The organism is Simplicispira sp. GW247-4R2A (genome assembly GCF_059424465.1).
The window spans coordinates 1-54,715 of the sequence record NZ_JBWKZM010000024.1 but is presented as its reverse complement, the minus strand read 5'-3'; the positions used below and the strand labels follow the sequence as shown (position 1 = coordinate 54,715).

Below are 54,715 nucleotides of genomic sequence, written 5' to 3'. Positions count from 1 at the left end.
TCAGGTCGTTGGCCTGGATGCCCGTGGTGCCTTCGTAGATGGTCGTGATGCGCGCGTCGCGCATGTGCTGGGAGGCGCCGGTTTCCTCGACGTAGCCCATGCCGCCATGCACCTGCACGCCGTCGGACGTGATGCCCTGCGCGCTGTCGGTACACCAGCCTTTGACCACCGGTATCAGCAGGCCGACCAGGGCCTGCGCCTGCGCGCGCTCCTGCGCATCGGCGTGGCCCGCGGCGCGGTCCATCTGACCGGCGCAGAAGTAGGCCAGCGCGCGCATGGCCTCGGTGCGGGCCTTCATGTCCATCAGCATGCGCCGCACGTCCGGGTGGCCTGCGATGGCGGTGCTGCCGCTGATCAGCGGCTTGCCCTGCACCCGCTCCAGCGCATAGGCGCGTGCGCGCTGGTAGGCGCGCTCGGAAATGCCCACGCCTTCCAGGCCAACGTTCAGCCGCGCGTGGTTCATCATGGTGAACATGCAGGCCAGCCCCTGGTGCGGCTCGCCGACCAGGTAGCCGATAGCGCCGCCGCTGTCGCCAAAACTCATCGACGCCGTGGGGCTGCCGTGGATGCCCATCTTGTGCTCAATCGACGTGCAGGCCAAGTCGTTGCGTTCGCCCAGGGTGCCATCGTCGTTGACCAGGTACTTCGGGCACAGGAACAGCGAGATGCCTTTCACCCCCGGTGGCGCATCGGGTAGGCGCGCCAGCACCAGGTGCACGATGTTCTCGGCCATGTCGTGCTCGCCCCAGGTGATGAAGATCTTGTTGCCGCTGACGTGGTAGTGGTCGCCCTCGTGTACGGCACGGCTGCGCAGCGCGGCCAGGTCAGAGCCGGCCTGGGGCTCGGTGAGGTTCATGGTGCCCGTCCAGCGGCCCTCGACCATGGGTGCCAGGAAGCGGCGCTGGAGTGCGTCGCTGCCATGGTGCGCAATGGCCTCCACCGCGCCCAGCGTGAGCATCTGGCACAGGCTGAACGCGAGGTTGGACGACTTCCACATCTCCAGCACGGCGGTGGAGACCAGCGTGGGCAGGCCCTGGCCGCCCCATTCGGTGGCAGCGGGCATGCCGTTCCAGCCGTTCTCGCAGAAGCTGGCCCAGGCTTCGCGAAAGCCGTCGGCGGGCGTGACCCGACCATCGTGCCAGCGCGCGCCCTGCACGTCGCCGGGGCGGTTGAGCGGATCCAGCACGCCAGCGGCGTAATTAGCCGCCTCCTGCAGGATGGCCTCGACCAGGTCGGGCGTGGTTTCTTCATGGTCGGGCTGGGCGCAGATCGCGTCCAGGCCGCCGACCTCTTTCATGGCGAACAGCATTTCGCGCAGGGGGGCTATGTAGACAGACACAGCGAATTTCCTTGATGGCTACGATCAGGCGTTTTGCGGCGTCTGTTGCGACGGGCGCAACTCGCGTGCAGCCTCTTGCGGGCCCACCGACGCCGGGCCGCCATGCCTGATGAACGCCAGGGCGATCGAGCCGATGATTCCGAAAGCCCCGATCACCAGGAAGTTCTGCTCCAGCGGCAGCTCAAGCGCAACGATCTGGCCGATTAGCAGCGGCGCCGCGATCGCGCCCAGGCGCCCCACGCCGGAGGCCATGCCGATGCCGGTCGAGCGGATGGACATCGGGTAAAACTGCCCGCAGTAGGCATAGGCCACCAATTGCGCGCCGGTGGTGCAGGCGCCGACCGCGCCGATGATCAGATAACGCAGCTCGGTCGAGGTCTGGAACGTCATCAGGTACAGCAGCACGCCGCCCAGCGCATACATCCCCACCAGCACCCACTTGATGTTGAACTTGTCGGCGAGCCACCCGCCTCCCACGGCACCGATGATGGCGCCAACGTTCAGCGCGATCACGAAGCTGAGGGCAGACCCCAGGCTGTAGCCAGCCATAGCCATCAGCTTGGTCAGCCAGCTGCTGAGCGCATAGACCATGAACAGGCCCGAGAAGAAGGCGATCCAGAACAGCACCGTGCTCGGGCCTCGCCCGTCCTGGAACAGCCGGGAGACCGGCGCACCCGCCACGCGGTCGGCGGTGGGCACGACGAACTGGGCGTCCGCCGGGTGCTTGACTCCCGGCTGGAGATTACGGGCCACTTCGGCCAGTTCGCCGTTGCGGCTGCGCGAGATCAGGTAGGTCATTGATTCCGGCACCAGCTTCAAGATGAACGGAATCAGCAGGACCGGCACACCCGCTGCGATGAAAACGACCTGCCAGCCGTACTCGCCGATCAGCTGCTTGCCGAGCACCGCGGCCAGGATGCCGCCCAGTGCGTAGCCCGAAGTCATCAGCGCCGTCATCAGGCTGCGGATCTTCTTGGGCGAGTACTCGACCATCTGTGCCACGATGACCGGCAGCACACCGCCAATCCCCAGGCCCGCGATGAAGCGCACCACGCTGAAGCTGATGGGATCCTTGGTGAATCCGGCGGCCGCGGTGAACACGCTGAACAGCATGACGCCAATGGAGAGGGCCCAGCGCCGACCAATCCGGTCGGACAGCGTGCCCAGAACCATGGCGCCGAACATCATGCCGAACAGGGCCGAACTGGCCATGAAACCGGCAGTCGATGCGTTCACGCCCATCTGCTGCATGATGGACGGCAGGGCGATGCCCACCACGGCGATGTCATAGCCGTCGATGATGAGAATCAACAGGCACCACAGAAGCACCTTGGCATGAAAGCGGTTGAAGCGAGCGTCGTCGGCGAGCTTCTGCATGTCGATTTGGCACACGTGTTTGTCTCCTTTGAGTTAGGCTCTGGATCGTGGGGCGGCGGTCATCGCCGCTCCGCTACATGTCGTCCAGCGCACACAAGGAATCCTAGGTGCCGGTGCTGCGAGCCGCGATGACGAAGCGCCCCGATCGAATGACAAACGGCCCCTTTCTGAGAGCACTGTTCAAGTGCGCCAAGAGGTCAGGCGTCAAGCTGAATATGGTCGCCGCGTGCGGCTGATATTCCAGCACGAAGGGCGCTTCTGCCTGCTGGGAACACCCCGGCAGTGTTGGGTGCCCAGGGGCTCACGCCCCATCGTCGGCGCACGCCTCAACGCCAGACCCTGTACGCCTTCGCCGCCGTCAGCACGCACGATGGCGTGATTGACTCTCTGGTGCTGCCCTGGGCCAACGCTGAGACGATGCAGGTGTTCCTGGCCGAGATGGCGCGACGCCATGCCGTCGAGTTCATCATGATGGTCATGGATCAGGCGGGTTGGCACATCGCGGGTCACTTGGATGTGCCACAGAATATGCGCCTAGAGTTTCTGCCAGCCTTGAGCTGAATCCGGTCGAGCATCTGTGAAAGGTGCCGCGCCAGGACTCGTTCGCCAACACGGTGTTCAAAGATCTGGAGGCCGTACACGACGCGCTGGTGCAAGAACCCATTGCTCTCGAAACACACAAGTAGAGAACCCAGTCAATGACAGGGCTTGATTGGGTTGCTTCTATATCCTTGAGGGCAAATTAGTGCATCAGGCGAGCCGATAGCGCATTGCACCGTCTTCGTCCTCTGCAGACACGATTTCCCCACGCTGGTCGAGATAGTTCAGGTGGGCGAGCGTCTCTCCGGTCGCGAGGTTGAGGTGCATTTGCTCCGCAACAATGGACGAACGGTACAGGGCGCGAACCAGGTCGATGACCCTCAGAGGCTGCGCAAGTTGTTGCCTGACGCGGTCGGTGCCTCTGACGGTGCTCGCACGCAGTTGCTCCAACCGTAGGTGCAGGCCATGGAAAGGTTCGTTGTGGGCAGGCAGGACCAGGGCGCTCCCAGGTACGCGTTGCAGCAACCGGTCGATGGAATCGAGCCAGCCCTGCAGAGGATTAGCATGCGGCTCGGTGGCGTACACGGAGGTATTGGAACTGATCCTGGGAAGAACCTGATCCCCCGATATCAGCAAATCCAGTTCGCGGGAGTAGAAGCACGCGTGCTCGGGGGAATGTCCTGTGCCGACGATGACCTCCCATTCCTGATCCCCGATCCGCAACAACTGACCATCCGTGAGCCGCACAAAGCTGTCAGGCAAAGGATGGATCATATTGCCGAAGTCACCGAACCGGGTGCGGTACTCATCCACCTCAGTGTCGCTCCATCCGGCCCTCCGATAGAAGTGAACGCCATCGACTGGCGCTTCCCTCCCCGTATCGGCAAGCATCACCCGGCAGCTCAAATACTCGTCTCGTGTCATCCACAGCGCGCATTCAAAGCGACGTGTCAACCATCCCGCCATGCCCACATGATCCGGGTGCATGTGCGTCACCATCACACGGGAGACGGGACGGCCGGCTAGCGGCCCCCGCGGAGCGAGCAAGGCGAGCCACGCGTTCATTACGTCCACGCTACGAATTCCCGTGTCCACGACCGCCCAACCAGGACCGTCGCTCAATGCCCAGAGGTTGATGTGATCCAGGGAAAACGGCAGCGGCATGCGCAGCCACAGCACACCAGGCTTGATTTCCGTGGCTTGGCCAGGGAGTGGGAGATCCGAGAACGGATACGAGAGTGCCGGGGCTGCGTCGGTCATGATGCTTGGTTTACATTCTGGCAATGCCGCTTCAAATGGCGCACGGCCATCACTCTTATGCTGTGCGAGATCATTTTTAGCTTAGGGTCAGCCCCGACAGGTGGCAATGACGAATGACCTCGATAGGCTGATGGAAAACGTCTGCTTCCTGGCACAGCCTGTCGCTGCGCTGCCGTCGGTGCAACTGCCCCAACGGCGGCAAACAGTCTCTTGAGCGCACGAGAGCCTCGCTCGAGGTAGGCCAGGGCCCCGGCAGCTATGAAGGCACCGATCTTCTCGGTGGCCGGCTACAGCCTCGTGGCCGAGCCGGAATCCGTCGAATGCCTCTATGTAGGGTGCTACCTGCTGCGCGAGCGGGCACGGTAGGCTCCCGGCGCGCTGCCGGTCCAGACCTTGAAGGCGCGCTGGAAGGCGGTGCTGTCGGTGAAGCCCAGGTCGGCGGCGATGGCGACGAGCGAGGCTTCGCTGCTGGTCAGGCGCACGATCGCCATGTCGCGCCGCAGTTGGTCCTTCAGTGCCTGGAAGGAAGTGCCCTCGGTGGCCAGGTGCCGCTGCAACGCACTCACCGACATATGCAGGCGCTGCGCGGTGACGGGCAGGTCGGGCCATTCGGGGCTGGCCCGCTGCAGCACCATGCGGACCCGCGCGCTGGCGCTGCGCTCGTTCAGGTAAGGCCCCACCACGTTGCCCGGCGTGGCGCGCAGAAAGGACTGCAGCGCGTCCCGATCGCGCCGCACCGGCTGTTTAAAGGCATCGGCGTCGAACCAGGCGGCCGTGCGCGGCTGCCCGAAGCACAGCGTGCCGGAAAAGATGCGCCCGTAGCTCATCGCATGGAGCGGCGGCGCAAAATTGAAGTCGAATCGCTGCGGCACCAGCCGGCCGCCGTGCAGCCACAGCAACAAGCGCCAGAACACGCGCAGCAGATGTGCATGAAGGAATTCGGCATGTGCGCCCGGGCCGCCGCGCATCTCCAGCGCGAAGCCCCCCAGCGCGCCCTCGGTCACGGGCACCAGCGTCACGTCGTCCTGCAGCAGGGCGAAGGATTCGCTCAGGCGACGCAGGGCGCATGACAACGAATGGGCAGTGAACGCGCTGCGCACCATTAGCGCGAAGCTGCCCGGGCGCATGGGTCGCTCATGTAGGTAGCCCAGGCACTCGTCGTTCAGGCTGTCCTTGACAGCGATAAATAGCGCGTTGAACTGCTCCACGGTTACGCGCGAATCCTCGAGCTCCAGCAGCGATTCGCTGATGCCGGCGCGCCCCAGCACGCCCTTCAGCCATTCTTGCGTGGCCAGCCCCTTGCCGCGCGCACCGTCCAGCAGGCCATGCACGGCAAAGATGGGAACGGTGAAGACGGGTTGCAGCATGGCGTGTGATCGAAGGGGCCAATGCCGGTCGCATGGGCCGAAAGAAGTTATTTGTCAGTTGATTGAGGCGATCCGCCATAGCCCTCGCAAGGGCCAATTATTACGATTGTCGCATCCCCAAAAACACTTCGGCAGTGGCGCTGTGCGGAACGCCCGGTGCGGGGTCAGAAGCCAACATACAAGGAGACATGCCCATGCTGCCACAGCTGTATCGCCACGCCTGGATGGACGGCGAGATCGACGCCTTTCGCGAGCAGGTCCGCCGCTACGTTGCCGCCGAATTCACGCCCCGGCTCGACGAATGGCGCCGCCAGGGCTACATCCCGCGCGAGGTCTGGCGTCCGTTCGGCGAGATGAGCTTTCTGCTGCCCGAGATGCCCGAGACCTATGGTGGTGCCGGCGCCAGCCTCGCCTACCAGCTGGTGGTGCAGGACGAACTGGCCAAGGCCGAGATGCCGGTCAATATCGCGGTGCACACCATCGCTTCGCATTACATCCTGGACTTCGGCACGGAAGCGCAAAAGCAGCGCTGGCTGCCCAAGGTGACAAACGGCGAGATGCTGGCCGCCATCGCGATGACCGAGCCGGGATGCGGCTCGGATCTGAAGGCCATCTCCACCCGTGCCCGGCGCGACGGCGACTACTACGTGATCGACGGCGCCAAGACCTTCATCACCAACGGCTTCACTGGCAACCTGTTGATCGTCGCGGCGCGCACCAGCGGTGCGGGCAGCAAGGGGGTGTCGCTGTTCGTGCTGGAAACCGAGAATCTGCCCGGCTTTCGCGTTGGCCGACTACTGGAGAAGATCGGCATGCAGGCCTCGGACACGGCGGAGTTGTTCTTCGACGGCGTGCGCGTGCCGGCCGACCAACTGCTGGGCGAGGTCGAAGGCCAGGGCTTCGGGCAGTTGATGGGCGCGTTGCCCTACGAGCGCATGCTCATTGCCGTGCCGGCGGCCGCCACTATCGAGCAGGCGCTGGCCGTCACGGTGGAGTACACGAAGCAGCGCAAGGCCTTCGGCGCGCCCCTCTTCGACATGCAGCTCACGCGCCAGAAACTGGCCGAGGTGGCCACTACCGCGCATGTGGTGCGCAGCTTCGTCAACGACTGCACCCAGCGCCTGCTGGACGGCACGCTGGATTACGAGGCCGCCTACATGGCCAAGTGGTGGTGCACCGAGCAGCAGTGCCGAGTGGTGGACGAGTGCCTCCAATTGTTCGGCGGCTACGGCTACATGGCCGAGTACCCGATCGCGCGGATGTATGCCGCTTCGCGAGTGCAGAAGATCTATGGCGGCGCCAACGAGGTCCTGAAAGATCTGGTTTCGAGGAAGCTGTGAACATGCCGCACACGTTGCACACGCTGCAGATGCCGCTGCACGGCGTCCGCGTGGTGGAGTTCGAGGGCATCGGTCCAGGCCCTCTGGCCGCCAGGATGCTGGCCGACATGGGCGCCGAGGTAATCGCGCTGACACGGGCCGAGCAGGCTGCTGGGGCGCAGCGTCTGGGTGGAGCGGTAGAGAACCCGCTGCATCGCGGCAAGACGGTCGAGGCCATCGACCTGAAGTCGCCCGGTGGCAAAGCGCGCGCACTGGAGCTGATTGCCCAGGCCGACGCTCTGATCGAAGGCTTTCGCCCCGGTGTGATGGAACGGCTGGGCTTCGGCCCCGCTGAATGCGCGGCGCGCAATCCACGGCTGGTTTACGGCCGGATGACGGGCTGGGGCCAGGACGGCCCGCTCGCCCAGGCCGCAGGCCACGACCTGAACTACGTCGCGCTGACAGGCCTGCTGTCGCTGTCGGCGCACAGGGGGCAGGCGCCCATCGTGCCGCCCTCGGTACTCGGGGATGGGGCCGGGGCGCTGGGCATGGCCTTCGGCGTCGCCTGCGCGCTGGTCGATGCGCGCGCCACCGGCCGCGGCCGGGTCGTGGACGCCGCGATCATTGACATCGTGGCCATGCTGGGCACGCTGGTGCATTGGATTCGCGCCAATGGGCAAATTGACGGCGCGCAGCCGAGCCCGTTTCACGATTCGCCGTTCTATGACGTATACGCTTGCGCTGACGGCGGCTTCATCAGCCTCGCAGCAGTGGAGCCAGCGTTCCACGCGCTTCTGCTGTCGAAGCTGGGCCTTGCTGACGTGAACCCCGCCGAGCAGTACGACGCGGCGACGTGGCCAGCGCTGAAAGAGCGGATCGCAGCCTTTATCCGCAGCCAACCCAGGGCGCACTGGTGCGCGCTGCTCGAAGGCAGCGACGCCTGCTTTGCGCCCGTGCTCAGCCTCGCCGAGGCGGTGCGGCATCCGCATAACGCAGCACGGGGCATTTACCAGATCACCCCATCCGGCGCCATCGAAGCGGCCCCGGCCCCACGGTTCCAGGCACTCGACACAACTACCTAGGAGACAAGCACATGACCGACACCATCCAGCCCACCAAGCCTGTCCGCGGCTGCCCGTCCACCACGGGCAACGAGCGCCAACTGAACACCACAACGCTGATCCGGCACGCTGCGCGCACCCATGGGGACCAGGAGATCGTCTACCGCACACCCGATGGCGGCTGGGATCGCTACACCTATGCCGATTGCTACGCGCGCGTCTGCCGCAGCGCCAATGCACTGCGCGCTCTCGGCGTCGAGCCGGGCGACCGGGTCGGCATCCTGGACTGGAACAGCCGACGTCACTTCGAGCTGTACTGGTCTATTCCCGGCCTGGGTGCTGTCATGTTGCAGATGAATCTGCGCCTGGGCCCAGAGGACCTGGGCTACGTGGTCGACCACAGCAAGGTGTCCTACGTTTGCGTAGACGAGTCATTGCTACCCCTTGCCGAATCCATCGCGGCGAATTCGCCCCAGATCAAGGGCTGGATCGTCATGACCGACAAGCCGCTGGACCAGATCAAGACCACGCTGAAACCGCTGCTGCACTACGAAGACCTGCTGGCCGCCGCCGACACGAAGATCGACTGGCCCGAGATCGACGAAACCTCGGCCTACAGCGCCTGCTACACCACCGGCACCACGGGCAAGCCCAAGGGCGTGTACTACTCGCACCGCGGCATCTACCTGCACTCCACGGCCATGGCCACCAATCTGGGCATGACGCTGGACGACTGCGTCATGCTCATCACGCCCATGTTCCACGGGCAATGCTGGGGCCTGCCGCAGGCCGCCACGCTGCTGGCCGACAAGATCGTGCTGCCGGGCCGCTACGTTGCCGAAGACACCAAGCCGCTGGTCGATGCCATGATCGCCGAGGGCGTGACCATCGCCAATGGCGCACCGGCCATCTTCCAGCCCATGCTGCAGTACATCGAGACGATGCCGGTCAAGCCGGACTTCAGCCGCATGCGCATGCTGTCTGGCGCCACGGAGCCGCCGCTGTCGATGATGATCGGTTTCTACGACCTCACGGGTGCCGAGGTGGTGCATGCCTACGGCGCCACCGAAGCCACGACGCTGGTGACGATGAACCGCCTCAAGTCCACGCTCAAGAAGCGCCTGACCCAGGACGAGCGGTGGAACCTCAAGCGCAAGCAGGGCCTGGTTCTGACCGGGGTAGACATCCGCATCCTCGATGCCAACGACAAGGACTTGCCACACGACGGACAGTCGGCAGGCGAGATCTGCCTGCGCGGCCCCTGGATAACGGCCAGCTACCACGACATGCCCGATTCCGGAGACCGCTTCCTGGGGGGCGGATGGTGGCGCTCGGGCGATGTCGGCACGGTGGACGAGAACGGCTACCTCAAAGTCACCGACCGCATCAAGGACGTGATCAAGAGCGGTGGTGAATGGATTTCTTCCATCGACATGGAAAACCTGCTCATGGGCCACCCGGCCGTGCGCGACGCCGCGGTGGTCGGCATTCCCCATGCGAAGTGGCAGGAACGGCCGCTGGCCCTGGTGGTGCTGAGGCCCGGCCAGCAGGCGACTCAGGAGCAATTGCAGGAACACCTGACCAGCGCCTTCGCCAAGTGGCAGTTGCCAGACCAGGTTCTGTTTGTCGAAGCCATCCCCAAGACCAGCGTCGGCAAGCTCGACAAGAAGCGCATCCGCGCCGAGCATGCGGGCCGCTACGCCGAGTGAGCCAACCTTTTTGCACCAGGAGAAGAACATGAATGACCATGAACCCGTCATCGTCGGTGCGTTGCGCACCCCCGTGGGCAAGCGCGGCGGGCGCCTGCAGAAATGGCACCCCGTCGATCTGCTGGGCGAGACGCTGCGCCAGCTGGTCGAGCGCTCCGGCATCAACCCCGCCGATCTGGACGATGTGATCGTCGGCTGCGTGCTGCAATGGGACCAACAGCACGGCAACCTGGGCCGTCATGCCGTATTGGCGGCGGGGCTGCCCGAATCCGTCCCGGCGGTGACGGTTGACCGGCAATGCGGCTCCGGCCAGCAGGCGGTGAGCTTTGCCGTGCATGGCATCCAGGCGGGCGCTTACCAACTGGTCATCGGCGCCGGGGTGGAATCGATGTCGCAGGCCCCCATGCCGCCGTCATTCAAACCCGGCGCGCCGCTGGGCTCGCAATACAGCCCGCGCGAACTGGCGCGCTACCAGGACAACCCGCTGCTGGCGCAAGGCGCTTCGTCGGAGTTGATGAACAAGCGCTTCGGCCTCACGCGCGAGGCCCTGGACGCTTTCGCCGTGCGCAGCCATCGGCGCGCCACCGAGGCTTTGCAGGCTGGCCGAGTCCAAGACCAACTGGTGCGACTGAACGAAGACCCAGCCGACCCAGACAGCCCGCTCGTCACTGCCGACGAAGGCGTGCGTGCCGACCCGAACCCCGAGAAGATGGCCACGCTCAAGCCCGTGTTTGCCGCCGACGGTGCCACCACGGCCGCCAACTCGTCGCAGATCAGCGATGGCGCCGCCGCGCTGCTGATCGCCAGCCGCGCCTATGCCAAGCAGCATGGCCTGAAGCCGCGCGCGCGCTTCGTCAGCACCGCCGTGGCGGCAGCCGACCCGGTGATCCAGTTCACCGCTGTTCTCGATGCCACCCGCAAGGCGCTGACGGAATCGGGTCTGACCCTCGACGATATCGATCTGTTCGAAGTCAACGAGGCCTTCGGCGGCGTGCCGCTGATGTTTCAGCAGGAGTTCGGCATCCTGGACGACCGCCTCAACGTCAACGGCGGCTCGATAGCCATCGGCCATCCGCTGGGCTCTACCGGCGCGCGCATGCTCACTGACCTGCTGTGCGAGCTGGAGCGCCGGGGCGGCCGCTATGGCCTGCAGACGATTTGCGAGGCCTCGGGCACGGCCAACACCACCATCATCGAGCGGCTTGGATGAGCGGGGCCACCATGAGCGAAGCCAGCGAAGTGCTCGTCAGCCGCGATGGCGCCATCGCCACCTTGACCATCAACCGCCCGCGCGCGAAGAACAGCTTGAACCGCGCGGTATTCGATGGCCTGCGTGCGCAGCTTGTGCAACTGCGCGACGACGATACCGTGCGCGCGGTCATCATCACCGGCGCCGAGGGCGTGTTCTGCGCCGGGGCCGACATCACGGCCTTCGATGCGCTGCGCGCCGAGCCACTGCTGGGCGATCGTGCGGCAGCAGGCGGCCACTTTTGGTCGGAACTGGAGCGCTTCCCCAAGCCCGTCATCGCAGCGGTGGAAAAGCTCGCGCTGGGCGGCGGCACAGAATTAGCGCTGGCCTGCGACATCGCGATCGCTGGCGAGTCCGCCAATTTCGGTGTGCCGGAAGTCAAGCTGGGCGCCATTCCGGGTGCCGGGGGCACGCAGCGCCTGATCCACGCTATCGGTAAGTCCAAGGCCATGGCCCTGTTGCTGACCGGCGATTTCATCGACGCCCGCAAGGCTTGCGATGCAGGCATGGTCGCCGAAGTGACGGCTGATGGCCAGGCCCTGCCGACGGCGTTGGCGATGGCCAACCGGATTGCAGCCAATTCGCCGCTGGCCGTGGCGCTGGCGAAAGATGCGGCACTGGCCAGCTTTGAGACTCCGCTCGCGCAAGGCCTGGAGCATGAGAAGCGCAATTTCCTCGTCGCTTTGCGTTCGGCCGACAACCTGGAAGGGCAAGCGGCATTCCTAGGCAAGCGCACACCCAACTTTACCGGCCAATAACGCCTGTTTCTCACCCATCGAGGAAAAACCATGCAACTGAACTCCGACATCTCTGCCGTCATCACCGGGGGCGCTTCCGGCCTGGGAGCCGCCACGGCCCGGCGTTTGGCCAGCCATGGCGTCAAAGTCGCCATCTTCGACATGAACGAAACCTTCGGCCAGGCGTTGGCTAGCGAACTCGGCGGCGTTTACTGCAATGTGGACGTGATGTCCGAGGAGCAGGTGGACGCCGCCTTCGCCAAGGCCCGCGCGGCCATTGGGCAGGAACGCATTCTGGTCAACTGCGCCGGCACTGCCGATGCCGTCAAGACTGTCAGCCGCGACAAGAAAACCGGCGAAATCCGCCCATGCGCGGCAGATCGTTTCAATCGCATCATTCAGATCAACCTGGTGGGCACCTTCCGCTGCATCGCCAAGTCAGCTGCGGGCATGTTGACGCTCGCGCCGCTGGCCGATGGCGACCGCGGCGCCATCGTCAACACTGCTTCGGCCGCCGCGCAGGACGGCCAGGTCGGCCAGGCCAGCTATGCGGCCAGCAAGGCAGCCATCGTGGGCATGACCCTGCCAATCGCGCGCGACATGATGGACGAAGGGATCCGGATCAACACCATCATGCCGGGGATCTTCGGTACACCGTTGCTGCTGGGTCTGCCGGACAACGTCAAACAGGCGCTGGCGGCCAGCGTGCCCTTCCCCAAGCGTTTAGGCGACCCCGATGAATTCGCGCAGGCCGTCGAGTTTCTCGTTACTTGCGGCTACATGAATGCCGAGTCCATTCGTGTGGATGGTGCCATTCGCATGGCGCCGCGCTGACGCTGAAATTTTGATCAATCAGGGAACGTCAGCATGCCTGGAAATCCGGTAATTCTCGAAAAGAATGGTGCCGTCGCGACCATAACACTCAACTCGCCAAAAAAAATGAATGCGTTGAGCACGTCGGTCGTAAACGTGCTCGCTGGTGTCATTGCAGATGTCGAACGCGATGGCTCGATTCGAGCTTTGCTGCTGCGCGGCGAGGGCCGGATGTTCAGTTGCGGAGGCGACATCGAAGAAATGGTGGCCGCAGGCGATGCGTTGTCTACCTTGGTCGATGACGAACTGAGAGTGGCCGAAAGCATGATTCCTCAATTCGCCAGCCTGCCGTTCCCGGTAGTCTGCGCCGTACAAGGCGCGGTAGCCGGAGGCCGGAGGCGGTCTCGGGCTTGCCTTGGCCTCTGACTACCTGATTGCCGCAAGTGGGACGAAGTTTGTGGCGGCCCATACCGGCCTCGGATACGCGGGGGATTTCGGCATCAGCTGGCTACTTCCACGCGCAGTGGGTGGACGACGCGCACGAGACATGATCTTGACCAATCGCGTAGTCAGTTCGGACGAGGCCTTGGCCTGGGGATTGGTCGAGAAAGTGGTTCCTGGCGAGAGCCTGCTGGGCGAAGCGCGGCGTATGGCGGTGCAATTTTCGGTCGGACCAACGCAAGGTTATGCGGGCGCCAAGCGCCTGCAACTCGCTGCCTTCGAGAGTGATCTGGCGACCTCATTGAGGCTGGAGGCGGCCGAAATGAATCGAGCCTCGAAAACCACAGATTCGCTGGAAGCGGTTCACGCGTTCGTCGCAAAGCGAGTCCCGCAGTTTGCCGGACGCTGAACGGCTGTAGACGCATCCGGTCGGTAGGTGCTCAATCGCTGCTGGCGTCAGGTAACGGATAAACCCTGCTGCCGTCGGATTTGCCAGGATAGGGTGCCACCATGTACCTGCCCAGAAATCAGCATGCCGAGTCGTTGTTCGATGACCGGCGTCCATGGCACCAAGCTGAACCCCATACCATCATCGAGCATGGCAAAGCGGCCACTGGCGAGCATGAGGCTGCGCCGGTAGATGCCGGTCACGCGCTGGCCATCGGCCGCCAGACGGTGTTCCAGCCCGGTTTCGGTGGCAATATCCTTGGCAGCCCGAATCACATCCCGATCGCGTAGTGTCGCCAATAGATTGCGCGCGAGGATTACGCGCTGCCCGCGCCGCTCTGCCAGCCCCTGTTCGGCCAGGAATTCGGCGCGCTGCTGCATCGCCTGGTTGACCTCGCTGCCAAAGCCCAGGTTGCCCAGGCCCGAGCCGCCGCCGATCAACTGCTGGTCGAGCCAGGTGGCTCCGATCACGCGGGCCTGCCGCTCGATGGGCAGGTGCGATTTCAGCTCCACCGCCACGCCGCCCAGGCGCTGCGCATCGTAGCGACGGCCCTGCTCGGGCAAGTCGTCCGGCACCTTCCATAGCCCCTCGGCCACCCGTTCCACGATACCGGCACGGCGCAAGGCTTCCAGCCGGCGGACGTGGGACGCGACCACTTCCTGCGGATCGCGGCCGGGCACGGCCTGACCCTGCGCGATGGCAAGGTGGTGGTCGGTGCGGTACAGGCCATCGCTCGCCAACGCGGCGATGTTCTTGTCGGCCGCGCGCACGTCAGCCGATCTCCTTGCCTCCACCACGGCGCCGGTCGGATAGTTCGCCAGCTCGTCGCGGGCGTTGAGCGCAACGTAGTGGGCCTTGCCGTCCACGCCGTCGATGACCAGATAGCCCCGGTCGTGCAGTTCGTCGGCCAGCCCCTTCGCGGCCACGCGGCCGAGGATGGTTCGGCCATCGTCCCCAGGCTCGAACACCGCCAGTTCGCGTGGCTCGCCGCGCATGGCCCGCTGCATGGTGCGGATGATGTCGCCGCGCTCGCCCAGGGCGCGCAGGGTCTTTTCCGCATCGTTGTGGACGGTCCACGTGCCGGGCTGGGCCTCGTCGGCCAGGCCCAGGCGCTGCAAACGCTGCAACCTGCCGATCAGCAGCAGACGCTGGCGTTGCAGTCGGGGTTCGTTGAGCCGTTCGACATGCACCATGCCATCGTCGCCGGCCTCGCGCTTCAAGGTGCGATCCAGGCTCGTCCACCGCTCCTGATCCACCTCGCGCCGCAAGGTCTGCTGGATCTCCAGCTCGGTGCGCGGCCCCAGCCATTCGGTCGCCAGTTCGGCGGCGCGATGGCGGAACCCATCGGCGATGTAGTCGCCCGCGATGATGAGGTCTTTGCCGGTGTCGTCGCGCCCGCGCACGACGATGTGCGTGTGCGGGTTGTCGGTGTTCCAGTGATTGACGGCCACCCAATCGAGGCCCGTGCCAAGGTCGGCCTCCATGCGACCCATGAGGTGCCGGGTATAGGTGCGCAGGTCTTCCAGCTCCGCGCCATCTTCGGGCGAAAGGATAAAGCGGAAGTGATGCCGGTCGTCGGCGCAGCGTTCCTTGAACGCATCGAGGTCGGCGGCATCGGTCTGCGGCCCGTAGGCTTGGCCCGACTCGCCATCGCGGCCCACACCATCGCGCTCGATATAGCGCAGGTGCTTGGCAAGCGACTGCGGGCTGGCTCGGTGCTGATTGAGCAGCAGCGTCTTGATGGTCACACGCCGCGACATGGACGTGAGCTTCGCCCCCGCGAAGCGCGCCGCCGTGTGGCCGCGTCCCAAGCGTGAGCCGGGCCGCTGGCCGGAGCCGGCACTCTTGCTACTGCCACCAGGACGGCGCACCGAGGACTTACCGCCGCTGGCCTTGCCCGCCTGCTTGAGTACCTTGGAGACGAAGCTCTGGCCCCGGTTCTTCGGGGCGCTGGGACGGATGCGGAAATCGTCGTCGCGGCGGTCGGTCATGGCTGTGCTCCTTGCAAGTTCTGGCGTGTCCGGGCGTGCGAAGCACGCGGACATGCCCGCATCGGCGCGGGCTTCGCGCCCCACGCGGCACGGTGGCGAAGCCGCTGCGTGTCGCGCCACCCCCATGTGCAGACTGGCTTTGCGGGCCGACAGGTGCCGCACCCTTTTGTCTTGCCTTCCGCATTTGCCTCTCGCATCCGCTCCCGGCAACTGCGGCCCGGTGGCAAGGCTGCACCAGCAGCCAGCGCACCGGCGAACACGGCGATGGCCGCAGGCCAGCCGTGTTCGAGGCAAGACGCCTGCACGTGGGACGGCTGCGCCGGAGGCAGCGCGAAGTGCCGCGCGGATGCGCTCGCACTGCACGCACGACGACACCGCGACAGCAGCCCGAACGACACGCCCAATAGCACGACGATGCGCAGCGAATCGGCGGCCGTCATGGGCGCGACTCCAACCAGACCGGACGCGCAACGCCGATCACGGCGGCTGCGCTGACCGGCCCGAAATACCGGCTGTCGAACGACGCCGGATTGGTGACACTGAGCAGGAACAGCTCGCCAGGCCGAAGGCGGTGGCACTGCTGCCAGGATGGCAGCGGCCGGCCCCAGCGATCGGCAGACAGCACGGCGGCCGAAGGCACGCCGTCGATAAGGACTCTGCCGTCGGCGATACACACCTCCTGCGGCGCCACCGCGCCCACGCGCTTGAGCAACGGGATGCGCGTCGGCAGGTAGCCGCGCTGCGCAGCGAGCGCGGCAGCCTCGGCAGGCAGCGGCACCAGCACGATGCTGCCCACGGACAAAGGATGTGGCGGCGAGCTGGTGCGATGGTCGAGCGGATCGACGCGATACCAACCGACCGCCACGCTGTCGGACGGGTTGTAGGTCAGGCGCGGCAGTGGATGCACGAAGGACGCCCAGGCCAGCGCAGCGAGGCCGCAGACGGACAGGCCCGCCAGCACGATGCGAGCGCGCAGGCGCGAGCGAGGATGCGTGACAGCAGTGGAAACAGAAATCGTGGTCATGACAGCGCTCTCCCGGCCAGCCAGGCGGCGTGCCGCTCGGCGCTGTATTCGGGCAACTGCAGGCGCGCCGCGAGCCGGTTGCCCAGCGTGCGCCAGTACGCGGGCGAAGCGCCAGCAGGCACGATGCCCAGCGCCTCGATGGCGTCGATGCGTGCCAGCACCGCACGCACCGACTGCTCACCCTCGGCGTGCAGCAACAGGCGCGCGCCTGGCTGCACGCCGGGGATGCGCTGCGCGCCATCCATCGACATGCACGCCTGCATCACCATGAGCTGCCAGCGGATCGTGCCGTAGTCGTTGGCCTGCCAACGGATGCGGCAGAGAACCGCATTCGGAGTGAACACCGCGCAGCGGCGCCAGCGATCCAACCGGATGATGTGAGCAGGATCACCGAAGCGCAGGTAGAGGTCGAAGCGTTGGTCGATGTATGCGAGCGCAACGCGCGTCAGCGGCACGCCGTCGGCCACGCCGACAGGCGGGATGGACGGCGGTGCCGATGCAGTCGAAGTCGTTGAGGCGGACGTGTTCATGAGGACTTCTCCGGGAATTCGCGCTCCAGCAGCGCGCGCAGCAGATCGGCCACCGTCACGCCTAGCGTGAAGGCCGATACCTTGATGCGCGCCCGCATGGCGGGCGTGATGTCGAGGGTCAGGCGAGCTGTGTAGAGGTCGCCTTTCTGGAGGTCATCGGCGCTGCCCTGGCGAATCCACGCCTCAGCGTGCGGATTCGCGGGCGGACGCGCGCCGATACCGACGCGCTTTGCCGTGCGCTTGCTGGCGGGACTGCTCATGACGGCCACCGCAGCAGTTCATCGACCAGCGCAGCGATTTCGCGCGCGGCGGCGCTGTCCGGCGCCGTCTCGCGTGCAAGCCGGCCAGCGGCCACGCTGTCGGCGAACACGATGCGCTGATGCATTTCCGCGCGCAGCGCAGGCAGCGGCTGCTCGGCCAGCGCGCCACGTGCCTCGCGTCCGATTACGGTGGTGCTGACGCGCCGATTGATGACGAAGGCCGCGCGCAGCGCTGGCCGGAACACCTGCGCCTCGCGGATCAGCGCCACCATCTCGGCAGAAGCCCACAGGTCGTAGGGGCTGGGCTGAACCGGGATCAGCACGCGCTCGGCCGCCAGCAGCGCGGAGCGCGCCAAGGCGGCGATGCGCGGCGGGCCGTCGATGACGACATGATCGGCCCGCCTGGCGAGTTCTGGTGCTTCCTGATGCAGCGTTTCGCGTGCGAGGCCCACGGCGCTGAACAGCCTTGGCAAACCTTGCTGGCTGCGGCGCTGTGTCCAGTCCAGCGCGGAGCCCTGTGGATCGGCATCCAGCAGGATGACCGACTGCCCGCGCATCGCCAGCTCGCCGGCGATGTGGGTGGCGAGCGTGGTCTTGCCCACGCCGCCTTTTTGGTTCAGCAGCGCGACGATCATGGCCTGGCCCTCCGCGTTGGAAAGCCTGGCTGTTGCAGCTGGATTTCGGGCAGCGTGGTGGTTGTCCACCGTGGCGCGGCGCTTCTACTATCAGTTAGATGTTTTAAGTTAGGGAAGTTAAGGGAGGCCGAAACCCGCGCCAGCATTGGCTTTGCGGCCGATGGACACGCCTGATAGCACGATAGTCCCACGCCTGATAGCACGACACCGGGCACGCCTGATAGCACGAGTCCGTCCACAGGGCGCGCACCGTTTATCCCCGTGCCGCGGACGGCACGGGACGCCCTGGCCGGAACGTCAGCAGCTCGGCGCCATCCAGCCGCTCGATGCCCAGGACGTAGCCCGGTAGCGACTGCCGCGCCACCAGGGCGCGCAGGTCGCAGGCGAAGTCGTAGGGCTTGGCCGTGCTGCCCGACTTGCGGTGCAGGTGCCGGAAGTCGAATTGCCAGCCGCCCGGCTGTCGCCCGCCGTGCTTGCGCACCAGACGGTACAGCCACCGCTCGATCCCGCCCGTCAGCTGGAAATACGCCGGATCGATGGTCAGCACCAGCGCGGCATCGAGCACGCCCGCATAGAACCAGTCCGGCAGGATCAGCTCCAGCCCCAAGGGCGTGCCCTTGGCATCGGCCAGCTCCTTCCACTCGTTGATCCACGAGAAGCGATGCAGGCGCCGCCCAGTCGTCTCGCGGATCGACGTGGCCACCGTCGTGGATTGCAGGCGATCCAGCGCCGCCTTGAGGCGCTGGTAGTCTCGCAGCGACGTACCGCGCCCGATGAAGCGCAGGATCTCGTAGGGCGTGGCCTGCATCAGCCGCGACGGGCGCAAGCCCGCGTCGCGGGCTTCCACGATCTGCGAAGCCGCCCAGATCAGCACGTCCGCGTCCCAAATCGTGGCGATGCCGTGCTCCTGCGTGCCCTCCACGCGGATCGTCACGCCGCTGGCCTGGAAGTCGATGGGCGCCGTGCGCCGCGACTTTGCCAGCGAGAAGAACGGAAAGGCCATCAGGTCCTGGCTGTCGCGCGGCGCCATGTTGCCCGGCAAGGCGCGGAACAGATCGAGCTGTTCGCGCTCCTGCCTGACTGCCCCGGATGGGCTGGACATGGCGAAGGCCACCCGCACTCCAGCGATCAGCGCGCACGGCTGTCCGCCGAGTGCTGCTCGGCGTATTCGGGATCGGACGTGCTCTCGAAGCTGCGATCCGCAGCCCAGGCATCGAGGTCGGCCACGGCGTACATGACGCGGCGGCCGAACTTGCGAAACTTGGGGCCGCCACCCAGCACGCGCTGCTTTTCCAGCGTGCGCGGCGACAGCCGCAGGTAATCGGCAGCCTCGTCGTTGGTGAGATAACGCTGCGGTTGCGCGGCAGCGGTCGAGACAGTAGCGGCAGGCCGCAAGGGAGCAGGACGCATGGTGAGAACCTCCATCGGTTGCAGGGCTCCGGCCACACAGCGCAACCGGATGGAGGCAGTCTCAGAAAACGAAGCCCTCGTGCTCAGGGTCGTTTTGCGCTCTCTTCAAAACGACCCTTCTCAAGCGGCGGCAGTTGTGCTAGGCGGCGATAGCCGCCGCGCATCAGCGCATCGCCGCGCCGCACCAGGCGGCGCACCTTGGAGCGCAGGCCGCCGTCGCTGTACCAACCAGCTGCGGCATCCGCGCCGAACAAGCCTTCAGCTACGTCGCGTAAGGACGCACCCGCCAGGGTCGCATCGAGCGCCTGCAGGGTGTGCAGCTCCAGCAGCGCCGCAGGCGGTGGCCTGGGCCGCGCCATTGGCGCAGGCGTGTCGGGCACATGCGTGGTGCCGTGACCGCGGTGGGCGTAAGCCACGGCCATGCCGTCCTCCAGGCCAGGCGCCAGCGCATAGCGCAGGCAATGGCCTGAACTGCGCGCGATCAGCGCCAGGCCCTTGCCGTCATGCAGCAGCTGCTTGTGACCGGGGATGCACCAGAAGGCGAAGGCCGCAGCGTCAGGCGGCGGATCGGCATCCGGGTGGAGCTGCACCACGGCTTCATGGCCAGGCAGCCAGGCCGGATGCGCGTCACGCGCATCCAGGGCCGGGTCTTCCAGCAGACGCAAGCCCCAGCGATGCGCAGCATCGAGGCGGCGCGCACGGTGGAGCCAGTCAAGCCGGTAATCGGGATGGCGGCGCAGATACTCCCAGGCCAGTGCCAGCGTATCCAGGCACAGCACGTAGAGGTAGGCGGCAGTCGGATACCAGTGCGCGAGGTGGTGCGGTTCGGCCATGACGCAAACTCCCGTAGAGCAGGACGGCCGTCACCGGTTTCACACGCAAACGTCACCGCATCGAACTAGCATCCAATCGTGAATAAGCTGGTAGATTAGTAACTTGCGTGTCAAGACGAAAAGCATCCGATGGATTGCGTGGATCGTCTGAATGCGACGGTGGCGCGCGAGGAAATGCGGCCTCCTGCGATACCCACCGTGCCCGATGGCACGGCCGGCATCATGACTGTTTGCGTCAGGATGGCACCGGTTTGGTGCAACAGTGCGAACTAAGACCTGACAGGTCTGAAGCAAGACCGAAATAGTCTCAATGCGCCCGGCTAGACCGTGGCGCGAACGGCTCAATCGAGGACGGAACCGTTCTCCTTAGCCAGCCGCAGGTACTCCGACAACGGGCGCACCGCCCGGAAATACCGATCCCGCATGACGGGTTGCTGGCGTGGCCCGACGATGGAAGCCAGGTCGGAAAGTTTCACCGTCCCCAACTCGGGCATGCTGATTCCCAGGTCGATCAGGCCGTAGGCCGTGTCGCCATCGACGGGATCGAGCGAAGTCAGCAGCCAGGTGGCGTGCGCATCTGGCGTGAACAACCGCACCACGGGCAACGGGTCATTGGCCAAGCCAGCGGCCCGGACCCGGCCGTGTTCCAGCAGTTGCTTGCGCTCGTCCTCGGTGATGAGCCGGTTCATAGATACCCCCTCATTCGTACAAAACCGCCGAAGAGTGAAAGCGCAGAACCGTATCGGCGGGTTTGAGGAAAGGCACGCAAGCGGCTTTGCGCTTCCGTCCAAAACCGCAGATACGGATTTCCGTAAAAGCACAAAAGCGGTAGGTTTACATGAATGAACACTATAGGTTGTAGTCCTATAGGGCGCAATCGACTGTCATCTTGGATTTTGGGGAGATCCAAGGTTGGCAGCGAAACATACATTGTCGGAGGCACTAAAGACCATCAGGAAAGCGCGTGGATTGAGCCAGGAGGCGTTCTCCGACGTGTCCAGCCGCACCTACATGAGTACGCTGGAGCGCGACCTCAAAAGTCCGACCCTGAACAAGCTCGCCGAGCTGTGCGAGGTCATGGAGATCCACCCGCTCACGCTGCTGACGCTGGCCTATGCCGGCGACGACCTGCAGCAGGTCGATCAACTGCTGGCGCAGGTGCGCCAGCAGTTGGAGACTGTGACGAAGAAGAGTGACACGCCATAGCGTGCGACGTCGCTGGCGTGGCCGATCCGGCGCCGCCGGTTCGGGGACTGCAGGGGCGCCAAGCATCGCGCGGCGGGGATAGGCCGCAGGGCTTTCCCCGGGAAGCAAGCGAAGCGCGCAGCGCCGTAGGCGCGAAGGCGTGAGGGATTGAAGCCGGATGGCCGTGACGGCGAAGTCGGCACGGGGCGCAGCCCGCAAAGCCCGGCGGTGCAAGGCACCGACACGCCCGGCCATTCTTGCAACCGAAGGCTGCAACGCCCAGGAAGCAACTCGACACGGCGCAACCCAGGCGATGGTGTCGCCTCCTTGAAGTGCCGCGAAGGCAGCACTGCGCCCCGCCGCGGTGGACGGGGCGCTGGCGGCCGTCAGGCCGCCTGGGGCTTGCTGCGCGACCAGATCAAGTCGTGCGTGCCGTTCTCGCCTTCGATTAGCCGGGCATAGACCGTTGCCGGAAACGAAGGATCATCCAGGGTCACAGAGATGTACTCCCGCCCAGCTTCGCTGGTCTTCTTCCACGCCGCGCCGATGTCGTGACTGGCCGCCTGCAGGCGGAAGTCCGGGGCCTTCTCGTTGTCGCCCTTGTCGTTGGGCACCAGCTTGACCTTGACGTTGAGCGTCAGGGTGCGAAGCGTGCCGGTGAAGCCGTCTTTGTCTGCGGTGAAGGTGCCGATGTTGGCCATGATGGATCTCCTTTTGGTGGAACAAGGTTCGCGCCCATCGCGTCCTTGTTGTGATCCGGCCGGCGGGGGACGGGCGGGCTGCACCGCTTGCGGGCGCAACGCAGTGGAGCACCGGGAGGAGAAAACAATTTGGCCCGCGAGGAATCTGCGCAGCAGAGGGGAAATTGTTTTCGCTGGACGGTTGCAGCCATGAAGCCCGAGGCGCAGCCGCGCCACCGCCAGGATTCACAACAACACAAGGACGCCTTGGGCCGAACCGCACCGAACGGAGGCAGGGCCGGCTCGGCATCCCCGCACAAAGGCTGCACCGGCTCGCCCACTGACGCGGGCCAGGTCAACCACCCGACGACAAGCGAAAACGCCCCGGCCGCACCGAGCGGCGCCGGTCTTGAGGCGTGGCGTGGAAGCTCCATAGCGAGGCCGGGCGGGCTGTCCGTGAACCGTCCTTCGTGACGTGATGGGTGAGAACCTCCAGCGTTGAGGACGGCACCGATTCGCACAACCTGCCGCAGCAAGCTCCAGCGTGTTCGCCAACCCGTCCATTGCGGCGAGGCACTGGCCGGCCCGATCCGGCACAGCCGGTTCGGTGGTATCGAGGGGCGCCAAGCCTGCGCGGCGGGGATGGGCCTTGCGCCCATCCCCTGGAGGCAAGCGCAGCGCGCAGCGCCGCAGGCGCGAAGGCGTGAGGGATTGAAGCCGGATGGCCGTGACGCCGGAGTCGGCACGGGGCGCAGCCCGAAAGCCCGGCGGCGCAACTCGCCGACACGCTCACCTCACGCTGTCATTCTTAAAGCGCGCGAATGGAAACGTAGGCAACCTTCCCATCCGTGGAAAACCGCACTTCGTCAACCCAAGATCCAGCAACTCCGGGATGGTCAGCGCTTTCGAGCGTGACATTTGGCGGGAGACTCAGAACGCTTCTCGCAATCTCCCTAACGCGCGCCGTGTCACCGACAGAGGTGTTGAAAGACCCCCTGTCGTGACGAGAACCATCGTCATTCCATGAGGCCTGCATACCTTTTGAGCTGGTGTGCTTGCTCCTTGCAATGTGGATGTGACGTTTCAAGGGAATGCTTGGATTTTCCGGGTCAACACGGTACATCCAGTCTTTATGCCCAGAATGTTCCCATCGGCTTTCCAATGTGATTTGCAGGCCGCAGCGCTTCAAAATTTCCGACGTGACTTCAATCAAAATTTCGTCCGGATCTTTCTCTGCGTCAAGGTCCTTCAAAATATCAGCAAGCTTCATCTAGATTCCCTCCTGAAGACACTGTTTTACAAACATGAAGCAAGCAATATGAGGGGGCCAGCCGAAATCTCAATGCCGCACTGAGCCATTGCGAAGGCTGCGGCGTTCTGATTGGGCTATTGGCCTTCAACACCGGGCGCGGCCACCGCCGCGCCCGGATTTTTTGAAGTTCACCGCGCCCAGGGCGGAACGGCCTGGGCGCGGTGTTGACGACGGTTATTCCTTCGTCTCGATGATCCACCACATGGCGCGCACCAAAGCGCGGCCCGTGATGGGGTGAATATCGGTGAGGTCTGCGCGGGCCGTCCAGCCCGAGGGCGGGCGGTAGCCGCGCACGTCGCCATCGCCGTGCCAGCGGCGAGCGCGTACCGTGCCGGGGGAGTAGATCGCCGCCATGCGCGGGCGGCTGGTGGTGGTGCGGGTCATGGGGGGTGCTCCTGACAGCGAAGCGCCCCGGTCGAGGCCGGGGCGCGCGCCTTCAGCGCGGGTCAAGCGGCCAACACTTCAGTGGGTTCATCCGCCTCGGTGGCGACTTCCTCCGCACCGTCCTGCGGGCCTTTCTCGGGCCCGTCTTCCGTCTTGAAGATGGCAGGCATCCAACCCTTGCCGTTCACCAGCCGCTCGGCCTCGCTGGCAATGTCGGCCTTCTTGAGCTTCGCCAGCCGATTGACGCTCTCGGGCGCAAATTCGCCCACGGCTTGCAGAACCACCACCTTCGGAACGTGCTTGAAATACCCTTCGGCGGTCGGCTTCCACCATGCGGCCATATCGAGGCCCACGGCCTGCGCCAGTTCCGCACCGGGTTGCTGCGCCGTGGCGCGCGGTGTCACCACATCAACCGTCGAGGCCACGCACACCGCCAGCAACTTGACCAACTCGCCTTGCTCCATCGCCAGCAGCGCGGCGAACAGTTCGGCACTGTCCTCGGGTAGCTTGCCGCTCCATGCCTCTTGCAATTCGCGCAGTGCCACGGCGGCAGGCGATTCCGGCCAGTCCGGGGCCATGCCTTCCAGCCGGTCCTGCACCGTGAGGCGCACGCCCAGCGGTAGATCGTGGCCGTAGTAGCGGCCTCGCAAGACGGTCTGCACCATGCCATGCATCAGCGCGGCCAGTGCGACTTGCGGATGCTGGGCCACTTCGATTTGCAGCGCAGCGGTGCGATGGGCGCTCAGGCGCTGGGCCAGCCGGTCGGAAATCGCTGCGGCCTTGGGCGCTTCGTCTTCCTCGCCTTCGTCATCGCTGGCAGCATCCGCGCCACTGAACCCTAGGCGCAGCTTTTCGAGCGTGCGCAGCGCCTTGGCCTCGGCCTCGCGCAGCAGCCCGCGATGAATCACGGCCTCGCCGTTGCGGTCAATGGTGACGATGGCCCCGGCTGCGGCCTTCACGTTCGCGGCATATCCCTGCAAGCCATCCTCCAGCGCCTGCAACTGCTCGCCCAGCCGCTCGCCTTCCTCTTGCAGCGCGTCGGCCTTGTCCTCGTCCTCGGCGTCCACCGCGGCATCCACCGCTTCGGCGACCTCCTGCATCTTGGCTTGCAGCTTCTCGATGCGCTGCGCTTCGCGCTTGTTGGGTTCGCGCCGCTCTCTCGGAGCACGCTGGAAGGCGTGCAGGTCAGCGTGGGTCACGCCCGGCGTGGCATCGGCCCAAGCCCAGCCCTCGGCCTTCACTTCGGCGGCGATGCCCGCCAGCTTGTCTTGTGCCAGCCGTTCCAGCAGCGCGGCGTCGGTCAGGTACACGCCCGTATCACCTTCCGCGAACAGGTCGCGGCGGATGCCGCCGCCTGCGGCTTCGTAGCTGTCCAGTCCGACGAAGCGCACCAGAGGATGGTGGTAAGCGTCAATCTCGCGCTCGGTGAGGCGTTCGCGCAGCGCGGACGGCTGACGTTGCCATTGCGGCGCATCGTAAAACGCGCTTTCCTGCGCGGCGTGGTCGTCGGTGATGGAAAGGGCCATCAGTTGGTCAAGGCTCACGGCGTCGGCCCGGTAGTCCGCCATCAGGCGCGGCGAGACGTTCGCCAGCTTCAAACGGCGCTGCACCACCAGCGGCGTGACGGAGAAATCCGCTGCAATGTCCTCAATCGGTCGGCCTTCGGCCACCAGCGCCGCGAAGGCTTCAAACTGGTCGGCCGGGTGCATGGCTTCGCGCTGCACGTTCTCGGTGAGGCTCGCCGTGCGTGCGGTGCCATCGGCCACCTGCAGGCAAGGCACGTCCCAATCCTTGGCGATGCGGTGCTTTTTCGCCAGCAACTTCAATGCGGCCAGCCTGCGCCCACCGGCCACCACCTCGTAATGCAGGCCATCGGCGGCGGGAATCACGATCAGGTTTTGCAGCAGGCCCACGCGCTGAATGGACGCGGCCAGTTCAGGGATGGACATGCGCGGGACAGCCTTGCGCACGTTGCGGCCCGTGGGACGCAGCACCAACCGCGAGAGCGGAACCAGAATCATGTGCTTGCTCGGGTCGGCGGCTTGCAGCACATTGGCGCGGGTGTCGAGGGCTTGGGTTTCGATGTAGGTAACGGCGTTCATGGTGAATCTCCAATCGAGTGAAGCAAGGGAATGGAGGGGAAACCGCCCCTCCGGCGGGGGAACGGCTAAGCTTTGAGGGCGCGCATGCCATCGGCCAGCAGCCACAGGGCGCGGTTCAGTCGAATGTCGGAATCAATGCCCTGCACGGGCCGGGTGCTCTGGCGGCGTCCATTGCTGCTGCGGCCATGCAATCCGCCCTTGGTCAAGTTCTCCTGCGTGCGGTTGAACACACTCCACAGGTCGGGGCGGCGGTCTTCAAACCGGCGCGGCATCAGGATTTGCGATTCCGTGACGGGCGCGGGCTTGTTCGGGTCGTCGTACTTGAGTGCCAGCGCGGCGCGGGCGAACACTTCGGATTCACCATCGTCCAAGGTGATTGCGCGCATGGCATCGCGGGAATCGCGCACGCGGTCAAAGCCGCTCAGTACCTGATACGCGCCTTCGATCACCAGTCCGGCCACGTCGCCTTTGTGGGGCACGCGCACATCGGCCACCGTGTCACCACAAACAAGGCCATTGCTGCAAACGAACCTGAACTGGCCCGCCAGCATCTGATAGCTGCTCGTGCCATCGTGCGAGTTCAGCAGCACAATCTCGTTAGCTTCCGCGCCGTTGATCTGGCTGGCGTGGCGCAGACGCAGCATGTGTTTGGTGTGCTCGCGCTTGCCTTCATCGCGCACGCGGGTCTGCGTCACCATGAAGGGCTGAAACCCCTCCTTGCGCAGTTCGGTCAGAACCGCAGCCGTGGGGATGTAGGCGTACCGCTCGGAACGGCTCTCATGCGGGGCATCCGCGAAGATGGACGGGGCCACGCGGCGGATCTGGTCATCGGACAGCGGGGAGTCGCTGCGCAATGCGGGGGAATGGGAAGCGAAGCGGGATGCGAGTTGCATGGTCTTTCTCCTGAACAAAAAGGCTGTTGAAGAAAACCGCACACCGGATTCCAAGATTCGAAGCCCAGCCTTTCGGCTGTTCGGTGCGGTCGGCGCGAGGAACCCGGTTGGCCCTGTTGCCACCGTCTTTCCTGAGTTCATCGCCCGCGACGAAAGGGAGCGCGCGGACGGGGGCCGTCAAGGAAACAAGCGCAGGGTGGGGCGGCCCGCAGGCGCAGCCGAGGACACGGCCCTGCGCGCCTTGACGGCACACGGCCGCGGGCTACAGTCGCGGACAAGGTGATGAAGTCAGGGAAGAGGACTGGACATGGCAACGGCCATCCCACAAGCCGACCGCACGGCAAGCGAAGCGCGCAGGCTCGAAGCTGGAAGCCGGGCCGGAGGCGTCAGCCGAACGGAGTGAGGGAACGATCGAAGCCCGAAGGGGGCGAGACGCCGCAGGCGGCTCGATGCGCTAGCACGAGAGCGCGACCGGCCATCTCCCAGGTGGCCGGGGACGCCCACATGACTTCAATGAAATCCCCGTGGACAGCTACCCACCCAGCCATCGGCAAAATGGCAATGGCATGGACATACGAGCCCTACAAGACGATGAACTGATGGCCCAGGCCCGAGACTGGCGGCAACGGGCACTGCGCGGCGAGAAGGACGCACGCGGCCTCGCGCACGAACTGGAATGCGAAGTGCGCCGGCGCTTCCCCAGGAACAATGCGCCCCATGCACTGCCGCCGATCCAATTGCTCGGCGCCGTGCCGCAAACACCCCAGCGGCGCTGGAAGCCCTGGTAAGCACCGGCTCAAAGGCAGCCCGCCCGCATGACTGCGCCACGGCCGATCGGCGCTGATCCCGAAATCCCCCCGAAATAGCGCGAATTTCGAGTGGCCCGGTCACGGGCCAATGCCTACCGTGGAATCTCCACCTTCTGGAGAACCACCATGAGCGATCCCATGCAACCCGGAACGCCTGCGCCTGGAGCAGAAGGGCCTGGCATCTTTCTGCCGACCCTCATCTGGACCACCGACCGCAAGACGGTAGGCAACGAGATGCAGCGCCTGCTGGGACGGCGCGCACAGCTCAACGTCCTGCTGTCCGCCTCCGAAGAAACGGACGACGGCACCACCTGGTACGCAATGGCCCAGGCCACGCTGAACCAGCTGGACTGCGATATCGAACGTCTCTTCGAGTGGCTGGGCGACTACGAACCCGACACACCCACGCCCGAAGTGCCATCGTAATGTCCGGCATGAAGGGAGCGATCCGGCACCAGCCGGTTCGCTGCGCGAGAGGGGCGCCAAGCCTGCGCGGCGGGGATAGCCCGCAGGGCTTTCCCCTGGAGGCAAGCGCAGCGCGTAGCGCCCCGCCAGGGGCGCGAAGGCATCAGGCCGGGTCGTCGGGGCGCAGGCTGGCTTCCGACACCGGCATCCACGGCGATGACGAGTCCAGCAGGTAGCGCGCACCGCGCGCGTACAGGCCCGAAAGTCCGCTGGGACGATAAAACCCGGTGACGCGGCACCGGAACTGTGCGCCAAACCCGTTGGTATAGATCACCGCGTCGCCGAGCGCAAAGCGCAAGGGCTGGCCGTTCTCCGGTGGGAACGGCTTGAACGCATCATGCTCTGCCGTGATTTCGAGGATGTAGTCGTGGTGGCTGCTCATGGCCTTGACCTCCTGAAATGATTGAGAACGCTCAGGAGCGCCTTGCGGCGCCCCAGAACCAGGTCAGACAACGACACGCCCCGCCAGCCGCGCATCGCGCGCATAGGCGCTCAGCCGCTTCTCGGCACGAAAGTGCAGATCCAGCTCTACCGGCAAGCCCAGCCGCCCGCGCACGGTCGCCAGTTCGGAAAGACTGACCCAGCCGATTTCCGGCATCCCTAGGCCCAGGTCGCAAAGACCGAAGGCGTGATCGTGGTCATCGGGATCAATCTCGGTCAGCAGCCAGGTCGCGCCGGCATCCGGCGTGAACAGCTTGACCACTGGGGCCGGATCGAAGTCCGGGTTCTCCAAGGATTCGCGGCCGTTGGCCAGCAGCACGATGCGCTGCTCGTCCGTGATGAATGCGTGGTTCATGGTGAACTCCTGTAAGGTTACCGGGCGGAATTGCCCAGCCCTTGCAGGGCACGGCGCAGCGCAAGCAGTCAAAGATCGAAGACGGCCGCCAGGCCGCAAGCGCCGAAGGTGCGCAGTCATTGACGGCGAGCACGCCGTGGCACGATGAAGGGAACAGCAAGCCGCCACACCTCACCACGCAGCCACCCCGGTATTGACAAGCGTAGCGCGCAGGTCCGAAGCGTCAGTCCAGATCAGAGCGTCCGGGCTTGAAGCCGGATGACTGCGATTCGGCACGAAGCTCGGGGCGCAGCCCATGAGCCCGACGAAGGAACGTCGGGATGCAGGCCAAGTTGTCAGCAGGCAGTTGAAAAGTGGTGCTGGCCTTCAGGCGCTGTCAATTTTCTTGATCTTCCGGATACGCCGCCTGGGGAATCGGCACCCAGCCATCGCGGGTGATGCCTGCCCCGATGCGTATGTTCTGGCTTTCAGTTGCCGCCCAGTGCCCACCCCGGTGCAATACGGCGCGAATCACCGACTTCCGCGGATGATCCTCATCCGCCTTGGCAGAACTGCATATGGCATTCCAATGGTGCTTGTCCGGCATACTGTTCAACCGTGGGCCGAGCAGTTGATCCAAGACTTCGGTCGAAACGTTGTGTCACCCGCCGTGATGGGGCACTTGGAAATACCGAATACCTGGCAGCGCGAGTCCCACGAAAGGTGCGTAGTCGATCACCTCCTGCAGTGCTTCACGCCCGGCATCGCCAGTAAGCATGACGCGATGACCGTTCAAGACAGCCGACTGCACCACACTCATTTCATTCTCACGACTGGTCGGCTCAGGCGGGAAATATTCCTCGCCCCACAGGGACTTGATGTAGGCGGTCGCGGCCTTCACTGCCCGGAATATGCTGCTCAGCGCGCTATCAAAAGCACTTTCTTCGACAGCTTCCGGTGTCTTCGCGGAGTCCACGATCAGGTCCAAGTAGCGCCCCAGGGTAGGTGCCATGACCGCGAACGGACCGATGCTCTGCCCCTGAAGGGGGGCATGGATTGGAATTCCCTTCTCCACCGCAATATCCTCAAGAATTGCCGTGGCATCGTAGATTGAGCGCAACTTCCGTCGCAGGGCTTCAACCGATTCATAGGTCTCAAAGCGATCGATCAACTGGTCCGCGTATATCCACGGCCGGTTGATCCAAAGATTCCTGACCGTGCATTGCTCCAGGACTTTTCGTAGTCCGTTGGCGTGATCGCGATCTGGGTGCGTGAGGATCACATGGTCGATGACTGTTGTTCCATAGTACGTCTTCAGATGCTCGACTATCTGATCACCCGTATCCAGATACCCACCGTCAACAACGTGCACGCCCTCGGTGCCATTCACCGAGTAGCGCAGCGTGATCGCGTCCCCGCTTTTCGCTGTTTCGACGCCAAGAAAGTCGATCTCGAAGTAGTCAGCCATACATCCCTCTTGTTTTATGCCAACAAAGTGCCGGTGGCTTTGCACCTACCAGCGATCCACCGCACACGTGAGTCCTGTCGGAGTCCATACCAACGACACGGCCGGAAGGCCGCCAGCATCCTCGGCGATGCCGCGCAATGTATTTCGGTCGATACCCGAATGTGCGCCGCCTTTCGGGTGGCTGTGCCACGTTCCTATAAAGGCGAGATACCCCAAAGAGGCCGCGTTTGCGGCGCGCAAATTTTGAACAAGCCCGTTGGTTCCGAGGACGAAGCGGGCGGCCTCTCGAACACTGTCAGGCGGTGCCTCAACAAGGCCTGCAATGGTGATGGTTCGATTTTCAAACGAGATGCGGCCGATCAAGGCGCCGCCTGTTTCCAGAGCACCCCAGCGCAGCGCATCAGCATGGATTGCTTGCGCAACTGGGGACAGGACCCGAATGTTCCAGCCACCATCGTCTGCGACTTCAAGCGCAGTGGTCGGGCCAAGGCTGGCGCGGGTCCATGCCATTCCAAGGCCTTCGGCATCTGAGATTCCGGCGCAAAGCGTCGCTTCCTTCGGAAGCCCATCAACGAGCCATCGTTCCAGTTGCAGGCCGGCCAGTGACGTCGACCGCGAAACAACGGCGTCAGACATAGGCATCGTCAGCGAATGACAGTTGTCACCCACGAAAATCCGAGTCGGCTCAGACGTCTCGCCGGCAATCGACGCACGCAGTTCCGGTGCAAACCGGCAGCACTCGAACAAGAACGCCGTGAGGTCGTCAACTCGGCCGGCACGGCCAGCTCCTTCGAGCAATACCGCCACACAGCGCCCCTGACCATACATCGCGATCCGTGCCAATCGGGCTGGGGATTGATCCAACGCTGCCGATTGTGTTTCTGCAGCCAGCACCTGAAGTGACGCCGTCGCATCCACGATGAGGGCCGCATCCTGCGGAACGGTTGCCGCAAACTGTTCCGGATCGACCAAAAGAGTCACTGCGTCGGTGTCGAACGCTCGCGATTGAAGATGCGACAGCGATTCAAAGGCTGTCTTCATCAGCGCCGACTTCCGAGGCGGAACCAGAACTGATGCCCGCTCAATGAGTGCATGCCGCGCGGCGTTGTGAGGCGACATGGGTTCGTTGTCGACGAAAGTCATCGAACCAAAGCCCGCTCGCCCCAGTTGCATCGCGACTTTCGATCCCACGCTTCCGCAGCCGAGCACGACCAGCGGCTGTGATGTGGCTGCGTATGGAATGCCGGACGTCCTTGCCAGCAGTTCAGGAGACAACGCATGCGCGTGAAAGGCCGGGTGAACCGTGGCGTTACGCTCCAGGAGCGATTGAGCGTTGAGTTCATAGCGCACCACATAGGGCAATACCTCGACACTCCTCCCTGGCGAGCCCACAAGCGACGCTGGCCTTTGCACAGCCAGAATCACAATCGCGTACAAACCATGCACCCAGCCATGCGAGTCCTGTCGCATATCCAGGATTGAGCGTCCGAAATAACCGTCCACTTCCTGGGCCAAAGCGTCGCGATCAATACCAAGCTCCGCTGCTCGATCGAGCAGCGTCGCGAGATCGACAACTGTCTCTGGTTGATAGCGTCCGATCACATGCGGGAGGCCGTCGGTCATCGGAGCGCGCGCGATGAAGGCCGCGGCATGGCCGTTCCCCCATTTGCCCAGCTTGTCGTTGTGAACATCCTGATAAAACACAGGATCGACTTGTGCGGTCAGTTCGGCGTTGATGATGGCGTACAGACCGCCATCGATCGTCACGTAGCCTGCGGGAACCACCAGAATCGTGCCGTCAGCGGGAGCGGCGGCCGCGACCTTCTCGGCACTGAATACAACGGTCGAAGGACAGCTGTCTCGGCGCGTTGGTTCCCACCCCTGCTCCAGGTCCAGGAGTGTTCCGGCCGCGGCCTTGTGCAGCCAGTCGATCAACTGATCGACAACGGCGTCCAGGCCAAACCGATGCAGCAGCTCGTTCAACGACCCTTCGAATAGGCACGGCGAGACTAACTCGCCTTGGCGATGGGGGTTGATGTGCGGCAAGTTGAGCGGGAAGTCCGCACGTAAGAAGGGCTCGGGTGCAGACAGGGGCCAGTCACTACCGAATACCAGCACGCACGTCTCGACGGTGCGCACTCCGGTCTCAGAGATACCATTGCGCCGAGACCTGTTCGGCAGTTGGACCGCAACATCGACTTCAATCTCCGTCGATGCACCAGTTGTCCTTGGCTCGCCAACGCGGATAAGGCCTCGATGCCGCTGAAGTTGATGCAGTGCGTCTGCGATGGTGCCCGTCATGATGCTCCGTGCGGCATGGGGGTGCGCGCAGAGGTCACCACGGCAGCGGCCTTCGATCCGGACTCCTTCTTCGAGGGAGGTTGCACACCCTGAGCGGTTACGGTGAAAACGAGCGGTTCCACGGACTTTTCGCTGGGGTACTCGCCTGTGCAGTAGAACTCGCCTTTTGCTTCGTCCACGATCGTCACGTACTCACGCTTCGCACGGATGCAGGGCGGATCGCTGTCATCATCTGCAATCGGCTTGCAGCTGGCGACGATGACGGCGCCGTCACGGGTCTGCGAAAGCGCCTTGCGAGCATCAGCATCGAGCTTGGCTTTTTCACGGTAGTCGGACCAGCTGTCATAGGACAGCGAATGCCAGGAACAATGATGAGGCGCCTGCATGATGTCGTACTCAAGCACATCTGCTTCAGCCTTGTGGCGTTGCCACTGGCGGTTCCAGATGAACACCTCAGCATCGCCACCAGTAAGGAATTTCGCACCATCCGGCGTCTGCGCGTCAGCCGCCAACGTGATGTTCAGAATAACGCTGGACTGGTTCTTGACCAGGCACTCTTCCTCTTCCTCGTCATCCTGGGCGTCCAGTGGAGCCAAAAGAAACGCAGAAAAGAATGCGGAACTCTTGCCATTGATCGTTGAAAAGCGCGTGTCCACCTTCCGCACAATCGAAGTGAGATCATCGGTTTTTCCGTCGATGTCCTCGCCCATGATCTGAATGCGGTCACCGTTCCCGACGGCGAAATTCTTGTCACGGTTCAGTTGCACGCGCCGACGCGCCTCCGTGTTGAATGCCTTGGCGTCGTCGCTCAAGGTGTGCGTCTTGCTGGCGCGTCGAAACACGATCGGGGACGACCACATCTCGCGGATCACGATTTTCTTGTCCTTGTCGTCCTTCTTGTCGTCCGGGTACTTGTCGAGTGGCCCTAGGTAGAAGTGTCGCTTCAACCCTCGGCAATGGTCTTGATCCGGGTGGCTCAGCAGGAACGCATCGACATACGGCCTGCCGTTCTCATCCTTCTTCAGTCGTTCGCGCAAATCCTTGGCGACATCGCGCGCCTCCCCGTCAGGGTCGTCGGCGTCTTGCCTGATGTTTACGTCGATCAGCAGAGTCGTCGCGTCGAGATCGCCGAACTTGATGAGGGTCATGTCCCCGTTGTCGACGGGAAAAAACGTGATGGTTGTAGGCACTGGGGTCTCCGGGTAGACGACCGAAGGATGATCGCGTATAGTTAATGTACGACGATTTTTTATATCCGTCTACTTTTTAGGCGTGACTAATGCAAAAACCTTCCGTTCCTGCCGCCGAACCTGCTGAGCCTAAGGGGCTAAGTTGGGGGCTGGAGAGCAGACTTCAATTCATCGATTTCCGTCTGCGCTGGGAGCGGCGCATCAACCGGATGGATCTCACCGAGCACTTTGGTATTTCGGTCCCGCAGGCATCGCTGGACATTTCCAAGTACATGGAGTTGGCGCCGAGCAACCTGACTTACGACCGCAGCTCCAAGACCTACACGGCAGCGCAGAGTTTTCACCCGCTTTACCAACGAAGCTCGGCGCAACGCTATCTAGCAGAACTGCTAGCGACAAAGATGGGAATTGTCGAGCCGACGGCCAGCTTCATCGGCTCCGCGCCGGAGACAGATTGGGCCCCGTCCCCTTGGCGCACGATCAATGAGCAGACCGTCGAAGCAGTGGTGCGCGCAATCCGCCAGCAGGAATCCATTCTGGTGAGCTACCAGTCCATGACGTCGTTGGATGAATCGGTTCGCTTGCTGTCTCCCCACGCCCTTGGCAATGACGGTTTTCGCTGGCACATGCGCGCGTTTTGCCACAAGCGCCAGCGCTTCAGCGATTTCGTCCTTGCTCGAATCCTGCGCATCGATGGCTTCGAGGCGACCCAAGTGGACGCCAACCAAGATTCGCATTGGCAAACTGTATTGACGCTGGTACTTGCACCGCATCCCGATTTGCCTGCAGCCAAGAAACGAGTCTTAGAGTTGGACTACGGCATGGAAGATGGAGAGGTCAAACTTCCATGCCGCCAAGCGTTTCTGTACTACACGCTGAGACGTTTGGGTTTGCATACCAAGGAAGCACCAGACCCCCTCGCACAGCAGATCACGCTAAAAAACCGCGATGAAATCCAACCCTATATCGACGCCTTGGCGGCACAGGCCTGACTTCACATGACAACAATTTTTGAACTGGTCAAAGACCCCTACGAGCGCAAGGCACGTGTTATCCCTGGCCTTCTTGTGGCCTTACCCGTGCTGGTGCCGCTGTTGTGCGTCTACGGGGCTCGGCACCCTGTGCTTACAGGTGTGATCGGCCTGCTGGGCGGCTGCGGCGCTATCTATGCACTCGCGAGCGTAGCGCGCGGACGTGGTAAAAAACTTGAAGAGATGCTGGTCTCAAAATGGGGTGGCATGCCCACGACCATCGCACTACGCCACCGCGACAAGTTCCTTGATGGTGTCAGCAAGCAGCGTTATCACACGGCGATCACTGCCAAGTTGGGTATCGCCATGCCAACGGCAGAAGAAGAATCAGCAAACCCAGACAAGGCAGACGACATCTACATCGGTGCCACTAAGCGGCTTCGCGAACTCACGCGTTCCAACAAGCAGCTCTTGCTGAAAGAGAACATCGCCTATGGATTTCATCGCAACATGCTGGCGATGAAGCCTGTCGGTATCCTGTCGTGCCTCATGGGCGTCGTCTACGGATTGTTGATTGCAAAGATTTTGCAGGTAGCACCTCTCCAATTTGACTTGGTGCACCTTGCCGATCCAGGGCTTGCCGCAGGCTTGACATTGCTCATTTCGCTGGCGCTACTTGCCGCATGGCTACTGTATTTCGATCAGGACGCAGTAAGGCGGATGGGATTCGTCTATGCGGAACGTTTGTTTGAATGTTTGCCGTCGTTGCCTTCTTCCTCCTCACGGAAGAAAGCCGTAAAACCGACTACAGACTGAGGTTCTGCCCAATCTCCAAACAGGCGTATAGCTCCGCAGGTGTGTCTACCGCTTCCACGTCTTGGGACGAATCGTTCCGCGAGACTCCAGCAAGAGCCGCGTGCTTTCCAGTTCCTTTTGCAGCACATCGGTATCCGGCAGAACCATCCGGTAGTTCGCCGCCATGACCTTGGTGGGTAAGCCCTCCAGCGCATACCGCGCCAGGGCGAGCCCCTTGTCGGCACAAAGAATCAGCCCCACCGGCGGGTTCTCCTCGGGATAGGCCCAGTGTTCCTTGGCATAGTTGCAGTACATGTGCATCTGGCCCACGTCCGCATGCGTCAGACTCCCCAGCTTCAGGTCGATGATGACCAGGCAGCGTAACTTGCGATGGAACAGCAGCAAGTCCACCCGATACCAGGTCTGGTCGATGCGCAAGCGCCGCTGCCGTCCAATGAAGGTGAACCCTTCACCCAATTCGAGCAGGAAGTCTTCCAGCCGCCGGATCAAGGCGGCCTCCAGATCGGACTCCGAATACTCGTCCTTGAGGTCGAGGAACTCCAGCACATAGGGGTCTTTGATGGCATCGCCGGGCGCGACGGCATCTTCGGGCTTGGCCACCGCGCCCTTGGCCAGCATCGCCGCCTTGTTTTTCGACAGCGCCGTGCGCTCGTAGAACTGGCTGCCGATCTGCCGATCCAACTGGCGCACGCTCCAGCCGCCGCGCAAGGCCTCGGCTTCATAGAACTGGCGCGCATGCTCGTCCTTGACCGACAACAGCCGCACATAGGCCGACCACGGCAGCGTGAAGACCTGCGCCAGCTCGTCCAGCCGCCAAGGCCGCACTGGCTCCGGGGAAGATTCGCCAGACACTGTCTGGCGAATTGGCCGGGTCAGAAAAAACGACCGCATCTGCTGCAGGTTCTGACGGCTGAAGCCACGGCCGAACTGCTGGGTGAGGTCGCTTGCCAGCCGCTCGATCAACTGCTCGCCATAACCCGCGCGCCGCTTGCCCTGTTGCTCGGCCTCCACGATGCGGCGGCCAATCTCCCAGTAGCTGGCCGTCATCAGCGCATTGACGCTGCGCGCTGCCGTCTGGCGCGCGGCATCGAGCAGATCCACGATGCCGCCGTGGATGCCGGCGTAGCCGGCAGGCACGGCGGCGGGTGCGACTCCCGCCATCGCAGGCGCCTTCTTGGTCATGCAGCCACCTCCGCAGGCCGCTGCGCCTCGGTGATCGTCTTGCGCCGGTTCGCCACCAGCTCGGCCGCCTTGCGCACCGGATCGTCCTCGGTGTGGACGTAGCGCATGAACATCGCCACGGTCTTGTGCGCCGTCAGCGCCATGCCGACCTTGACCGGGATGCCCGAGTTGGCAATGTCGGTCGCGGAGCGGTGGCGGATGCCATGCGTGCCGACGTGCGTGGCGCCCGCCGCCTTGAGGGCGCGGCTCCAGCCGCCGTAATACTCGCCCGTGGTCAGGTGCTTGCCGGGATGGCTTGGAGACGGCAGCACATAGGGAGTGCCTTCCTGCCGTGGCGCCGTCGAGAGCAGTCGATAGGCTTCCTCGCTCATGGGCTTGGACATGCCGCCCGTCTTGCTGTCCGGCCAGACCACGCGGCGGTTGTCCAGGTCCACCCAATCCCATCGGAGCGTCACGATTTCGGAGCGGCGGCCGGCGAACTCGAATTGAAGGCGGATCGCCAGCGGGATGACGTAGTTCTCCAGACCCTCGGCTTCGATGTGCTCCAGTCGCCGAAACAGCTTGCCCATGTCCTCGTCGCTGATGAGGTGGGTGGCCTTGCCGTTGGGGTACATCGGGACGTGGCGGCAGGGGTTGGTGCCGTCAGGCCGGTGGCCCCACACCTCGGCCAGGTTGAACATCTTGCGCATCACGCTGAAAGCACGGTTGGCCTCGGCCGGCTTGTGCGCCATCTTCTTCATCGCCGTGGCCACGTCCGGGCGCTTCACGTCCTGGACCTTCAAACGGCCCAGCATCGGAACGATGCAGCGGTCGATGACGGCCTGATACCCGCGCTGGGTGCTGGGCTTGTTGCGCTGCTTGGAGTAATCCTCCATGAACTTGGTACACAGCTCCTTGACCGTGGGGGCTGAACGGGCGGCGGCCTTGGCCGCGCTGGGGTCGCCGCCCCGGCGCACCTCGGCCAGCCATTCCTGGGCCAGCGAGCGGGCCTGCTCGACGGTCAGTTCCCCGTACAGGCCCAGGGCGGGCTTGCGCCGCTCGCCAGCGTTCGTGCGGTACTGGAGCATGAACACCTTGCGGCCCGCTGGTGTAACCTTGCACAGGAAGCCGGGCACCAGCGTGTCCCGGAGTTCGACGGCCTGCGCCTGGGGTTGTGCCGCATCGACTGCGGACTTGGTGAGCTTGAGTTTTGCCACGATGACTCCTCGGAAAGACCCGATTCCCAAGAGCCATGTAGGGGCCATCAGAGGGGAAGCCGGGTCAGGTTTCGGAAAGCACCGGCATATGTTGGACTCGCCTAAGTTATTGATAAACCTGCTGTATCGGGCTTCGGCGTAGTCCAGCAAAGTTCGGTGCTGGAGTCATGGTGAAATGAAAAAAGGGCGCGCCGCTTTCAAGGGACGCGCCCGTCACAGGCACTCATGCTTGGGCGCATATTGTAGGCAAAAGCCTGCACACGCCCTCGCGCTTCAGCGCGCTGGTCGAATCAGGGCGTACTGTTCCCACTCGCCACGGCGGTAGCGCACGTTGATGGCCTTGCTCTTGTCAGCCTGACCGATCGCAGCCTCAAAGTCTTTCAGACTGGAGACTTCGGTGTTGGCCACGGCCAGTATCACGTCGCCCTCGCGCAGCCCGGCGCGCGCCGCCGCATCCGTAGCTGCGTCTACACGCACCCCGCCCTTGATCTTGAGCTTCTGCCGCTGGGCATCGCTCAGCGACGACACCACCAGGCCCAGCTTCTGGGCAGCGGGCGAAGCCTTGGCCTTGGGCTCGGACTGGCTTGGGCTGGCCACGCTGTCATCGGGTTCGATAAGGGCCACGGTCACCGAAAGATCTTTGGTCTGGCCACGGCGAAACACCGTAACGGTGCTGTGCGTGCCAGGCTTGGTATTGCCCACCATGCGTGGCAGGTCAGAAATGCGCTCCACCGCTTTGCCATCAAAGCGGGTGATCACGTCGCCCGCCTGGATGCCTGCCTTGTCGGCTGGCGCACCGGCCTCGACGCCCGTCACCAAGGCCCCTTGTTGCTTGGGCAGTCCGAGCGAATCGGCAACGTCCTTGGTCACGCTGCCAATCTGCACACCGATACGTCCGCGCGTCACATGGCCGGTGGCGCGCAACTGGTCGCTTACCCGAATCGCCTCGTCGATCGGGATCGAGAACGAGATACCCATGAACCCACCCGAACGCGAATAGATCTGGCTGTTGATCCCGACCACCTCACCACGCAGGTTGATGAGCGGACCGCCAGAATTGCCGGGGTTGATCGCCACGTCGGTCTGGATAAAGGGCAGGTAGTCGCCCGTGTCACGCTGCTTAGCGCTCACGATACCTGCCGTCACGGTGTTCTCCAGGCCAAACGGTGAACCAATCGCCATGACCCATTCGCCCACCCGCAGACGGCTGACGTCGCCAATCTTCACCGCTGGCAGACCGGTGGCGTCGATCTTGACCACGGCCACGTCGCTGCGCTTGTCGTAGCCGATGATTTTGGCCTTGAACTCACGCTTGTCGGTGAGGGTGACCATGACTTCGTCCGCACCCTCGACGACATGGGCGTTGGTCATGACGTAACCATCGGAGCTGAGGATGAAGCCAGAGCCCAGACCCGTCGGCTGCTCTTCATCGGGTTGCTGCTGGCGCCGGTTCGGGCGCTGTCCCTTGGGAATGTTGGGCACGGGCAAGCCGAAACGCTTGAAAAATTCCAGCATGTCTTCGTCCATGGCACCTGCCGTGGGCTGCGACGACACCTTCTCCAGCGTGCGGATATTGACGACCGAGGGACCCACCTGTTCTGCAAGATCAGCGAAATCCGGCAAGCCTCGCACGGTGCTGACCTGCGCGTGCGCGTGCATGGGCGAGAGGCTGGCGCTGCCCACCCCTACCGCACCCACAACAGCAAGCACACCCGCCGTGGTCCATGCGTTCAATTTTGTCCATTGGAATTTCATCATGTTGGCCTTTCCTTGTCGGTTCGCGCTGCCTGCGCATGTACCTTCAGAAGCGTGCCGGAACAATTGGTTCCCAGCGCTCGCACAGCGTTAGCGCGTACGCACCAGGCGATTGGCAAACTGCACCAGGGTGGCGGGCGGCACCTCGCCCACGGCCGTCAGCCACGTGCTTGCATCGAGTGGACGCGCCAACGCCTGCGTTGCACCGGCCGACCAACGCGCCACGACCGGCACGGGTTTACCGGAATGCACGGGCTCGAAGAACAGCGACACGGTTGCCAGGCCGTCCGAATAACTGCACTGCATGGTGTCTGGCCGCGCTTGCGGGGCGCGACAGCCCTGCAGAACGAATCCTGGAACCTGCTCACGCAAGGTCCAGCTGCGTTCTCCGTCCTCTAGGCTGCGTTCGGGCGCTACCGCCACGGTGCGGTAGCCCGAGAAATCGTCCATTTCGCGCGACAGCTCGGCAAGCGACACCGAGGCATTCAGGTCCAACTGCACAAAGCTCGCCTGCTCGCGCACCCGGCCATCGACCTGCACCGTCTGCAAGCGCAGCACAAGGCCCGAGCCATGCTCGCTCCACAGGCGGTAGCCAAAGCGCAAGCCATCGCGCGGCTGAAAAAGGACCACATCGGCGTCATGCCCTGCCACACGCTGGCGCCCCTGCCGCTCGGCCCGGTACAGCAAATCCAGCTTGCTGGCCAAGGCCGGTACCGCCCCAGAGAAAGGCACACTGCTGCCCAATGGCTCCGTCACGGCCGTGTGCGAGGCATGGAAAAAGGTCCGCATTTCCCCATTGCGACGGAAGATGGTGCGCGACGGGCCATCGAGTGCCTCGATACGCTCAATATGCTGGTCGCCCTGGCAGGCATGCCAGATGCGTGAGCCACTGGCTGCGCCCGTATCCGTCACGACGACAAAGGTACCCGTGTAGCTGCGCTCCAAGGCAGCATGCTGCACCCGGGCGATCCAGCCAGCAACATCCGAAGGCAGTGGCCCGGCGCGCTCGGCCGAGAGCGCGGCGGCACCCGCTCGGTCAGCAGCGTGGGCTGCCATGCAGGCGCCTAACACCAGCGCCCCCACGAGAAGAAGCCCACTGGCCCCTCGGGCGCCGCGCACGCCTACAAGAGCGCGCTCAGCGCTGCGGGGTCTCAAACGTCGCATTGCGCAAGAAACCAGCGGGCATTTGAAGGGCCGAGGCGCCGCCGTACTGCTTGTGGGCAGCCAGCAGCTCATCGAGACGAGGATCGCGGATCATCACCGCCGGACCGGCCTGGGCCAGCTCGGTCTGCTCCGTGCCCGCGGAGGGTTGTGTGACGACGGCCAGCTGCGCGCCTTGCGGAGCCTCGCTCTGCAGGACGGAGAACGAATTCCAGCCAATGGCGGCCACCGCGGCCAGCGATGCGAAACCGGCCACCATTTTCCAGCGAAACAAAGAATCGTTGGCGGCCGGCGCAACCACCGCCGGCTGGCTGGAAAGCACGGGCGCAGCCGGTTCGTTCGCTAGGGCACTGCGCATCCGCTGCAGAAATTGCGTGCTGTCGCCGGCGCGCGCCAGCTCCGGGGCGCGCAATACGTCACCAATCAAATGGTAGTCACGCCAACGCGCGCAAGCGCTGTCCCGCGCGCACAGTGCCAGCGCCTGGGCCAGTTCCTCACCTTGCAGCTCGCCATCGGCCAGCGCCGAGAGAAGCTCCTGTTCCTTCACATCCAGTTCCATGGTGTCCACCTGCATTGTCCGGTTGCCGTCCACCTACCAGCGCTTGCCCGACTGGTTTTCCAGCATCGGGCGCACACGCGCCGAAATCGCCTCCCGCGCCCGAAAGATGCGCGAGCGCACCGTACCGATCGGGCAATCCATGGCCTCAGCAATCTCTTCGTAGCTCAGGCCTTCAATTTCCCGCAACGTCACTGCCTGGCGCAAATCGGCCGGCAGGGCTTCCATGGCGGCGTTCACCGCCTGCGCAATTTCCTGTGCAGCCAGCACCGTTTCGGGTGTTTCTTCTGTGCTTGGTTCGTAGCGCGGGCGGGAAGTTTCATCTTCCTCGTCGTTACCGGGCGCGGCACCGTCGTACACCACCGGGTTGCGCTTGAGATCGAGCAGCGTTTTCTTGGCGGTATTCACGGCAATGCGGTACAGCCAGGTATAAAACTGCGCTTCGCCGCGGAACTGGTGCAGCGCGCGGTAAGCGCGGATAAAAGTCTCCTGAGCGATGTCCGGCACCAAATCGGTGTCGCGCACCATGCGGCCTATGAGCCGCTCGATACGGCGCTGGTACTTGATCACCAGCAGTTCAAACGCGCGCTGATCACCCGCCACGCTGCGCTGCACCAGCTGAAAATCAGCATCGGGCGCACGCGGCTCGGCAGGGGCAACGGAGGAGGAATCGGTCATGGGTAAATCAAGCGCTGGCCGCAAGCGAACGACCGAGCTGCGGAGGGGCTCGCCGCCCTCATGGCATGCGTTCCCCGTGCTGGCAGCTTGCGGGCGAGGGCCTCGCCGCATTGGGCCGCGAATATACCGCACGGCGCAAATCGAGCCAGCGTACGGATTGCTGCCTTTGCTCGACAAACAGCCAGACGGGCGGCGCTGCCTGGGGAAAGGCAAGCGCCATCTGGCGCTGCAAGTCGAGCTGCACCACGACCATAGGGCCCAATGCCTGCGCGGCGCTCCCCCCTGCTGCCCGGCGCAACTGCCAGGCCGTACCGTCCCAAGCCAGACGGCCGACCGGTTGGCGCATCCAGAAATGGGCCCCCAGCGCGGCTGCCGCGCTCCACACAAGCAAGACAGGCAGGACCGCAGCGCGCAGCGCGCCCGCATCGCGCAAAAGCCACGCCGCAAGAATGGCCAGGCTGCCAACATGCAGCAGCAGAAGCACAGCAGCCAAACGGCCGCTGCGTTCGATGGGGTATTCCACCGCAGGCGCTGGGTAGCGCTCGGTACCGGCGCCCATGGAACTTGTGAGGAATGGAAATACGCGCGGGCCGTGGCGTCAGACGCGCCGGAACACCAAGGTGCCGTTGGTGCCGCCAAAACCGAAATTGTTCTTCATGGCGACATCCACCCGCATATCGCGCGCGGTGTTGGCGCAGAAGTCCAGATCACACTCGGGGTCCTGGTGGTCCAGGTTGATGGTGGGCGCCACCTTCTGGTGGTAGAGCGAGAGAATGGTAAAGATGCTCTCGATGCCGCCAGCGCCGCCCAACAGGTGGCCGGTCATGGACTTGGTCGAACTGACCACCAGCTTGCCCGCATGGTCACCGAATGCCGCCTTGATGGCATGCGTTTCATTCAGATCGCCCAGGGGGGTAGAGGTGCCATGGGCATTGAGGTAATCCACGTCACTGGCGTTCATGCCGGCGTTGCGCAACGCGCTCAGCATCGCGCGGCGCGGGCCGTCCATGCTGGGCGCTGTCATGTGGCCGGCGTCGGCGCTCATGCCAAAACCGCACAGCTCCGCATAGATGCGTGCGCCGCGCGCCTTGGCGTGCTCGTACTCTTCAAGCACCACGACGCCTGCGCCCTCGCCCAGCACAAAGCCGTCGCGGTCGCGGTCCCAGGGGCGCGATGCCGCTTGCGGGTCGTCGTTGCGGGTGGAAAGCGCGCGCATGGCGGCAAAACCGCCAATGCCGAGCGGCGAAACCGTCGCTTCGGTGCCGCCCGCCACCACCACGTCGGCGTCACCGTACTCAATCATGCGTCCGCCTTCACCAATGCAGTGCAGACCGGTGGTACACGCCGTGACGACTGCGAGGTTGGGCCCCTTGAAGCCAAAGCGCATGGAGACATGCCCGGCCACCATGTTGATGATGGAGGCCGGCACGAAGAACGGCGTAATGCGCCGGGGGCCGCGGGCCACGAGTTCGGCGTGGGTGTTTTCGATCAGCGGCAGGCCGCCAATGCCCGAACCGATCACGCAGGCGATACGGGTCGCCAGCTCTTCATCCAGTGCCTCGCCCACCGGCAAGCCAGCATCCTGCACAGCCTGTGCGGCGGCGGCGATACCGAAGTGAATGAAGGAGTCCATGGAACGCGCGTCCTTGGCGCTCATGTAGGACTCAAGGTCAAAACCCCGCACTTCGCCGGCGATCTTGCAGGCGAAGGCCGACGTATCAAACTTGCTGATCGGGCCAATACCGGATTTCCCGGCCAGGACGTTGGCCCAGGCATCCACCACCGTGTTTCCCACGGGACAGACGCAACCCAGGCCGGTCACGACAACGCGACGACGGCTCATGCGTAAACCTTGTGCTTGAAAATCGCTCAACGCGGCGCAGCGCGCCGCTCAAGCCTTCGGATGGGACGTGGCGTAATCAATGGCGTTTTGCACCGTGGTGATTTTCTCGGCGTCTTCGTCGGGAATTTCGATGCCGAATTCGTCTTCCAGCGCCATCACCAATTCGACCGTGTCAAGCGAGTCGGCACCGAGATCGGCCACAAAGGCTTTTTCGCTGGTGACCTGCGACTCTTCCACGCCGAGTTGCTCGGCAATGATCTTTTTGACGCGTGCTTCAATATCGCTCATGGTTTCACTCTGGGTGTTGGTAGATTAATTGGGGATTCTAGCCGGTTCGTTCGTGCACTCGGACACAGTTTGCAGTGTCGCGAACACGCGCGAATTTACAGCAATTACATGTACATGCCGCCATTGACGTGCAATTCCTGCCCCGTCACGTAGCCGGCCTGCGGCGAAGCGAGGTAGGCAACGGCATGGGCGATGTCTGCAGGGCGCCCCAGATGGCCCAGTGGAATCTGGTCCAGCAGCGCCTTTTGCTGCGCTTCTGGCAAGCTGGCGGTCATGTCGGTGTCGATGAAGCCCGGCGCCACGCAGTTGACCGTAATGCCCCGGCTGCCCAGCTCGCGCGCCAGCGAGCGCGCCATGCCGGCAACGCCCGCCTTGGCGGCGGCATAGTTGGCCTGACCCGGGTTGCCCGAGGCGCCCACCACACTGGTAATGCTGATGATGCGGCCAAAGCGCTGCTTCATCATGGGGCGAATGGCGGCGCGGCTGACGCGAAACACCGCACTCAGGTTGGTGGACAGCACCGCATCCCAGTCGTCGTCTTTCATGCGCATGGCGAGCTGGTCGCGCGTGATGCCGGCGTTGTTCACCAGCACCTGCAAGCCGCCCAATTCCTTGACAGTGGCGTCAATCAGCGCGTCCACCGCCGGCGTGTCGTTCACATCGAGCACCACACCACGGCAGCCGGTATGCGCCGAAAGCGCGGCGCCAATGCGCTGGGCGCCCTCCTGCGTGGTGGCCGTGCCCACCACCTGGTAGCCACGCTGGGCAAGTTCGAGCGCGATGGCCGCGCCAATGCCGCGCGAAGCGCCAGTGACCAGCGCCACACCGAGGGTCTTGTCATTTGCCTGGGTCATGCGAGAAGCTCCTTGGCTTGTTCGAGAGACGCGGGGTCGAACACCGCGGCGCCCGTCAATTCTGCGTCGATGCGGCGCACCAGGCCGGTGAGCACCTTGCCTGGGCCGCATTCGATGATGTGCGTGGCCCCCATGGCCTTGAGCTGCCGGATGCACTCGACCCAGCGCACCGGGCCAAAGGCCTGGCGGTACAGGGCGTCGCGGATGGCGTCGACATCGGTCTGCACTGCCACATCAATGTTGTTGACGACCGGAATCTGCGGCGCGGCCATTTCCGTCGCCGCCAGCGCGGTGCGCAGCTTCTCGGCTGCCGGGCGCATCAGGCTGGAGTGAAAGGGAGCAGACACCGGCAGAGGCAGCGCACGCTTGGCACCCGCCGCCTTGAGCGCCTCGCAGGCGCGCTCGACGGCGGCCTTGCTGCCGGCAATCACGGTCTGCGAGGGATCGTTGAAATTCACCGCCTCGACAGTTTCCTGCTCATTTTGGCCGTAAGCGCTTGTCACCTCTGCGCATACAGCTATGACTTTTGAAGCATCCAATCCCAAAATGGCGGCCATGGCGCCGCTGCCCACCGGGACGGCCTCCTGCATGGCCGCAGCGCGCAGGCGCACCAGGGGCGTTGCCTGCGCCAGGGTGAGCACGCCGGCGGCCACCAGGGCGGAATACTCCCCCAGCGAATGGCCCGCCAACGCCATGGGCAGGGCGCCGCCCTCGGCGCGCCAGACGCGCCACGCGGCCACGCCCGCCACCAGCATGACGGGCTGGGTGTTGGTGGTGAGGGCCAGCGCCTCTTTGGGGCCTTCCTTGATCAGCTTGCCCAGATCTTCCCCCAACGCGTCCGAGGCTTCGGCCAGTGCGCCCACGACGGCGGGGTGGTCGCCCCAGGCGTCGAGCATGCCGACGGCCTGCGAGCCCTGGCCGGGAAAGACAAATGCAAAAGAATTCATGTCGGAAATATGAGTAAAAACAGCCTCTAGCGCTTATTGGGTAAGCGCTACCAGCTACATTTTCAGGAGTACCGAACCCCAGGTAAAACCGCCGCCCACACCTTCGAGCAGCACCGTCTGGCCGGGCTTCACCTGGCCGGATCGCACCGCATGGTCGAGCGCCAGCGGAATCGACGCGGCCGAAGTGTTGCCGTGCTGGTCCACCGTGACGACGACCTTTTCCATCGGCAACTTGAGCTTGCGCGCCGTGCTTTGCATGATGCGGATATTGGCCTGGTGCGGGACCATCCAGTCGAGCACGCTGGCCTCCATGCCGGCCTTGTCCAGCGTGGCACGGGCCGATTTCTCCAGCAGGCCCACCGCCAGCTTGAAGACCGCCTGGCCATCCATCTTGAGGAAGGGGTCGCCACTGGCAACACCGCCCGACACATGGCCGGGCACGCACAGGATGCCCACATGCTTGCCGTCGGCGTGCAGGTCGCTTGCCAGGATGCCCGGCTGCTCCGACGCCTCCAGCACCACCGCGCCAGCGCCGTCGCCAAACAGCACACAGGTCGTGCGATCACGGAAATCGAGCAGACGGCTGAAAATTTCGGAACCCACCACCAATGCGCAGCGGGCGTTGCCGGCGCGAATCATGGCGTCCGCCACGGTCAGCCCGTAAATGAAGCCGCTGCAGACGGCCTGCACATCAAACGCCGGGCAGCCATTGGCGCCGAGTTTGTTCTGCAGGATGCAGGCGGTGGACGGGAACACCATGTCCGGCGTCGACGTGGCCACGATGATCAGGTCGATTTCGCTCGCATCGCGCCCGGCCGCCTGGAGCGCATGGCGCGCAGCATCCAGCGCCATGTCGCTGCACTGGACGTCGTCGGCCGCGAAGTGGCGGGCGCAAATGCCGGTGCGCTCGACGATCCATTGGTCGGATGTCTCGACGCCGCCAGCAGCCAGTTGCGCGACCAGATCGGCGTTGGTGATGCGGCGGGGCGGCAGGTGGCTGCCGGTGCCGGTAATACGGGAATAAAGAGTCATCGGGCAGAAGCTGGCGCCGCAGAATCGTCGCTCTGCGCGGCACCGGCCTGCCTCAGCAGGGGCGCGGCGCTGTCAATACGCTGACGAACACGGTCCAGAAGGTTGTTGCGGGCTGCATCATACGCGCGGCCCAGGGCCAGTTCGAAGGCCAGTTCGTCGGCCGAACCGTGGCTTTTGAAGACCAGCCCGCGCAGCCCGAGCAGGGCAGCGCCGTTGTAGCGCCGGTAGTCCATGCGCTTCATCAGCGCGGCCAGCACCGGGTAGGCAACGAGCGCAGCGAGCTTGGTGAACAGATTGCGCTTGAATTCCTGCTTGAGGCCGCCAACGATCATGCTCGCCACGCCTTCACTGGCCTTGAGCGCCACGTTGCCGACAAAACCGTCGCACACCACGATATCCGCCGTGCCCTTGAAGATATCGTTGCCTTCGACGTTGCCGTAGAAATTGAGGGTTCCGGCCTCGCCGGCCGCGCGCAGCAGCTCGCCCGCGCGCTTGATGACTTCACTGCCCTTGATGGCTTCTTCGCCAATATTGAGCAGGCCCACGGTGGGCTGCGCGTTGCCGCCCAGCGCGGCCACCAGGGCCGAGCCCATCACGGCGAACTGCAGCAGGTGTTCGGCCGAGCAGTCCACGTTGGCCCCCAGGTCCAGCACGGTCGTGGCGCCGCCTTTGTCGTTGGGCAATTGCGAGGCAATGGCGGGCCGGTCGATGCCGTCGAGCGTCTTGAGCAGGTAGCGCGCAATGGCCATCAACGCGCCGGTATTGCCGGCCGACACGGCCGCTGCGGCGGCGCCGTCCTTGACCTGCGCAATGGCGACGCGCATGGACGAATCCTTTTTGCGCCGCAAGGCCACCTCAACCGGGTCGTCCATGGCGACCACCTCGCTGGCCGGCACGACGCTGGCGCGCGCGTGGGCGAACCCGGCCAGCGCATCGGGCAGGCCGACGAGCAGCAGGCGCGCCTCGGCGTGCGAATCAAGAAAGCGGCGGCAGGCCGCCAAGGTGACGCGGGGGCCGTGGTCACCCCCCATGCAATCGACTGCCAGTGTGGTCATGAATCGGTCGGGCAATTACCGCTCAGGCGGCGAATGGGGAAAGCGTAGCACCCAAAACAAAGGCCCGCGCTACAGGCTTTGTAGCTACGGGCCTTAGGCCGGCGCTGATGCGCTGGGTGATCAGGCTTCGGACTTGTTCTTCAGCACCTGGCGACCACGGTAAAAGCCGTTGGGGCTGATGTGGTGGCGCAGGTGCACTTCGCCCGTGGTGGGCTCCAGCGCAATGCCGGGCACGTCCAGCGCGTTGTGCGAACGGTGCATGCCGCGCTTGGAGGGGGATTTCTTGTTTTGCTGAACAGCCATGATCGGCTCCTGGGTTTGAATAGGTTGGTAAAAACGCGATCAACCCATCAAAGACAACCGGGGGATGCGCGCGAAGCCTACGATTATAACGCAGGCCGTCTACTTCTTGTCCTTGCCGACCCGAAGGACCGCCAGCGCGGCAAATGGGTTCGGTCGCTCGGCGCTCGCCGCATCGAAATCCTCGTCGCTGGACTGCATGGGCAAGTGCGCGGGGCAGACGTCGTGGCGCGGCACCACGGGCAGGGCCATCAGCAGTTCATCTTCTATCAGCTCATGCAGCGAGAACTCGCGGCTGAGCGCCAGCAGGTCTTCCTCGGCGTCGTCGTCCAGCGCCTCGGCCGTGGCCTCGTCGGGGACGAAGCGAAACCAGCGGTCGACGTCCAGCGGCACATCCACCGGCGTAAGGCAGCGCTGGCACTGCATGGGAAAGGTGGCGTGCACGGTCAGGTGCAGCCATAGCTGCGGCGCGCCAACGTCAGCCACGGCGCTGCGCAACTCGCCCTGCGCCTGCCAGTCGACCAGCAGAGCTGGGTGCAGGCCCTTGGCTTCCTGGGCCAGGCGCTCGTAGGTGAGCAGGGACTCGTGTCCGGCCAGGTGCGCGGATGCCTGCACGAAGGCCTTCACGTCGAGTCGGTCGGGAGAGTATTCCTTGGTCATGCGCGCAGTGTAAGAGAATCGTGCGATGCCTGAACCCCTCTCCGAAACTGGCGCAAACACGCGCCCGCTGGTTCTCGGCTCCAGCTCGCGCTACCGGCGCGAACTGCTGGAGCGCCTGCACCTTCCATTTACCGTTGCATCTCCCGACACCGACGAAGCCCCGCTGCCCGGCGAGGCGCCGCGCGCGCTCGCCTTGCGCCTCGCCCTGGCCAAGGCGCACGCGGTGGCGGCGCAGCACCCTGGTGCCGTCGTGATTGGCTCAGACCAAGTGGCCGACCTGGACGGCGAGCCGCTGGGCAAGCCTGGCGACCACACGCGTGCCACGCAACAACTGCACCGCATGAGCGGGCAGACCGTGATCTTCCAGACCGCTGTCGCCGTGGTCTGCCGGGCCACAGGCTTCGAGCAGGTCGATATCGCCCCTGTAGAGGTGCGTTTTCGCACGCTGGACGGCGCCACCATCGAGCGCTACCTGCGCGCCGAACAACCGTATGACTGCGCCGGCAGCGCCAAGAGCGAGGGCCTGGGCATTGCCCTGCTGGACGCCATCGTCAGCGACGACCCCACCGCCCTGGTCGGCCTGCCCCTGATCCGCACCTGCCGCATGTTGCGCGCGGCTGGACTGGTGCTGCCATGAGCGGCGACACCCCAGGCACCACGCGCGGCCGGCTGCTGCTGGTGCCGGCACCGCTTGATTTCGGCTGCGAAACGCAAACACCGCTGCAAGACACGCTACCCGCCGGCACCCTGCAGGCTGCCGCCCGCACCACGCACTGGGTCTGCGAGAACGCCAAGAGCGCACGCGCCTACCTCAAGCGCATTGGCGAGCTGCACCCACTCGCCAGCCCGCTGCAGGAGCAGCACATCACCGAACTGCCGCGCGCAGTCCACAAGAAGGGCGACCACGGCGCCCAGGGCGCTGCGCGCTTTGACGCGCGCAGCCTGCTGGCGCCAGCGCTGGCCGGGCACGACGTGGGCCTGCTGAGCGAAGCCGGCATGCCCGCCGTCGCCGACCCCGGCAGCTCAGTGGTGCGCGCAGCGCACGAGCTGGGCGTGGCCGTGGTGCCGCTGGTCGGGCCGGTGTCCCTCTTGCTCGCGCTGGCTGCCAGCGGCCTCAACGGTCAGAATTTTGCCTTTGTCGGCTACCTGCCGCAGGACGCCGCCGAGCGTGCGCAGCGCATCGCTTCCCTGGAGGCCTTGGCCCTGCGCACCGGGCAAACCCAGCTGTTCATCGAAACGCCCTACCGCAATGCCGCCCTGCTCCAGGCGCTGGTGCAGACCTTGCAGCCCGCCACGCGCCTGGCGGTCGCCAGCGGCCTCACCCTCGCCGACGCCAGCATCCGCAGCATGGAAGCGCGCCAGTGGCGCCACGCCGAGCCGCCAGGGCGCCACACACCGGCCGTGTTTGCCCTAGGGCGTTAGAGCGCCCTCACTTAGTCCCAGGGCGTTGGAACGCCCCTCCACTCAATGGTGGTGCGCCAGTTGCCCCACGACGGTCACCAGCACCATGCCGGCAAACAGCCACAGCACCTGGTGCAGCGTCTGCCGGGCCGTCAGACGCTTTTGCAGCTGCGGGATCAGGTCCGCCAGCGCGACGTACACAAAGCTGCTCGACGCCACCACCAGGAAGTACGGCAGGGCGAAATCGAGCCGCTCGATCAGAAAATAGCCCAGCACGCCGCCCAAGGCCGTCACTGCGCCGGCCAGCGACACCTTCACCAAGGCCATATTGCGGTTGGCGTTGCTTTGCTGCAGCACAACCAGGTCGCCCATGTGGTGCGGCACTTCGTGCACCAGCACGGAAAGCGCCGCCACAAGCCCGAGGCGTAGGTCGGCGACGAAGGCCGACGCGATCAGCACGCCGTCGCCAAAGCAGTGCACGCTGTCGCCGGTGAGCACGGTCCAGCCCCCCATGCGGGAGGCGCCCTGCTCGCCATGCGCGTGTACGCCGTGCACATGTACGCCGTGCGGGTGGGCGTGGGAATGCGGATGGCCGTGCGCATGGCCGGGTGCGTCCGGCGCATGCTCATGGCCGTGGTGCCAGAGCTCGGCCTTGTCGAGCAGGAAGAAAAACACCAGGCCAACAAGCAAGGTCGCAAAGAGCGCCTGGGGATCGATGGGGCTCTCGAACGCCTCGGGCAACAAATGCATGAACGCCGTCGCCAACAAAGCGCCGGCCGCCAGGCTCAGCAGATGCTGCGGCCCCACGCCCTGCCCTTGCGCCCTGCCAAGGCCGGCACGCATCAGCCACGCGGCCACCCACACACTGCCAATGCCGGCCGCCAGCGTGGCCAACACAATTACTATCAAAATCATAGCTATCTACGCTTTTCCTGTATGCCCTATGGGCTATTTTTATTAAACTTTTTGCTTTCAGCGCACGCCGTGCTCACCCAACCAGGCCAGCGCCTTGTGCCAGCCATCTTTGGCGGCCGCCGCCCGGTAGCTCGGCCGGTAGTCCGCATGAAAGGCGTGCGGCGCATCGGGGTAGGTGACGATGCGCGAGGCCTTTGCCGCATCCGAGCCTGACGCCAGGGCTGTGCGCATGCGCTCGATCGAGGCCTGCGGGATCCCGGTGTCCGCCTCGCCATACAGGCCGAGCACGGGGGCGCGCAGGATGGGGGTGAGCTCCAGCGGGTGCTTGGGGGTGAGGGCTGTGGCGGCGCCTTCGAGCCGCCCGTACCAGGCCACCGCGGCCTTTACCGGCCCGTGCGCTGCGTACAGCCAGGTGATGCGCCCGCCCCAGCAAAACCCGGTGATACCGGCGCGCGACGTGTCGCCGCCGTTCTGCGCGGCCCAGTCCAGCGCGCTGTCGAGATCGCCCATGACCTGGGCGTCTGGCACCTTGGAGACGAGATCCGCCATCAGCCTGGAAATGTCGCTGTACTTCGACGCATCGCCCTGGCGCGCATACAACTCGGGCGCGATGGCCAGGTAGCCCTCGCGCGCCAGGCGGCGGCACACGTCGGCAATGTATTCGTGTACACCGAAAATCTCCTGCACCACCAGCACCACCGGCAAGAGCGTTTTCCCCGCAGGCTTGGCACGGTAGGCGGGCACCTGAAAGCCATCGCGCTCGTAGTGCACACGGCCCGCGTCCAGTCCTTCGGCGGAGGTCGCGATGGCCGTCTGCGCCATGAGCGGTGCGGCCGCCGCGGCATAGCCCAGCCCCACACCCGCGTGCAGCACGGTGCGGCGGCGGGCGCCGCTCTGCGTGGCCCGCCCAGGCGCAAGGGAATCGATCTCGGTGCAAATATCCTGCAAGGACATGAAATTTCTCCGTAACGGCAACCACACCGCCAACGCGCAAGTCTAGAGCTTGCGCGCCTGCGGCGCTGCGAGCGCGTCGCGAGCGGCCACTCTCGCTGCTGTCGGCTGAAGTGCCCGGCGACCGCGCCTTCATGCCAGGCGGCATGCGTTGGGTTTTAAGTGAAAATAGCCTCTAGCACTTATGCAGCAAGCGCTAACAGCTATCAACTAAATAGCGTTTAGAAAATACCCAAACCCAGTCCGGTAGCCAGCGCCTCGCCCAGCGCGCGGCAGCGCTCCAGATCGCCGCTCTCAATCTGCTTGGGCGCCAGAATGGCCTCGGGCGTCTGGGCGTGGGTGCAGACAATGAGCGGCTCTGCCACCGCCTTGAGGCGCCAGCCGGTGGCAATGCGCGCCACCTGCCGCGCCGCATTGCTGCCGTCGCTGCCCGCGCAGATAAGGCTGGCATAGGGCCGGCCATTCACCCGGTCCAGCACCGCGTAGTAGCTGCGGTCGAAAAAATCCTTCACCACCCCGCTCATGGCGGCCAGGTTCTCGGGCGTCGCAAACAGGTAGCCGTCTGCCGCCAGCACGTCCGGCGCTCCTGCCTGTGCAGCGTGCAGCAGGCGCACCGTGCAGCCTTCGTCCGCCGCGGCACCAGCACGCGCCGCCTCGGCCATTTGCCGCGTGCCATCGGTGAACGAGTGGTAGACGATGAGCAGCGTCTTGCGCGCGGCCATGCGGCTACAGCGCCATCGACGGCCTTTGCGCCATGGCGGCGCGCCAGCGCAGCAGGTGCGGGTGCTGCTCACCCGGCTTTTGCTTGACCACGCGCGCAAAGTCCACGGCCACCACGGCGGTGATGTCGGCGACGCTGAAACGCTCGGTGGCCACGAAGTCGCGGCCCGCCAGGCGGTCGTTGAGCAACAGGAAGAACTGCTCCACCCGCGCCAGCCCTCGCTGCGCCAGCTCAGGAATCTGCGGGTAGTTCACCGCGCCGGGCAACGCCCGGTTGGCCATGGCGGGCGCACTGTTGCGCAGGGCTTCGGCAACGGCCAGCAGGCCCTCGAACTCCATGCGCCAGTTCCAACTGGCGATCTCGGCTTTTTCCTCGGGCGTGGTGCCCAACAGGGGCGGCTCTTGAAAGCGCGCTTCCAGGTAGGCGGCAATGCCGGGGTTGTCGGTCAGCACCAGGCCGCCCTCGGTGCGCAGCGCCGGCACCGTGCATTGCGGGTTGATCTGGCGGTACGCCTCGCCCAACTGCTCGCCGGAGCGCAGGTCCACCGCGACGGTGGCGTGCGCCACGCCCTTTTCAGCAAGAAAGATGCGCGCGCGGCGCGGGCTGGGCGCCGTGGCGCAGTCGTAGAGGGTGATCATGGTGGTGTCCTTTGGTTCAGGCCGACGGCGCGAGCTTGTCCTGCGTCTTGGTGTCGAAGTCGCTGGCGTCGTGCCGCTCGTGCAACTGGCTGGCGGGATCGCCCCAGGTGCGGTTGACCTTGCGGCCGCGCTGCACCGCCGGGCGCTGGGCAATCTGGTCGGCCCAGCGGACCACATGCGTGTACTCGTGCACCTGCAAGAACTCGCCCGCGTCGTAGAGCTGGCCCTTGGCCAGTGCGCCGTACCATGGCCAGATCGCCATGTCGGCGATGGTGTAGTCGTGGCCGGCGATGAACGCGTGCTCGGCCAGGCGCTTGTTCAGCACATCCATCTGGCGCTTGACTTCCATGGCAAAGCGGTCGATCGGGTATTCGAACTTCTCCGGTGCGTAGGCGTAAAAATGCCCAAACCCGCCGCCCAGAAACGGCCCGCTGCCCATCTGCCAGAACAGCCACGACAGGCACTCCGCGCGCGCCGCGCCGCTGGCAGGGACGAAGGCGCCAAATTTCTCCGCCAGATACAACAGGATGGCGCCGGACTCGAACACCCGCACCGGATGGGCGGCATCACTGCGGTCCAGCAGGGCCGGAATCTTGGAATTGGGGTTCACCGACACGAAGCCGCTGCCGAACTGAGCGCCTTCCTGGATATTGATCAGCCAGGCGTCGTACTCGGCCCCGCTGTGGCCTGTCGCCAGCAACTCTTCCAGCAGGACCGTGACTTTCACCCCGTTGGGCGTGGCCAGCGAGTACAGCTGCAGCGGGTGCTTGCCGACCGGCAGTTCCTTGTCGTGCGTGGGGCCGGACACCGGCCGGTTGATGCTGGCGAACTTGCCGCCGTTTTCCTTGTTCCAGTGCCAGACGGCAGGCGGGGTGTAAGGGGTGGGGG

60 protein-coding genes (1 of these 60 cut by a window edge) are annotated in these 54,715 nt (G+C 64.5%); 16 read left to right on the top strand and 44 right to left on the bottom strand.

The window, feature by feature from the left end:
* Nucleotides 1–1,339, bottom strand: the 5' portion of a protein-coding gene (locus AC07ZH_RS15575; RefSeq protein ID WP_012436226.1) for an acyl-CoA dehydrogenase. Its footprint begins 443 nt before the window's first position; the window shows 1,339 of its 1,782 coding nt (coding positions 1–1,339); its start codon is at nt 1,337–1,339; the stop codon falls past the left edge of the window.
* A 24-nt stretch (nt 1,340–1,363) separates the two neighbouring features.
* Nucleotides 1,364–2,731, bottom strand: coding sequence for an MFS transporter (locus tag AC07ZH_RS15570; protein ID WP_012436225.1), 1,368 nt, complete (start codon nt 2,729–2,731; stop codon nt 1,364–1,366).
* 270 nt (nt 2,732–3,001) lie between these two features.
* Here AC07ZH_RS15570 and AC07ZH_RS15565 point away from each other — a divergent pair, with 270 nt between their 5' ends.
* A complete protein-coding gene (locus AC07ZH_RS15565) occupies nt 3,002–3,277 on the top strand; it encodes a hypothetical protein (protein WP_051303309.1) in 276 nt (91 codons plus the stop codon).
* A 189-nt stretch (nt 3,278–3,466) separates the two neighbouring features.
* Here AC07ZH_RS15565 and AC07ZH_RS15560 read toward each other — a convergent pair whose 3' ends face one another.
* Both AC07ZH_RS15560 and AC07ZH_RS15555 read right to left on the bottom strand, forming a co-directional pair.
* Nucleotides 3,467–4,516, bottom strand: a complete 1,050-nt coding sequence (locus tag AC07ZH_RS15560) for an MBL fold metallo-hydrolase (RefSeq protein WP_261542062.1) — start codon at nt 4,514–4,516, stop codon at nt 3,467–3,469.
* Nucleotides 4,517–4,854: 338 nt separating this feature from the next.
* A complete protein-coding gene (locus tag AC07ZH_RS15555) occupies nt 4,855–5,883 on the bottom strand; it encodes an AraC family transcriptional regulator (RefSeq protein ID WP_261542063.1) in 1,029 nt (342 codons plus the stop codon).
* A 194-nt stretch (nt 5,884–6,077) separates the two neighbouring features.
* On the opposite strand from AC07ZH_RS15555, the gene AC07ZH_RS15550 reads away from it, so the two are divergent.
* Genes AC07ZH_RS15550 through AC07ZH_RS15515 form a run of 8 tightly spaced genes read left to right on the top strand, consistent with a single transcriptional unit; the run spans nt 6,078 to nt 13,621 of the window.
* Nucleotides 6,078–7,223: an acyl-CoA dehydrogenase family protein gene (locus AC07ZH_RS15550; protein WP_261542064.1), complete on the top strand. Its 1,146-nt coding sequence runs from the start codon at nt 6,078–6,080 to the stop codon at nt 7,221–7,223.
* 2 nt (nt 7,224–7,225) lie between these two features.
* Nucleotides 7,226–8,284, top strand: coding sequence for a CaiB/BaiF CoA transferase family protein (locus tag AC07ZH_RS15545; RefSeq protein ID WP_261542065.1), 1,059 nt, complete (start codon nt 7,226–7,228; stop codon nt 8,282–8,284).
* Between the two features lie 11 nt (nt 8,285–8,295).
* On the top strand, nt 8,296–9,972 hold the full coding sequence (locus AC07ZH_RS15540; protein WP_261542066.1) for a long-chain fatty acid--CoA ligase: 1,677 nt from the start codon (nt 8,296–8,298) through the stop codon (nt 9,970–9,972).
* Between the two features lie 28 nt (nt 9,973–10,000).
* A complete protein-coding gene (locus tag AC07ZH_RS15535) occupies nt 10,001–11,182 on the top strand; it encodes a thiolase family protein (protein WP_261542067.1) in 1,182 nt (393 codons plus the stop codon).
* Between the two features lie 11 nt (nt 11,183–11,193).
* Nucleotides 11,194–11,979, top strand: a complete 786-nt coding sequence (locus AC07ZH_RS15530) for an enoyl-CoA hydratase/isomerase family protein (protein WP_027015145.1) — start codon at nt 11,194–11,196, stop codon at nt 11,977–11,979.
* A 30-nt stretch (nt 11,980–12,009) separates the two neighbouring features.
* Complete coding sequence (locus tag AC07ZH_RS15525; protein ID WP_035479509.1) at nt 12,010–12,792, top strand: SDR family NAD(P)-dependent oxidoreductase; 783 nt, start codon at nt 12,010–12,012, stop codon at nt 12,790–12,792.
* Nucleotides 12,793–12,825: 33 nt separating this feature from the next.
* On the top strand, nt 12,826–13,197 hold the full coding sequence (locus AC07ZH_RS15520) for an enoyl-CoA hydratase/isomerase family protein (protein ID WP_230965136.1): 372 nt from the start codon (nt 12,826–12,828) through the stop codon (nt 13,195–13,197).
* A 31-nt stretch (nt 13,198–13,228) separates the two neighbouring features.
* Complete coding sequence (locus tag AC07ZH_RS15515) at nt 13,229–13,621, top strand: enoyl-CoA hydratase/isomerase family protein (protein ID WP_253279287.1); 393 nt, start codon at nt 13,229–13,231, stop codon at nt 13,619–13,621.
* Nucleotides 13,622–13,668: 47 nt separating this feature from the next.
* Here AC07ZH_RS15515 and AC07ZH_RS15510 read toward each other — a convergent pair whose 3' ends face one another.
* The 9 genes from AC07ZH_RS15510 to AC07ZH_RS15470 form a co-directional block, all read right to left on the bottom strand.
* Nucleotides 13,669–15,651: a relaxase/mobilization nuclease domain-containing protein gene (locus AC07ZH_RS15510; RefSeq protein ID WP_012436214.1), complete on the bottom strand. Its 1,983-nt coding sequence runs from the start codon at nt 15,649–15,651 to the stop codon at nt 13,669–13,671.
* A gap of 436 nt (nt 15,652–16,087) precedes the next feature.
* Entirely contained in the window at nt 16,088–16,675 is a 588-nt protein-coding gene (locus AC07ZH_RS15505) for a S26 family signal peptidase (RefSeq protein ID WP_012436213.1), read from the bottom strand.
* The gene (locus AC07ZH_RS15500; RefSeq protein WP_012436212.1) at nt 16,672–17,205 is read right to left on the bottom strand and encodes a DUF2840 domain-containing protein; all 534 of its coding nucleotides are present in this window, start codon (nt 17,203–17,205) and stop codon (nt 16,672–16,674) included. The genes AC07ZH_RS15505 and AC07ZH_RS15500 overlap by 4 nt, the downstream gene beginning before the upstream one ends.
* A complete protein-coding gene (locus AC07ZH_RS15495) occupies nt 17,202–17,465 on the bottom strand; it encodes a hypothetical protein (RefSeq protein ID WP_012436211.1) in 264 nt (87 codons plus the stop codon). The genes AC07ZH_RS15500 and AC07ZH_RS15495 overlap by 4 nt, the downstream gene beginning before the upstream one ends.
* The gene (gene parA / locus AC07ZH_RS15490) at nt 17,462–18,100 is read right to left on the bottom strand and encodes a ParA family partition ATPase (RefSeq protein ID WP_012436210.1); all 639 of its coding nucleotides are present in this window, start codon (nt 18,098–18,100) and stop codon (nt 17,462–17,464) included. The genes AC07ZH_RS15495 and parA overlap by 4 nt, the downstream gene beginning before the upstream one ends.
* 253 nt (nt 18,101–18,353) lie before the next feature.
* Nucleotides 18,354–19,202: a replication initiator protein A gene (locus tag AC07ZH_RS15485; protein WP_012436209.1), complete on the bottom strand. Its 849-nt coding sequence runs from the start codon at nt 19,200–19,202 to the stop codon at nt 18,354–18,356.
* Between the two features lie 26 nt (nt 19,203–19,228).
* The gene (locus AC07ZH_RS15480; protein WP_012436208.1) at nt 19,229–19,510 is read right to left on the bottom strand and encodes a helix-turn-helix transcriptional regulator; all 282 of its coding nucleotides are present in this window, start codon (nt 19,508–19,510) and stop codon (nt 19,229–19,231) included.
* Between the two features lie 83 nt (nt 19,511–19,593).
* A complete protein-coding gene (locus AC07ZH_RS15475; protein WP_012436207.1) occupies nt 19,594–20,343 on the bottom strand; it encodes a DUF2285 domain-containing protein in 750 nt (249 codons plus the stop codon).
* Between the two features lie 341 nt (nt 20,344–20,684).
* The gene (locus AC07ZH_RS15470; protein ID WP_012436206.1) at nt 20,685–21,032 is read right to left on the bottom strand and encodes a DUF2958 domain-containing protein; all 348 of its coding nucleotides are present in this window, start codon (nt 21,030–21,032) and stop codon (nt 20,685–20,687) included.
* 223 nt (nt 21,033–21,255) lie between these two features.
* On the opposite strand from AC07ZH_RS15470, the gene AC07ZH_RS15465 reads away from it, so the two are divergent.
* On the top strand, nt 21,256–21,549 hold the full coding sequence (locus AC07ZH_RS15465; RefSeq protein WP_012436205.1) for a helix-turn-helix domain-containing protein: 294 nt from the start codon (nt 21,256–21,258) through the stop codon (nt 21,547–21,549).
* Between the two features lie 365 nt (nt 21,550–21,914).
* Here the strand turns inward: AC07ZH_RS15465 and AC07ZH_RS15460 are convergent, their stop codons facing one another.
* From AC07ZH_RS15460 to AC07ZH_RS15440, 5 genes are all read right to left on the bottom strand, one after another.
* Nucleotides 21,915–22,229: a DUF736 domain-containing protein gene (locus tag AC07ZH_RS15460; RefSeq protein ID WP_003056203.1), complete on the bottom strand. Its 315-nt coding sequence runs from the start codon at nt 22,227–22,229 to the stop codon at nt 21,915–21,917.
* Nucleotides 22,230–23,016: 787 nt separating this feature from the next.
* Entirely contained in the window at nt 23,017–23,478 is a 462-nt protein-coding gene (locus AC07ZH_RS15455) for a DUF6367 family protein (protein ID WP_012436204.1), read from the bottom strand.
* Between the two features lie 216 nt (nt 23,479–23,694).
* Complete coding sequence (locus AC07ZH_RS15450; protein WP_012436203.1) at nt 23,695–23,904, bottom strand: hypothetical protein; 210 nt, start codon at nt 23,902–23,904, stop codon at nt 23,695–23,697.
* 62 nt (nt 23,905–23,966) lie between these two features.
* On the bottom strand, nt 23,967–26,006 hold the full coding sequence (locus AC07ZH_RS15445) for a ParB/RepB/Spo0J family partition protein (protein ID WP_012436202.1): 2,040 nt from the start codon (nt 26,004–26,006) through the stop codon (nt 23,967–23,969).
* A 65-nt stretch (nt 26,007–26,071) separates the two neighbouring features.
* Complete coding sequence (locus AC07ZH_RS15440; RefSeq protein ID WP_261542068.1) at nt 26,072–26,899, bottom strand: DUF932 domain-containing protein; 828 nt, start codon at nt 26,897–26,899, stop codon at nt 26,072–26,074.
* A gap of 566 nt (nt 26,900–27,465) precedes the next feature.
* On the opposite strand from AC07ZH_RS15440, the gene AC07ZH_RS15435 reads away from it, so the two are divergent.
* Together AC07ZH_RS15435 and AC07ZH_RS15430 are read left to right on the top strand one after the other, a co-directional pair.
* Nucleotides 27,466–27,687, top strand: coding sequence for a hypothetical protein (locus AC07ZH_RS15435; RefSeq protein WP_049799789.1), 222 nt, complete (start codon nt 27,466–27,468; stop codon nt 27,685–27,687).
* A 147-nt stretch (nt 27,688–27,834) separates the two neighbouring features.
* Entirely contained in the window at nt 27,835–28,134 is a 300-nt protein-coding gene (locus tag AC07ZH_RS15430) for a hypothetical protein (protein ID WP_003056213.1), read from the top strand.
* A 142-nt stretch (nt 28,135–28,276) separates the two neighbouring features.
* Here AC07ZH_RS15430 and AC07ZH_RS15425 read toward each other — a convergent pair whose 3' ends face one another.
* The 6 genes from AC07ZH_RS15425 to mblB form a co-directional block, all read right to left on the bottom strand.
* The gene (locus tag AC07ZH_RS15425) at nt 28,277–28,555 is read right to left on the bottom strand and encodes a hypothetical protein (protein ID WP_021027902.1); all 279 of its coding nucleotides are present in this window, start codon (nt 28,553–28,555) and stop codon (nt 28,277–28,279) included.
* Between the two features lie 63 nt (nt 28,556–28,618).
* On the bottom strand, nt 28,619–28,969 hold the full coding sequence (locus AC07ZH_RS15420; protein ID WP_261542069.1) for a DUF2958 domain-containing protein: 351 nt from the start codon (nt 28,967–28,969) through the stop codon (nt 28,619–28,621).
* A gap of 376 nt (nt 28,970–29,345) precedes the next feature.
* The gene (locus tag AC07ZH_RS15415) at nt 29,346–29,588 is read right to left on the bottom strand and encodes a hypothetical protein (RefSeq protein WP_231138465.1); all 243 of its coding nucleotides are present in this window, start codon (nt 29,586–29,588) and stop codon (nt 29,346–29,348) included.
* Nucleotides 29,589–29,609: 21 nt separating this feature from the next.
* Entirely contained in the window at nt 29,610–30,416 is an 807-nt protein-coding gene (locus AC07ZH_RS15410; protein ID WP_231138464.1) for a ComEC/Rec2 family competence protein, read from the bottom strand.
* A 45-nt stretch (nt 30,417–30,461) separates the two neighbouring features.
* The gene (cap2-3, locus tag AC07ZH_RS15405; RefSeq protein ID WP_011517546.1) at nt 30,462–32,717 is read right to left on the bottom strand and encodes an anti-phage 6A-MBL system cap2_3 protein; all 2,256 of its coding nucleotides are present in this window, start codon (nt 32,715–32,717) and stop codon (nt 30,462–30,464) included.
* On the bottom strand, nt 32,714–33,907 hold the full coding sequence (gene mblB, locus AC07ZH_RS15400; protein WP_003056221.1) for an anti-phage 6A-MBL system MBL-fold protein: 1,194 nt from the start codon (nt 33,905–33,907) through the stop codon (nt 32,714–32,716). The genes cap2-3 and mblB overlap by 4 nt, the downstream gene beginning before the upstream one ends.
* 89 nt (nt 33,908–33,996) lie before the next feature.
* On the opposite strand from mblB, the gene AC07ZH_RS15395 reads away from it, so the two are divergent.
* Together AC07ZH_RS15395 and AC07ZH_RS15390 are read left to right on the top strand one after the other, a co-directional pair.
* Nucleotides 33,997–34,899 carry a WYL domain-containing transcriptional regulator gene (locus AC07ZH_RS15395; protein ID WP_011517547.1) on the top strand — a complete coding sequence of 301 codons (903 nt, stop codon included), beginning with the start codon at nt 33,997–33,999 and terminating at the stop codon, nt 34,897–34,899.
* A gap of 6 nt (nt 34,900–34,905) precedes the next feature.
* A complete protein-coding gene (locus AC07ZH_RS15390) occupies nt 34,906–35,694 on the top strand; it encodes a hypothetical protein (RefSeq protein ID WP_003056223.1) in 789 nt (262 codons plus the stop codon).
* A gap of 45 nt (nt 35,695–35,739) precedes the next feature.
* On the opposite strand, the gene AC07ZH_RS15385 is transcribed toward AC07ZH_RS15390, so the two are convergent.
* The 15 genes from AC07ZH_RS15385 to AC07ZH_RS15315 all read right to left on the bottom strand — a co-directional run bounded on the left by AC07ZH_RS15385 (nt 35,740) and on the right by AC07ZH_RS15315 (nt 49,201).
* Nucleotides 35,740–36,876 carry a PDDEXK nuclease domain-containing protein gene (locus AC07ZH_RS15385; RefSeq protein WP_003056224.1) on the bottom strand — a complete coding sequence of 379 codons (1,137 nt, stop codon included), beginning with the start codon at nt 36,874–36,876 and terminating at the stop codon, nt 35,740–35,742.
* Nucleotides 36,873–38,072 (bottom strand): tyrosine-type recombinase/integrase, encoded by a 1,200-nt coding sequence (locus AC07ZH_RS15380; RefSeq protein ID WP_003056225.1) that lies wholly within the window; start codon nt 38,070–38,072, stop codon nt 36,873–36,875. The genes AC07ZH_RS15385 and AC07ZH_RS15380 overlap by 4 nt, the downstream gene beginning before the upstream one ends.
* 273 nt (nt 38,073–38,345) lie before the next feature.
* Complete coding sequence (locus AC07ZH_RS15375) at nt 38,346–39,830, bottom strand: DegQ family serine endoprotease (protein ID WP_414080284.1); 1,485 nt, start codon at nt 39,828–39,830, stop codon at nt 38,346–38,348.
* Between the two features lie 87 nt (nt 39,831–39,917).
* Nucleotides 39,918–40,883: a MucB/RseB C-terminal domain-containing protein gene (locus AC07ZH_RS15370; protein WP_158606134.1), complete on the bottom strand. Its 966-nt coding sequence runs from the start codon at nt 40,881–40,883 to the stop codon at nt 39,918–39,920.
* Between the two features lie 79 nt (nt 40,884–40,962).
* On the bottom strand, nt 40,963–41,547 hold the full coding sequence (locus AC07ZH_RS15365; RefSeq protein WP_199665410.1) for a sigma-E factor negative regulatory protein: 585 nt from the start codon (nt 41,545–41,547) through the stop codon (nt 40,963–40,965).
* 33 nt (nt 41,548–41,580) lie between these two features.
* Complete coding sequence (rpoE, locus tag AC07ZH_RS15360; protein ID WP_414080285.1) at nt 41,581–42,222, bottom strand: RNA polymerase sigma factor RpoE; 642 nt, start codon at nt 42,220–42,222, stop codon at nt 41,581–41,583.
* Between the two features lie 58 nt (nt 42,223–42,280).
* A complete protein-coding gene (locus AC07ZH_RS15355; protein ID WP_414080286.1) occupies nt 42,281–42,781 on the bottom strand; it encodes a hypothetical protein in 501 nt (166 codons plus the stop codon).
* Between the two features lie 39 nt (nt 42,782–42,820).
* Nucleotides 42,821–44,065, bottom strand: a complete 1,245-nt coding sequence (gene fabF, locus AC07ZH_RS15350; protein WP_414080287.1) for a beta-ketoacyl-ACP synthase II — start codon at nt 44,063–44,065, stop codon at nt 42,821–42,823.
* A 48-nt stretch (nt 44,066–44,113) separates the two neighbouring features.
* Nucleotides 44,114–44,353 (bottom strand): acyl carrier protein, encoded by a 240-nt coding sequence (gene acpP / locus AC07ZH_RS15345; RefSeq protein ID WP_106445373.1) that lies wholly within the window; start codon nt 44,351–44,353, stop codon nt 44,114–44,116.
* Nucleotides 44,354–44,457: 104 nt separating this feature from the next.
* Complete coding sequence (gene fabG / locus AC07ZH_RS15340; protein ID WP_119108349.1) at nt 44,458–45,207, bottom strand: 3-oxoacyl-ACP reductase FabG; 750 nt, start codon at nt 45,205–45,207, stop codon at nt 44,458–44,460.
* Nucleotides 45,204–46,154 (bottom strand): ACP S-malonyltransferase, encoded by a 951-nt coding sequence (gene fabD / locus AC07ZH_RS15335; protein ID WP_414080288.1) that lies wholly within the window; start codon nt 46,152–46,154, stop codon nt 45,204–45,206. Before fabD ends, fabG begins: the two co-directional genes overlap by 4 nt.
* A gap of 54 nt (nt 46,155–46,208) precedes the next feature.
* The gene (locus AC07ZH_RS15330; protein ID WP_414080289.1) at nt 46,209–47,186 is read right to left on the bottom strand and encodes a beta-ketoacyl-ACP synthase III; all 978 of its coding nucleotides are present in this window, start codon (nt 47,184–47,186) and stop codon (nt 46,209–46,211) included.
* Complete coding sequence (gene plsX / locus AC07ZH_RS15325) at nt 47,183–48,241, bottom strand: phosphate acyltransferase PlsX (protein ID WP_119108352.1); 1,059 nt, start codon at nt 48,239–48,241, stop codon at nt 47,183–47,185. Before plsX ends, AC07ZH_RS15330 begins: the two co-directional genes overlap by 4 nt.
* Before the next feature lie 120 nt (nt 48,242–48,361).
* On the bottom strand, nt 48,362–48,544 hold the full coding sequence (rpmF, locus tag AC07ZH_RS15320; protein WP_119108353.1) for a 50S ribosomal protein L32: 183 nt from the start codon (nt 48,542–48,544) through the stop codon (nt 48,362–48,364).
* A gap of 99 nt (nt 48,545–48,643) precedes the next feature.
* On the bottom strand, nt 48,644–49,201 hold the full coding sequence (locus AC07ZH_RS15315) for a YceD family protein (protein WP_119108354.1): 558 nt from the start codon (nt 49,199–49,201) through the stop codon (nt 48,644–48,646).
* A 25-nt stretch (nt 49,202–49,226) separates the two neighbouring features.
* Here AC07ZH_RS15315 and AC07ZH_RS15310 point away from each other — a divergent pair, with 25 nt between their 5' ends.
* The gene (locus tag AC07ZH_RS15310) at nt 49,227–49,838 is read left to right on the top strand and encodes a Maf family nucleotide pyrophosphatase (protein WP_414080290.1); all 612 of its coding nucleotides are present in this window, start codon (nt 49,227–49,229) and stop codon (nt 49,836–49,838) included.
* Nucleotides 49,835–50,623 carry an SAM-dependent methyltransferase gene (locus tag AC07ZH_RS15305; protein ID WP_414080291.1) on the top strand — a complete coding sequence of 263 codons (789 nt, stop codon included), beginning with the start codon at nt 49,835–49,837 and terminating at the stop codon, nt 50,621–50,623. Before AC07ZH_RS15310 ends, AC07ZH_RS15305 begins: the two co-directional genes overlap by 4 nt.
* Nucleotides 50,624–50,665: 42 nt before the next feature.
* Here AC07ZH_RS15305 and AC07ZH_RS15300 read toward each other — a convergent pair whose 3' ends face one another.
* The 5 genes from AC07ZH_RS15300 to yghU form a co-directional block, all read right to left on the bottom strand.
* A complete protein-coding gene (locus AC07ZH_RS15300; RefSeq protein WP_414080292.1) occupies nt 50,666–51,517 on the bottom strand; it encodes a ZIP family metal transporter in 852 nt (283 codons plus the stop codon).
* 57 nt (nt 51,518–51,574) lie between these two features.
* A complete protein-coding gene (locus tag AC07ZH_RS15295) occupies nt 51,575–52,471 on the bottom strand; it encodes a dienelactone hydrolase family protein (protein ID WP_119108358.1) in 897 nt (298 codons plus the stop codon).
* Nucleotides 52,472–52,689: 218 nt separating this feature from the next.
* Nucleotides 52,690–53,190, bottom strand: coding sequence for a flavodoxin family protein (locus tag AC07ZH_RS15290; RefSeq protein WP_414080293.1), 501 nt, complete (start codon nt 53,188–53,190; stop codon nt 52,690–52,692).
* Between the two features lie 4 nt (nt 53,191–53,194).
* Nucleotides 53,195–53,827: a glutathione S-transferase family protein gene (locus AC07ZH_RS15285; protein WP_414080294.1), complete on the bottom strand. Its 633-nt coding sequence runs from the start codon at nt 53,825–53,827 to the stop codon at nt 53,195–53,197.
* A gap of 16 nt (nt 53,828–53,843) precedes the next feature.
* On the bottom strand, nt 53,844–54,715 hold an 872-nt coding region (yghU, locus tag AC07ZH_RS15280), incomplete at its 5' end, for a glutathione-dependent disulfide-bond oxidoreductase (RefSeq protein WP_495200463.1).

Excerpts from the sequence above, each read along its gene's own strand:
- AC07ZH_RS15560 (WP_261542062.1), bottom strand. The coding sequence starts at position 4,516 with ATGACCGACGCAGCCCCGGCACTCTCGTATCCGTTCTCGGATCTCCCA.
- AC07ZH_RS15555 (WP_261542063.1), bottom strand. The coding sequence starts at position 5,883 with ATGCTGCAACCCGTCTTCACCGTTCCCATCTTTGCCGTGCATGGCCTG.
- AC07ZH_RS15550 (WP_261542064.1), top strand. The coding sequence starts at position 6,078 with ATGCTGCCACAGCTGTATCGCCACGCCTGGATGGACGGCGAGATCGAC.
- AC07ZH_RS15545 (WP_261542065.1), top strand. The coding sequence starts at position 7,226 with ATGCCGCACACGTTGCACACGCTGCAGATGCCGCTGCACGGCGTCCGC.
- AC07ZH_RS15540 (WP_261542066.1), top strand. The coding sequence starts at position 8,296 with ATGACCGACACCATCCAGCCCACCAAGCCTGTCCGCGGCTGCCCGTCC.
- AC07ZH_RS15535 (WP_261542067.1), top strand. The coding sequence starts at position 10,001 with ATGAATGACCATGAACCCGTCATCGTCGGTGCGTTGCGCACCCCCGTG.
- AC07ZH_RS15530 (WP_027015145.1), top strand. The coding sequence starts at position 11,194 with ATGAGCGAAGCCAGCGAAGTGCTCGTCAGCCGCGATGGCGCCATCGCC.
- AC07ZH_RS15525 (WP_035479509.1), top strand. The coding sequence starts at position 12,010 with ATGCAACTGAACTCCGACATCTCTGCCGTCATCACCGGGGGCGCTTCC.
- AC07ZH_RS15520 (WP_230965136.1), top strand. The coding sequence starts at position 12,826 with ATGCCTGGAAATCCGGTAATTCTCGAAAAGAATGGTGCCGTCGCGACC.
- AC07ZH_RS15510 (WP_012436214.1), bottom strand. The coding sequence starts at position 15,651 with ATGACCGACCGCCGCGACGACGATTTCCGCATCCGTCCCAGCGCCCCG.
- AC07ZH_RS15505 (WP_012436213.1), bottom strand. The coding sequence starts at position 16,675 with ATGACCACGATTTCTGTTTCCACTGCTGTCACGCATCCTCGCTCGCGC.
- AC07ZH_RS15500 (WP_012436212.1), bottom strand. The coding sequence starts at position 17,205 with ATGAACACGTCCGCCTCAACGACTTCGACTGCATCGGCACCGCCGTCC.
- AC07ZH_RS15495 (WP_012436211.1), bottom strand. The coding sequence starts at position 17,465 with ATGAGCAGTCCCGCCAGCAAGCGCACGGCAAAGCGCGTCGGTATCGGC.
- parA (WP_012436210.1), bottom strand. The coding sequence starts at position 18,100 with ATGATCGTCGCGCTGCTGAACCAAAAAGGCGGCGTGGGCAAGACCACG.
- AC07ZH_RS15485 (WP_012436209.1), bottom strand. The coding sequence starts at position 19,202 with ATGTCCAGCCCATCCGGGGCAGTCAGGCAGGAGCGCGAACAGCTCGAT.
- AC07ZH_RS15480 (WP_012436208.1), bottom strand. The coding sequence starts at position 19,510 with ATGCGTCCTGCTCCCTTGCGGCCTGCCGCTACTGTCTCGACCGCTGCC.
- AC07ZH_RS15475 (WP_012436207.1), bottom strand. The coding sequence starts at position 20,343 with ATGGCCGAACCGCACCACCTCGCGCACTGGTATCCGACTGCCGCCTAC.
- AC07ZH_RS15470 (WP_012436206.1), bottom strand. The coding sequence starts at position 21,032 with ATGAACCGGCTCATCACCGAGGACGAGCGCAAGCAACTGCTGGAACAC.
- AC07ZH_RS15460 (WP_003056203.1), bottom strand. The coding sequence starts at position 22,229 with ATGGCCAACATCGGCACCTTCACCGCAGACAAAGACGGCTTCACCGGC.
- AC07ZH_RS15455 (WP_012436204.1), bottom strand. The coding sequence starts at position 23,478 with ATGAAGCTTGCTGATATTTTGAAGGACCTTGACGCAGAGAAAGATCCG.
- AC07ZH_RS15450 (WP_012436203.1), bottom strand. The coding sequence starts at position 23,904 with ATGACCCGCACCACCACCAGCCGCCCGCGCATGGCGGCGATCTACTCC.
- AC07ZH_RS15445 (WP_012436202.1), bottom strand. The coding sequence starts at position 26,006 with ATGAACGCCGTTACCTACATCGAAACCCAAGCCCTCGACACCCGCGCC.
- AC07ZH_RS15440 (WP_261542068.1), bottom strand. The coding sequence starts at position 26,899 with ATGCAACTCGCATCCCGCTTCGCTTCCCATTCCCCCGCATTGCGCAGC.
- AC07ZH_RS15435 (WP_049799789.1), top strand. The coding sequence starts at position 27,466 with ATGGACATACGAGCCCTACAAGACGATGAACTGATGGCCCAGGCCCGA.
- AC07ZH_RS15430 (WP_003056213.1), top strand. The coding sequence starts at position 27,835 with ATGAGCGATCCCATGCAACCCGGAACGCCTGCGCCTGGAGCAGAAGGG.
- AC07ZH_RS15425 (WP_021027902.1), bottom strand. The coding sequence starts at position 28,555 with ATGAGCAGCCACCACGACTACATCCTCGAAATCACGGCAGAGCATGAT.
- AC07ZH_RS15420 (WP_261542069.1), bottom strand. The coding sequence starts at position 28,969 with ATGAACCACGCATTCATCACGGACGAGCAGCGCATCGTGCTGCTGGCC.
- AC07ZH_RS15410 (WP_231138464.1), bottom strand. The coding sequence starts at position 30,416 with ATGGCTGACTACTTCGAGATCGACTTTCTTGGCGTCGAAACAGCGAAA.
- cap2-3 (WP_011517546.1), bottom strand. The coding sequence starts at position 32,717 with ATGACGGGCACCATCGCAGACGCACTGCATCAACTTCAGCGGCATCGA.
- AC07ZH_RS15395 (WP_011517547.1), top strand. The coding sequence starts at position 33,997 with ATGCAAAAACCTTCCGTTCCTGCCGCCGAACCTGCTGAGCCTAAGGGG.
- AC07ZH_RS15390 (WP_003056223.1), top strand. The coding sequence starts at position 34,906 with ATGACAACAATTTTTGAACTGGTCAAAGACCCCTACGAGCGCAAGGCA.
- AC07ZH_RS15385 (WP_003056224.1), bottom strand. The coding sequence starts at position 36,876 with ATGACCAAGAAGGCGCCTGCGATGGCGGGAGTCGCACCCGCCGCCGTG.
- AC07ZH_RS15375 (WP_414080284.1), bottom strand. The coding sequence starts at position 39,830 with ATGATGAAATTCCAATGGACAAAATTGAACGCATGGACCACGGCGGGT.
- AC07ZH_RS15370 (WP_158606134.1), bottom strand. The coding sequence starts at position 40,883 with ATGGCAGCCCACGCTGCTGACCGAGCGGGTGCCGCCGCGCTCTCGGCC.
- AC07ZH_RS15365 (WP_199665410.1), bottom strand. The coding sequence starts at position 41,547 with ATGGAACTGGATGTGAAGGAACAGGAGCTTCTCTCGGCGCTGGCCGAT.
- rpoE (WP_414080285.1), bottom strand. The coding sequence starts at position 42,222 with ATGACCGATTCCTCCTCCGTTGCCCCTGCCGAGCCGCGTGCGCCCGAT.
- AC07ZH_RS15355 (WP_414080286.1), bottom strand. The coding sequence starts at position 42,781 with ATGGGCGCCGGTACCGAGCGCTACCCAGCGCCTGCGGTGGAATACCCC.
- fabF (WP_414080287.1), bottom strand. The coding sequence starts at position 44,065 with ATGAGCCGTCGTCGCGTTGTCGTGACCGGCCTGGGTTGCGTCTGTCCC.
- acpP (WP_106445373.1), bottom strand. The coding sequence starts at position 44,353 with ATGAGCGATATTGAAGCACGCGTCAAAAAGATCATTGCCGAGCAACTC.
- fabG (WP_119108349.1), bottom strand. The coding sequence starts at position 45,207 with ATGACCCAGGCAAATGACAAGACCCTCGGTGTGGCGCTGGTCACTGGC.
- fabD (WP_414080288.1), bottom strand. The coding sequence starts at position 46,154 with ATGAATTCTTTTGCATTTGTCTTTCCCGGCCAGGGCTCGCAGGCCGTC.
- AC07ZH_RS15330 (WP_414080289.1), bottom strand. The coding sequence starts at position 47,186 with ATGACTCTTTATTCCCGTATTACCGGCACCGGCAGCCACCTGCCGCCC.
- plsX (WP_119108352.1), bottom strand. The coding sequence starts at position 48,241 with ATGACCACACTGGCAGTCGATTGCATGGGGGGTGACCACGGCCCCCGC.
- rpmF (WP_119108353.1), bottom strand. The coding sequence starts at position 48,544 with ATGGCTGTTCAGCAAAACAAGAAATCCCCCTCCAAGCGCGGCATGCAC.
- AC07ZH_RS15315 (WP_119108354.1), bottom strand. The coding sequence starts at position 49,201 with ATGACCAAGGAATACTCTCCCGACCGACTCGACGTGAAGGCCTTCGTG.
- AC07ZH_RS15310 (WP_414080290.1), top strand. The coding sequence starts at position 49,227 with ATGCCTGAACCCCTCTCCGAAACTGGCGCAAACACGCGCCCGCTGGTT.
- AC07ZH_RS15305 (WP_414080291.1), top strand. The coding sequence starts at position 49,835 with ATGAGCGGCGACACCCCAGGCACCACGCGCGGCCGGCTGCTGCTGGTG.
- AC07ZH_RS15300 (WP_414080292.1), bottom strand. The coding sequence starts at position 51,517 with ATGATTTTGATAGTAATTGTGTTGGCCACGCTGGCGGCCGGCATTGGC.
- AC07ZH_RS15295 (WP_119108358.1), bottom strand. The coding sequence starts at position 52,471 with ATGTCCTTGCAGGATATTTGCACCGAGATCGATTCCCTTGCGCCTGGG.
- AC07ZH_RS15290 (WP_414080293.1), bottom strand. The coding sequence starts at position 53,190 with ATGGCCGCGCGCAAGACGCTGCTCATCGTCTACCACTCGTTCACCGAT.
- AC07ZH_RS15285 (WP_414080294.1), bottom strand. The coding sequence starts at position 53,827 with ATGATCACCCTCTACGACTGCGCCACGGCGCCCAGCCCGCGCCGCGCG.